This is a genomic window from Micromonospora sp. NPDC003816 (assembly GCF_042874705.1).
Taxonomy (GTDB): domain Bacteria; phylum Actinomycetota; class Actinomycetes; order Mycobacteriales; family Micromonosporaceae; genus Micromonospora.
Genome location: NZ_JBIANP010000001.1, coordinates 1322144 through 1377715, shown reverse-complemented (window position 1 = coordinate 1377715; position 55572 = coordinate 1322144). Strand labels below are relative to the sequence as shown.

The 55572-nt window shown below is 71.0% G+C and carries 56 protein-coding genes (2 of these 56 only partly in view); 19 read left to right on the top strand and 37 right to left on the bottom strand.

Annotation, left to right across the window (positions count from 1 at the left end; genetic code table 11):
* From ACFYTT_RS05980 to htpG, 3 genes are all read left to right on the top strand, one after another.
* On the top strand, window positions 1-274 hold the 3' portion of the coding sequence (locus tag ACFYTT_RS05980) for a GerMN domain-containing protein (protein WP_387257926.1). Its footprint begins 302 nt before the window's first position; the window shows 274 of its 576 coding nt (coding positions 303-576); the start codon falls outside the window, past its left edge; it ends in the stop codon at window positions 272-274.
* A 124-nt stretch (window positions 275-398) separates the two neighbouring features.
* On the top strand, window positions 399-665 hold the full coding sequence (locus ACFYTT_RS05975) for a GlsB/YeaQ/YmgE family stress response membrane protein (protein WP_131053483.1): 267 nt from the start codon (window positions 399-401) through the stop codon (window positions 663-665).
* 149 nt (window positions 666-814) lie between these two features.
* Entirely contained in the window at window positions 815-2731 is a 1917-nt protein-coding gene (gene htpG / locus ACFYTT_RS05970; RefSeq protein ID WP_387257925.1) for a molecular chaperone HtpG, read from the top strand.
* A 119-nt stretch (window positions 2732-2850) separates the two neighbouring features.
* On the opposite strand, the gene ACFYTT_RS05965 is transcribed toward htpG, so the two are convergent.
* Complete coding sequence (locus ACFYTT_RS05965; protein WP_387257924.1) at window positions 2851-3843, bottom strand: MerR family transcriptional regulator; 993 nt, start codon at window positions 3841-3843, stop codon at window positions 2851-2853.
* 138 nt (window positions 3844-3981) lie between these two features.
* Here ACFYTT_RS05965 and ACFYTT_RS05960 point away from each other — a divergent pair, with 138 nt between their 5' ends.
* Window positions 3982-4935, top strand: coding sequence for a diacylglycerol/lipid kinase family protein (locus tag ACFYTT_RS05960; RefSeq protein ID WP_387257923.1), 954 nt, complete (start codon window positions 3982-3984; stop codon window positions 4933-4935).
* Here ACFYTT_RS05960 and ACFYTT_RS05955 read toward each other — a convergent pair.
* From ACFYTT_RS05955 to ACFYTT_RS05945, 3 genes are all read right to left on the bottom strand, one after another.
* Window positions 4868-6079: an MFS transporter gene (locus ACFYTT_RS05955; protein WP_387257974.1), complete on the bottom strand. Its 1212-nt coding sequence runs from the start codon at window positions 6077-6079 to the stop codon at window positions 4868-4870. The two genes, ACFYTT_RS05960 and ACFYTT_RS05955, sit on opposite strands and share 68 nt — an antisense overlap.
* Before the next feature lie 78 nt (window positions 6080-6157).
* Window positions 6158-6637 (bottom strand): hypothetical protein, encoded by a 480-nt coding sequence (locus ACFYTT_RS05950; RefSeq protein ID WP_387257922.1) that lies wholly within the window; start codon window positions 6635-6637, stop codon window positions 6158-6160.
* 62 nt (window positions 6638-6699) lie between these two features.
* Window positions 6700-7014, bottom strand: a complete 315-nt coding sequence (locus tag ACFYTT_RS05945; protein WP_387257921.1) for a hypothetical protein — start codon at window positions 7012-7014, stop codon at window positions 6700-6702.
* Window positions 7015-7326: 312 nt separating this feature from the next.
* On the opposite strand from ACFYTT_RS05945, the gene ACFYTT_RS05940 reads away from it, so the two are divergent.
* The 4 genes from ACFYTT_RS05940 to pdxY all read left to right on the top strand — a co-directional run bounded on the left by ACFYTT_RS05940 (window position 7327) and on the right by pdxY (window position 12775).
* Window positions 7327-8076, top strand: coding sequence for a DUF3224 domain-containing protein (locus ACFYTT_RS05940; protein WP_387257920.1), 750 nt, complete (start codon window positions 7327-7329; stop codon window positions 8074-8076).
* A gap of 313 nt (window positions 8077-8389) precedes the next feature.
* Window positions 8390-11152: a M14 family metallopeptidase gene (locus ACFYTT_RS05935; protein ID WP_387257919.1), complete on the top strand. Its 2763-nt coding sequence runs from the start codon at window positions 8390-8392 to the stop codon at window positions 11150-11152.
* Window positions 11153-11175: 23 nt separating this feature from the next.
* Window positions 11176-11808: a hypothetical protein gene (locus ACFYTT_RS05930; protein ID WP_387257918.1), complete on the top strand. Its 633-nt coding sequence runs from the start codon at window positions 11176-11178 to the stop codon at window positions 11806-11808.
* A 115-nt stretch (window positions 11809-11923) separates the two neighbouring features.
* Complete coding sequence (gene pdxY, locus ACFYTT_RS05925) at window positions 11924-12775, top strand: pyridoxal kinase PdxY (protein WP_387257917.1); 852 nt, start codon at window positions 11924-11926, stop codon at window positions 12773-12775.
* Window positions 12776-12835: 60 nt separating this feature from the next.
* Here pdxY and ACFYTT_RS05920 read toward each other — a convergent pair whose 3' ends face one another.
* A complete protein-coding gene (locus ACFYTT_RS05920) occupies window positions 12836-14065 on the bottom strand; it encodes a PucR family transcriptional regulator (protein ID WP_387257916.1) in 1230 nt (409 codons plus the stop codon).
* Window positions 14066-14220: 155 nt separating this feature from the next.
* On the opposite strand from ACFYTT_RS05920, the gene ACFYTT_RS05915 reads away from it, so the two are divergent.
* Entirely contained in the window at window positions 14221-15330 is a 1110-nt protein-coding gene (locus ACFYTT_RS05915) for a DegT/DnrJ/EryC1/StrS family aminotransferase (RefSeq protein WP_387257915.1), read from the top strand.
* A gap of 27 nt (window positions 15331-15357) precedes the next feature.
* Here the strand turns inward: ACFYTT_RS05915 and ACFYTT_RS05910 are convergent, their stop codons facing one another.
* The 3 genes from ACFYTT_RS05910 to ACFYTT_RS05900 all read right to left on the bottom strand — a co-directional run bounded on the left by ACFYTT_RS05910 (window position 15358) and on the right by ACFYTT_RS05900 (window position 17579).
* The gene (locus ACFYTT_RS05910; protein WP_176094228.1) at window positions 15358-16074 is read right to left on the bottom strand and encodes a class I SAM-dependent methyltransferase; all 717 of its coding nucleotides are present in this window, start codon (window positions 16072-16074) and stop codon (window positions 15358-15360) included.
* Window positions 16075-16294: 220 nt separating this feature from the next.
* Window positions 16295-16702, bottom strand: coding sequence for a VOC family protein (locus ACFYTT_RS05905; protein ID WP_201272308.1), 408 nt, complete (start codon window positions 16700-16702; stop codon window positions 16295-16297).
* A 211-nt stretch (window positions 16703-16913) separates the two neighbouring features.
* Entirely contained in the window at window positions 16914-17579 is a 666-nt protein-coding gene (locus ACFYTT_RS05900) for a hypothetical protein (RefSeq protein WP_387257914.1), read from the bottom strand.
* A 264-nt stretch (window positions 17580-17843) separates the two neighbouring features.
* On the opposite strand from ACFYTT_RS05900, the gene ACFYTT_RS05895 reads away from it, so the two are divergent.
* Both ACFYTT_RS05895 and ACFYTT_RS05890 read left to right on the top strand, forming a co-directional pair.
* Window positions 17844-19052, top strand: coding sequence for a methyltransferase domain-containing protein (locus tag ACFYTT_RS05895; RefSeq protein WP_387257913.1), 1209 nt, complete (start codon window positions 17844-17846; stop codon window positions 19050-19052).
* A complete protein-coding gene (locus ACFYTT_RS05890) occupies window positions 19045-20469 on the top strand; it encodes an NDP-hexose 2,3-dehydratase family protein (protein ID WP_176094227.1) in 1425 nt (474 codons plus the stop codon). Before ACFYTT_RS05895 ends, ACFYTT_RS05890 begins: the two co-directional genes overlap by 8 nt.
* A gap of 6 nt (window positions 20470-20475) precedes the next feature.
* Here the strand turns inward: ACFYTT_RS05890 and ACFYTT_RS05885 are convergent, their stop codons facing one another.
* The 13 genes from ACFYTT_RS05885 to ACFYTT_RS05825 all read right to left on the bottom strand — a co-directional run bounded on the left by ACFYTT_RS05885 (window position 20476) and on the right by ACFYTT_RS05825 (window position 34285).
* A complete protein-coding gene (locus tag ACFYTT_RS05885) occupies window positions 20476-21267 on the bottom strand; it encodes a response regulator transcription factor (RefSeq protein WP_176094226.1) in 792 nt (263 codons plus the stop codon).
* Entirely contained in the window at window positions 21264-22238 is a 975-nt protein-coding gene (locus tag ACFYTT_RS05880) for a DUF1702 family protein (protein ID WP_131051988.1), read from the bottom strand. The genes ACFYTT_RS05885 and ACFYTT_RS05880 overlap by 4 nt, the downstream gene beginning before the upstream one ends.
* Entirely contained in the window at window positions 22235-23431 is a 1197-nt protein-coding gene (locus tag ACFYTT_RS05875; RefSeq protein WP_131051987.1) for a glycosyltransferase, read from the bottom strand. Before ACFYTT_RS05875 ends, ACFYTT_RS05880 begins: the two co-directional genes overlap by 4 nt.
* 58 nt (window positions 23432-23489) lie before the next feature.
* A complete protein-coding gene (locus tag ACFYTT_RS05870) occupies window positions 23490-25163 on the bottom strand; it encodes an NAD(P)-binding protein (protein ID WP_387257912.1) in 1674 nt (557 codons plus the stop codon).
* Window positions 25160-26161 carry an NAD-dependent epimerase/dehydratase family protein gene (locus tag ACFYTT_RS05865; protein WP_387257911.1) on the bottom strand — a complete coding sequence of 334 codons (1002 nt, stop codon included), beginning with the start codon at window positions 26159-26161 and terminating at the stop codon, window positions 25160-25162. Before ACFYTT_RS05865 ends, ACFYTT_RS05870 begins: the two co-directional genes overlap by 4 nt.
* Window positions 26158-27171, bottom strand: coding sequence for a trans-aconitate 2-methyltransferase (locus ACFYTT_RS05860; protein WP_131055913.1), 1014 nt, complete (start codon window positions 27169-27171; stop codon window positions 26158-26160). Before ACFYTT_RS05860 ends, ACFYTT_RS05865 begins: the two co-directional genes overlap by 4 nt.
* A 1-nt stretch (window position 27172) precedes the next feature.
* Complete coding sequence (locus ACFYTT_RS05855) at window positions 27173-28432, bottom strand: beta-ketoacyl synthase (protein WP_131055915.1); 1260 nt, start codon at window positions 28430-28432, stop codon at window positions 27173-27175.
* A gap of 9 nt (window positions 28433-28441) precedes the next feature.
* Window positions 28442-29227, bottom strand: a complete 786-nt coding sequence (locus tag ACFYTT_RS05850; RefSeq protein WP_131055917.1) for an SDR family oxidoreductase — start codon at window positions 29225-29227, stop codon at window positions 28442-28444.
* Complete coding sequence (locus tag ACFYTT_RS05845) at window positions 29224-29961, bottom strand: beta-ketoacyl synthase N-terminal-like domain-containing protein (RefSeq protein ID WP_176094223.1); 738 nt, start codon at window positions 29959-29961, stop codon at window positions 29224-29226. Before ACFYTT_RS05845 ends, ACFYTT_RS05850 begins: the two co-directional genes overlap by 4 nt.
* Window positions 29958-31163 carry a beta-ketoacyl synthase gene (locus ACFYTT_RS05840; RefSeq protein ID WP_131054569.1) on the bottom strand — a complete coding sequence of 402 codons (1206 nt, stop codon included), beginning with the start codon at window positions 31161-31163 and terminating at the stop codon, window positions 29958-29960. The genes ACFYTT_RS05845 and ACFYTT_RS05840 overlap by 4 nt, the downstream gene beginning before the upstream one ends.
* The gene (locus tag ACFYTT_RS05835) at window positions 31160-31393 is read right to left on the bottom strand and encodes an acyl carrier protein (RefSeq protein ID WP_131054568.1); all 234 of its coding nucleotides are present in this window, start codon (window positions 31391-31393) and stop codon (window positions 31160-31162) included. Before ACFYTT_RS05835 ends, ACFYTT_RS05840 begins: the two co-directional genes overlap by 4 nt.
* A 70-nt stretch (window positions 31394-31463) precedes the next feature.
* Complete coding sequence (locus tag ACFYTT_RS05830) at window positions 31464-32504, bottom strand: enediyne biosynthesis protein UnbU (RefSeq protein ID WP_176094221.1); 1041 nt, start codon at window positions 32502-32504, stop codon at window positions 31464-31466.
* A complete protein-coding gene (locus ACFYTT_RS05825) occupies window positions 32501-34285 on the bottom strand; it encodes a CRTAC1 family protein (protein WP_387257910.1) in 1785 nt (594 codons plus the stop codon). The genes ACFYTT_RS05830 and ACFYTT_RS05825 overlap by 4 nt, the downstream gene beginning before the upstream one ends.
* Window positions 34286-35179: 894 nt before the next feature.
* Here ACFYTT_RS05825 and ACFYTT_RS05820 point away from each other — a divergent pair.
* Together ACFYTT_RS05820 and ACFYTT_RS05815 are read left to right on the top strand one after the other, a co-directional pair.
* On the top strand, window positions 35180-35719 hold the full coding sequence (locus ACFYTT_RS05820) for a hypothetical protein (RefSeq protein ID WP_131054566.1): 540 nt from the start codon (window positions 35180-35182) through the stop codon (window positions 35717-35719).
* Entirely contained in the window at window positions 35716-36072 is a 357-nt protein-coding gene (locus ACFYTT_RS05815) for a hypothetical protein (RefSeq protein ID WP_387257909.1), read from the top strand. Before ACFYTT_RS05820 ends, ACFYTT_RS05815 begins: the two co-directional genes overlap by 4 nt.
* Window positions 36073-36106: 34 nt before the next feature.
* Here ACFYTT_RS05815 and ACFYTT_RS05810 read toward each other — a convergent pair whose 3' ends face one another.
* The 3 genes from ACFYTT_RS05810 to ACFYTT_RS05800 form a co-directional block, all read right to left on the bottom strand.
* Window positions 36107-36676: a nucleosidase gene (locus tag ACFYTT_RS05810; RefSeq protein ID WP_131054564.1), complete on the bottom strand. Its 570-nt coding sequence runs from the start codon at window positions 36674-36676 to the stop codon at window positions 36107-36109.
* A gap of 66 nt (window positions 36677-36742) precedes the next feature.
* Window positions 36743-37465, bottom strand: coding sequence for a hypothetical protein (locus ACFYTT_RS05805; protein WP_387257908.1), 723 nt, complete (start codon window positions 37463-37465; stop codon window positions 36743-36745).
* A gap of 44 nt (window positions 37466-37509) precedes the next feature.
* Window positions 37510-38907 carry a PLP-dependent aminotransferase family protein gene (locus ACFYTT_RS05800; RefSeq protein ID WP_387257907.1) on the bottom strand — a complete coding sequence of 466 codons (1398 nt, stop codon included), beginning with the start codon at window positions 38905-38907 and terminating at the stop codon, window positions 37510-37512.
* A 28-nt stretch (window positions 38908-38935) separates the two neighbouring features.
* Between ACFYTT_RS05800 and ACFYTT_RS05795 the strand changes: the two genes are divergently transcribed.
* Complete coding sequence (locus tag ACFYTT_RS05795; protein WP_387257906.1) at window positions 38936-39823, top strand: DMT family transporter; 888 nt, start codon at window positions 38936-38938, stop codon at window positions 39821-39823.
* A gap of 33 nt (window positions 39824-39856) precedes the next feature.
* Here ACFYTT_RS05795 and ACFYTT_RS05790 read toward each other — a convergent pair whose 3' ends face one another.
* From ACFYTT_RS05790 to ACFYTT_RS05770, 5 genes are all read right to left on the bottom strand, one after another.
* Entirely contained in the window at window positions 39857-40048 is a 192-nt protein-coding gene (locus ACFYTT_RS05790; protein ID WP_387257905.1) for a DUF397 domain-containing protein, read from the bottom strand.
* Window positions 40041-40922: a helix-turn-helix domain-containing protein gene (locus ACFYTT_RS05785; protein ID WP_387257904.1), complete on the bottom strand. Its 882-nt coding sequence runs from the start codon at window positions 40920-40922 to the stop codon at window positions 40041-40043. Before ACFYTT_RS05785 ends, ACFYTT_RS05790 begins: the two co-directional genes overlap by 8 nt.
* A 273-nt stretch (window positions 40923-41195) precedes the next feature.
* Window positions 41196-41582, bottom strand: a complete 387-nt coding sequence (locus tag ACFYTT_RS05780) for a hypothetical protein (protein WP_387257903.1) — start codon at window positions 41580-41582, stop codon at window positions 41196-41198.
* Window positions 41583-41772: 190 nt separating this feature from the next.
* The gene (locus ACFYTT_RS05775; RefSeq protein WP_387257902.1) at window positions 41773-43698 is read right to left on the bottom strand and encodes a DNA/RNA helicase domain-containing protein; all 1926 of its coding nucleotides are present in this window, start codon (window positions 43696-43698) and stop codon (window positions 41773-41775) included.
* A gap of 128 nt (window positions 43699-43826) precedes the next feature.
* Complete coding sequence (locus tag ACFYTT_RS05770; protein ID WP_131052875.1) at window positions 43827-44162, bottom strand: nucleotide pyrophosphohydrolase; 336 nt, start codon at window positions 44160-44162, stop codon at window positions 43827-43829.
* Window positions 44163-44238: 76 nt separating this feature from the next.
* On the opposite strand from ACFYTT_RS05770, the gene ACFYTT_RS05765 reads away from it, so the two are divergent.
* From ACFYTT_RS05765 to ACFYTT_RS05750, 4 genes are all read left to right on the top strand, one after another.
* Complete coding sequence (locus tag ACFYTT_RS05765) at window positions 44239-45528, top strand: serpin family protein (RefSeq protein WP_357212225.1); 1290 nt, start codon at window positions 44239-44241, stop codon at window positions 45526-45528.
* Window positions 45529-45663: 135 nt separating this feature from the next.
* Window positions 45664-47280: a flavin monoamine oxidase family protein gene (locus ACFYTT_RS05760; protein WP_131052877.1), complete on the top strand. Its 1617-nt coding sequence runs from the start codon at window positions 45664-45666 to the stop codon at window positions 47278-47280.
* Window positions 47281-47488: 208 nt separating this feature from the next.
* Entirely contained in the window at window positions 47489-48604 is a 1116-nt protein-coding gene (locus ACFYTT_RS05755; protein WP_131052878.1) for a sialidase family protein, read from the top strand.
* Window positions 48601-48909 (top strand): MoaD/ThiS family protein, encoded by a 309-nt coding sequence (locus ACFYTT_RS05750; protein WP_131052879.1) that lies wholly within the window; start codon window positions 48601-48603, stop codon window positions 48907-48909. The genes ACFYTT_RS05755 and ACFYTT_RS05750 overlap by 4 nt, the downstream gene beginning before the upstream one ends.
* A 34-nt stretch (window positions 48910-48943) precedes the next feature.
* Here the strand turns inward: ACFYTT_RS05750 and ACFYTT_RS05745 are convergent, their stop codons facing one another.
* The 4 genes from ACFYTT_RS05745 to ACFYTT_RS05730 are packed head-to-tail and all read right to left on the bottom strand — an operon-like array spanning window position 48944 to window position 52201.
* Window positions 48944-49570, bottom strand: coding sequence for a response regulator transcription factor (locus tag ACFYTT_RS05745; protein ID WP_131052880.1), 627 nt, complete (start codon window positions 49568-49570; stop codon window positions 48944-48946).
* Window positions 49567-50769 carry a histidine kinase gene (locus ACFYTT_RS05740; protein WP_357212228.1) on the bottom strand — a complete coding sequence of 401 codons (1203 nt, stop codon included), beginning with the start codon at window positions 50767-50769 and terminating at the stop codon, window positions 49567-49569. Before ACFYTT_RS05740 ends, ACFYTT_RS05745 begins: the two co-directional genes overlap by 4 nt.
* Before the next feature lie 11 nt (window positions 50770-50780).
* The gene (locus ACFYTT_RS05735) at window positions 50781-51224 is read right to left on the bottom strand and encodes an ABA4-like family protein (protein ID WP_131052882.1); all 444 of its coding nucleotides are present in this window, start codon (window positions 51222-51224) and stop codon (window positions 50781-50783) included.
* A complete protein-coding gene (locus ACFYTT_RS05730) occupies window positions 51221-52201 on the bottom strand; it encodes a hypothetical protein (protein WP_357212230.1) in 981 nt (326 codons plus the stop codon). Before ACFYTT_RS05730 ends, ACFYTT_RS05735 begins: the two co-directional genes overlap by 4 nt.
* 169 nt (window positions 52202-52370) lie before the next feature.
* On the opposite strand from ACFYTT_RS05730, the gene ACFYTT_RS05725 reads away from it, so the two are divergent.
* Window positions 52371-53381 carry a CehA/McbA family metallohydrolase gene (locus tag ACFYTT_RS05725; protein WP_387257901.1) on the top strand — a complete coding sequence of 337 codons (1011 nt, stop codon included), beginning with the start codon at window positions 52371-52373 and terminating at the stop codon, window positions 53379-53381.
* Window positions 53382-53444: 63 nt separating this feature from the next.
* Here ACFYTT_RS05725 and ACFYTT_RS05720 read toward each other — a convergent pair whose 3' ends face one another.
* The 4 genes in view from ACFYTT_RS05720 to ACFYTT_RS05705 are tightly spaced (each overlapping or abutting the next) and all read right to left on the bottom strand, a layout consistent with a single transcriptional unit that may run on beyond the window.
* A complete protein-coding gene (locus ACFYTT_RS05720) occupies window positions 53445-53837 on the bottom strand; it encodes a hypothetical protein (protein ID WP_161594938.1) in 393 nt (130 codons plus the stop codon).
* Window positions 53834-55147, bottom strand: a complete 1314-nt coding sequence (locus tag ACFYTT_RS05715) for a WXG100 family type VII secretion target (RefSeq protein ID WP_387257900.1) — start codon at window positions 55145-55147, stop codon at window positions 53834-53836. Before ACFYTT_RS05715 ends, ACFYTT_RS05720 begins: the two co-directional genes overlap by 4 nt.
* Window positions 55137-55463 carry a type VII secretion target gene (locus tag ACFYTT_RS05710; protein WP_131052606.1) on the bottom strand — a complete coding sequence of 109 codons (327 nt, stop codon included), beginning with the start codon at window positions 55461-55463 and terminating at the stop codon, window positions 55137-55139. The genes ACFYTT_RS05715 and ACFYTT_RS05710 overlap by 11 nt, the downstream gene beginning before the upstream one ends.
* Window positions 55450-55572: the final stretch of a YbaB/EbfC family nucleoid-associated protein gene (locus ACFYTT_RS05705; protein ID WP_131052607.1), read on the bottom strand. Its footprint extends 279 nt past the window's final position; 123 of the gene's 402 nt are visible here — the last part of the coding sequence; its start codon lies beyond the right edge, outside the window; it ends in the stop codon at window positions 55450-55452. Before ACFYTT_RS05705 ends, ACFYTT_RS05710 begins: the two co-directional genes overlap by 14 nt.

Below are 55572 nucleotides of genomic sequence, written 5' to 3'. Positions count from 1 at the left end.
CGCGCTGCCCGGGGCGCTGAGCACCGCCGTGGTGCAACTCGTCGACGGGCAGGCCCGGGTGACGGTGACCCCGGCCGGCGCCGACACCGGCCGCAGCGACGAACTCCTCGCGTACGGGCAGATCGTCAGTACCCTGAGCGCCCGCCCCGACGTGTCGGCGGTGATCTTCCTGGACGGCGACGGCACCCCGCTGCGGGTGCCCCGCGCGGACGGCTCGCTCTCGGCGGATCCCCTCACCTCCGCCGACTACGCGGTGCTCGTCAGCCCTCGATGACAGGAGTTCCACAGCCTCGTGACGGTTGCGTGACAAACACCGCAGACGGCGGGCGGCGGCGTTTGGCCACTACGGCGGGAGGGGCACCACGTCGTCACACCAAAAGCGCGAAGGGACGGCTCTCGTGGAAATCACCGGCTTCTTCATGGCCATCATCATCGGTCTCGTCATCGGCGCGCTCGGCCGGCTCGTGGTGCCGGGCCGGCAGCGGATCCCCATCCTGTTGACGATTCTGATCGGTATCGTGGCCGCGATCCTCGGCACGCTGGTGGCCGGACTGCTGGGCGTGGACGACACCGCCGGCATCGACTGGATCGAGCTGTTCATCCAGGTGGCCTTCGCCGCGGTCGGCGTGTCGATCGTGGCCGGGGTGTACAGCCGCCGACGCTGATCATCCTCCGCTCGTCGGCCCGTCCCGGGGTGTTCCCGGGGCGGGCCGACGGCGTTCGGCGGTTCGGGTGACCACCGGACGCACGTACGTCATGACGGCTCGTATCCTTTGTGCGACCCGTCATGCGTACGACCGAGAGAGGACACGGCGTGAACGACCGGACCGAGACCTTGGAGTTTCAGGCCGAGGCGCGTCAACTGCTCCAGTTGATGGTCCACTCGATCTACTCGAACAAGGACGTGTTCCTGCGCGAGTTGATCTCCAACGCCTCGGACGCGCTGGACAAACTGCGCCTGGCGTCGATGGTCGACAAGGACCTCGACGTCGACACCAGTGACCTGCACATCGCCCTCGACGTCGATCGGGACGCCCGCACCCTCACCGTCCGCGACAACGGCATCGGCATGACCCGCGACGAGGTCGTCTCCGTCATCGGGACGATCGCCAAGTCCGGCACCGCCGAGCTGCTGCGCCAGATGCGGGAGAGCAAGGACGCCGGGGCGTCGCAGGACCTGATCGGCCAGTTCGGCGTCGGCTTCTACGCCGCCTTCATGGTCGCCGAGAAGGTCGAGCTGGTCACCCGGCGGGCCGGCGAGAGCGGCGGCACCCGGTGGGAGTCCGACGGCGGTGGCACGTACACCGTCGCGGCGCTCGACGACGCGCCCCAGGGCACCGCGGTGACGCTGCACCTCAAGCCCGTCGACACCGAGGACAACCTGCACGACTACACCGCCGAGTGGACCATCCGCGAGATCGTCAAGCGATACTCCGACTTCATCGCCCACCCGATCCGGACGACCGTCGAGCGGCCCGGGGCGGACGACGCCCCCGCCACCACCGAGACCGTCACGCTCAACTCGATGAAGGCGCTGTGGGCCCGCCCGCGTAACGAGGTCGAGCCGGCCGAGTACCACGAGTTCTACAAGCACGTCGGCCACGACTGGGCGGATCCCCTCGAGACCATCCACATGCGGGGCGAGGGCACCTTCGAGTACGACGCGCTGCTGTTCATCCCGTCGCACGCGCCGCTGGACCTCTTCGCCGCGCAGGGCCGTCGGGGCGTCCAGCTCTATGTCAAGCGCGTCTTCATCATGGACGACTGCGACGCGCTCATGCCCAACTACCTGCGCTTCGTCAAGGGCGTGGTGGACGCGCACGACCTGAGCCTGAACATCTCCCGGGAGATCCTCCAGCAGGACCGCCAGATCCGCGCGGTGCGCCGTCGCCTGGTCAAGAAGGTGCTCTCCACCGTCAAGGACCTCAAGACCGGGCAGCCCGAGCGGTACCGCACCTTCTGGACGGAGTTCGGCGCCGCGGTCAAGGAGGGGCTGGTCGACGACACCGACAACCGGGACACCCTGCTGGAGATCCTCTCGGTCGCGTCCACCAACGACCCGCAGGAGCAGACCGACCTGGCCGGCTACGTGAGCCGGATGAAGGACGGCCAGACCGACATCTACTACGCCACCGGCGAGCACCGGGCCACCATCGAGAACTCCCCGCACATGGAGGCGTTCCGGGCCAAGGGCTACGAGGTCCTGCTGCTCACCGACCCGGTCGACGAGGTCTGGGTGGAGAGGGTCGGCAGCTACGACGGTAGGACGCTGCGTTCGGTCGCCAAGGGCCAGGTCGACCTGGACACCGAGGAGGAGCGCACCGAGGCCGAGGCCGAGCGGGAGCGGCAGCGCACCGAGTACGCCGCACTGCTCGACTGGATGGGCGGGGTGCTGACCGAGTCGGTGAAGGAGGTCCGTCTCTCCTCGCGGCTGACCACCTCACCGGCCTGCGTGGTCGGCGACGCCCAGGACCTCACGCCGACGCTGGAGAAGATGTACCGGGCGATGGGCCACGAGGTGCCGAAGGTCAAGCGCATCCTGGAACTGAACCCGGGCCACCCGCTCGTCTCCGGCCTTCGCAAGGCTCACGAGCAGGGCGACGCCGAGACGTCCCTGGCCGAGACCGCCGAGCTGCTGTACGGCACCGCCCTGCTCGCCGAGGGCGGCGACCTGGCGGACCCGTCCCGGTTCGCCCGGATCCTCGCCGACCGCCTCGCCCGCACGCTGTAGGTCGGACACGGAACGCGGGCCGCGCCACTCCGGGCGCGTGCCCGCGTTCCCGTCCGTCAGGTCCCGGTCCGTGCGGTGTCGCGCCGCGTGCGGTCGCGAGCGAGATCGTGGCGGGTGGCTCAGCGAGCCGACGGGACGGACGCGCGCAGCGCCTCGGCCAGCCACTCGTACGGGAACTGCTCCGGCGGTACGTCGTTCACGGCATTGACCAGCGCCATGTACCGGTCCAGTGGTCCCTCCGGGTCCGGCGGCGTGCGGTCCCACTCCGCGCCGGCCAGCATGTGGTCGGCCGTCTGGAGGCGGAACTCGGGCGTGTCCGGCATCCCCGGGCTGTCCGGTGTCGCGAAGATGCCGGTCAGCCACCCCATCCACCGGTCGGCGATCTCCCTGCCCTGCGGTGAGTCCGGCGGCACCCCGTCCCGCGCCGCGTCGATCGCCGCCTGGCCGATCGGCGTGGCCGCCTCCAGGCTGTCCAACATCGGCGACGAGGCCATCAGCGGCCCGGCCCCGGTGGTGCACGCCTCGTGCAGCTCACGACGTACGGACTGCCGCACCTCCGGGTCGCGGACCATCTCGGCCAGCGCGATCCATGCCTCCAACTGGGCCGCGGTGGGCTGCTCGGGCAGCTCCGGCCGGGCCGCGCGCCACCACGCGACCATCCGCTCCGGCGGCTCCCAGCCGGTGGAGACCTCGGTCCAGAACTCGTCGATCAGCCGGTCGCGCTCCTCGTCCGACATGCCGGCGAGTTTGTGCATCAACGTGACCTGCTCGGCCGTGGAGTCCTGCCGCAGGATGGTCGACAGCACCGCGCGACGGCTCCGCAGCCGTGCCTCCTGCCGTGCCAGCAGGGCCAGGTGGGTGGCGGCCACCTCGCGCAGCGTCGCCTCGCCGACCAGCACGCGTCGGATCTCGTCCAGGCCGGCGCCGAGTTCCCGCAGGGTGCGGACCAGTTCCAGCCGGGCGATCGCCGACACGTCGTACAGGCGGTGGCCGGCGGGAGTGCTGGCGGACGGCGTGACGACACCGGCGTCCGCGTAGTAGCGGACGGCGCTGACACTCAGGCCGGTACGTCGGGCGACATCCCCGATGGCGTAAAGCTCGTTCAGGTCCACGACACCCACTATGCGATCTCAAGCGGCTTGAGACGCAAGTCCGTGCACCACGTGCGGCGGCCCGGCACCGGGACGGGACACGACGGCGGAGAGTCGGGCCAGGCGTGGATTCTCGGGCGGCGGGGTATTGCGCCGGCCATGAGCGCGAGTGTGGTGGTGGACCCGGACCGGCCGCCGGCGCCCGACCTGGCGGTCGGCACGGTGGCGGTGGTGGCGCATCGGAAGAAGACGCTGGGCGGCGGCCTCGACGAGTTGCGCGCCGCGCTGGTCGGCGCGGGAGTGCGGGACCTGCTCTGGTATGAGGTGCCCAAGAGCCGCAAGGCCCCGAAGAAGGTCCGCAAGGCCCTCGACGAGGGTGCCGAGCTGGTCTTCGTCTGGGGCGGCGACGGTATGGTGCAGCGCTGCGCCGATTCCCTCGCCGGCACGCAGACCCCGATGGCCATCGTGCCGGCCGGCACCGCCAATCTCTTCGCCGGCAATCTCGGCATCCCGGAGGACCTGCCGGAGGCGGTACGGATCGGCCTGCACGGTCGACGCTGCCGCCTCGACCTGGGACGGCTCAACGGGGAACACTTCGCGGTGATGGCCGGCGCCGGGTTCGACGGTGACCTGATCCGGGAGGCGGACCGGGATATGAAGGGTCGCCTCGGCCGGCTCGCGTACGTGTGGACGGGCCTGCGTCACGTCCGTGGGGAACTGACCCGGACCCGGATCACCGTCGACGGGGACCTGTGGTTCGAGGGGGACGCGAGCTGCGTGCTGTTCGGCAACGTCGGCACCATCACCGGTGGCATACCCGCCTTCGACGACGCCCGCCCCGACAGCGGCTCGTTGGAGATCGGTGTCTCCACCGCCGGTGGTGCCGTGGACTGGGCGCGCACGCTCGGCAAGATGGCCACCGGCCGGTCCGAGGACTCGAAGTTCGTCCGGATCACCCGGGGTCGCAAGGTCAGGGTCCGCTTCGCCGAGCCGAAGACGTACGAGATGGACGGTGGCGCCCGGTCGCGGACGAAGCGTCTCAAGGTCAGGGCCGTACCCGCCGCACTGACCGTCTGCTGCCCCGACGAGGAGCCGGAGGCCGCGCCACAGTGAGGTGGCGCCGGTGCCACACCCCGGCGGCGGCGACGAGGCAGACGGTGGCGGCGAGAACGAGCGGTGGCCGACCGCCCAGCAGGACGGCGGCGGAGCCGAGCGGGATCGCCGCCGCGATCGGTCCGAACATGATCGTGTTGGCGGTCGCGGCGGCTCGGCCCAGCAGCTCGTCGGGGCTGTGCGTCTGCACGGCGGTGACGGCGGCGACGACAGCCCACGGCAGGCCGGCACCGGCCACCACCGAGGCGGCGACCACCGCCGGCCACCAGGGCAGGCACCGGCCCAGGCAACTCACCGCGAACACTGCCGTGCCGAGGGCGGCCACGGTGGTCGGTCCGAACCGGGCGATAAGCCGACCGGCGACCAACCCGCCGGCGACCGAGCCGAGGCCCTGCGCGCTGAGCAGCACCCCGAGGAACGTCGCGGGCAGGCCCAACTCGTCGGTGACGACGGCGTACCCGGCGGCGGTGGTGAACCCGGACGCGGCGATCGCCACGCCCGCGAGGATCACCGGCAGCCGCGTCAGCGGTGACGCCCACACGACGGCGAGGCCCGCACGGACACCGGTGGGCCGGGACGCGACGGTCCGTGCCGGGTGCCGCAGTCGGAGCAGTGCGTACAGGGCGGCGGCCAGGGCGGGCAGCGCGGCGGCGAGCAACGCGACGAGGTGACCGCCCTGCCACGCGTACAGTCCGGCGCCGGCCAGCGGAGCGACGAGTTTGACACCCTCCTGGGCGCTGGACCGCCAACCGTTGACGTGGCCGAGTTCGTCCGGTGACAGCGCGGCGGGGAGCAGGGCGCTCTCGCTGGCGTCGATCAGCACGTACGCGACGCCGTACACCGTGGAGACACCGAACAGGAGCCACACCTGACCGGGTCCGCGGACGGCCAGCAGGGTCGGCAGGACGGCGGCCAGGGTCAGGTTGACCCCGATGACGAGCGGCCGTCGGGGCAGCCGGTCGACCAGGGCACCGCACCAGGGGCCGGCGAGGGTGGGGGCGTACACGCAGAGCCCGGCGAGGGCGGCGAGGCTACTGGACCGGGTCAGGTCGAGGATCCAGATGCCGGAGACCAGGGCCATGGCGCTGCCGCCGCACCCGGAGAGCACAGAGATCGTCACGAACAGGATCGCGTTGCGCCGCACATGCCGCTCCAGGGTTGAGTCGAGGTGACTCACAGCCTCAACCCTTGAGTTGGCCAGAGGCAATATCGCGGAGTCGCGTCAACGATGTGTTGACAGCGCGGCGTCGAGGTGCCGGGCGATGGTGCGTACCGGGCTCGGCAGCCGGTGGCCGGCGCGGTGCAGATCGGCGGCGACGTGCCCGGCGAGGTCGTACAGCGCGCCGGGTGCGGCCTCCAGCGCCAGTGCCGTGGTGTGTCGGGTCAGTGCGGCCCCGGGGAAACGGCCGTCCCAGCGGCGATCCGTCGCAATCCAGCGCTGCAACCCGCCGAGCAGGGCGCGGAGCGCGGTTACCTCGTGCGGCCAGTGCCGGTCGGACTCGGCTCGCCGCGCCCGGCGGCGGGCGAGCAGTCGCTGGCGACGCTGCTCGGCGGCCTGCCGGCTGCCGAGTCCGAGCGCCTCGGCGATCTGCTGCCAGGCCGCGCCGGCCTGCCGGGCGCGGTCGATGAGATCCAGCTCCGCCTCGTCGAGCCGGTCGCGGGCCGCCGGGATGCCGGCGAGGTCACCGAGCGGATCCAGCATGTGTCAACGCTACCTTGACAGTGCTGCGGCGGATCGCTGGCGAGGACGGGCCGACCCGCTGCTCAGGCGGCGGCGGAATCGCGGCGCGCGCGTTCCGCAGCCCGGCTCGGCAGTGCCGCCTGCGTCGTCCATCCGCGCTGTCGCGCCGGTGCCGTCTGCCCCGTGCCGCCCTGCGCCAGGACGAGTGCGCGTTGGGCCTGCTGCCACGGCGCACACGGCCACTCCTGGCCGGCGCAGAGCAGGTGCGCGCAGTCGCCGTCCTCGGCCGGTGCGTGCGCGTCGGCGACGTGTAGGGCGAGTCGCCACAGCAGCGGATCTGTGACGGTTTCGGGGCGCTCGTGGGTTGTATCTGGCCGGTCGGTGGTGTATTCGGACACGCGTTGTCCCCCCTCGTTGTCGAGCTCTCCGTTCCTGTTCTCCACTCTGTGCCCAGGTCAAACGCCTGCCCGCAGGTCGGCGGTTGAGGCGAGCGTGGCAGATTCCCGCCACGGGATTATTGACAGTGGTTGCTTGTTGCGTGAAAGTTGTGCGCAATCGTTAACCCTCCACATCCGAGGTGTGACGCTGCGCAATCGGTGACGCGGGCGGCGTCCACTCCGGACGCTCCGTGCTGCCCGCCGCCGGCGAGCCGAGGCGCGGGGCGACGCCCACCCATCACCTCCGCGCGCCGAGAAGGGGCCACGAGCCTCATGTCCGAGTTCCGTACCCGTTCCCCGTGGCGACGCCGGATCGCCGTCTCCTCCGTGTTGGCAGCTGGCGCGGCAGTGCTGCTGGTCAGCCCCGCCGCCGCCATCGTTCCGCAGGCTGCCACCCCGACCGCCAGGACCGCCACCACGATCGACTCGGGCATGTCGGCGGTGCCGCCCGCGTTGCAGTCGCGCTTTGCCGGAGCCGGCGCCACACCCGATCGGTCGGACACCACGCCGTCGACATCGGCGCGTGCTGCGGCCAGCGACCGCATCGTCCGACCGCTGCCCACCGTCTCGCCGGGCACACCCGGTGTGTACAAGGTGGTGACCGGTGACATGTATCCGCGCCACTTCGCCTTCGAGCAGGCCGCAAGCACACCAGCCGGCCATTCGGTGTGGCAGGTCCGGTACGGCATGCAGTACCTGGGCGGACTCGTGGGTGAGACCGAGGACGTCGAGTTCCAGATCCTGGAACCGGCGGGCTACGGCACCATCGACAGTGCCGGCGGCTTCGCGGGCACCCTGGACGGCCTGGAGGGCGGGTTCCTCTTCAAGTCCCACGGCAAGCAGAGCGCCGACGGCACCTTCACGATGCAGTTCGACATCACGCCGGGCACCGGCTACGGCAAGCTCACCGGGGTGACCGGCAGCTTCACGGTGGTGGCGACCCGCGACCACTGCGGACCGAGCGACACCCCGGAGACGTGCGACACGTTGGTCTCGTACAGCCTCGGCTACCGCCTTCCGTAACCCGCGAGCCGCGCACGGCGCCGCGTTCGACCCCCGCCACGACGCTGGGTCGGACGCGGCGTCCGTGCTCAGCCCGGGTGCCGCACGCTGGCTGTCCATGCTTCGGGACGATTGACAGATGACCTTCGTCAGGTGAGAGTGGTCCGCAACCTGATCACTCCTACCTCTCGACGTGTGACACTGCGTAATCGGTGATGCGGGCGGTGTCCATGTCGGACGCACCTGGCCGTGGCTGTCGCGGGAGCTGAGGCAGCCGGGACGAGGTGCGAACCCCCACACCCCCACCGCACGCCGAGAAGGGGCCACGAGCCTCATGTCGGAACTCCGTACCCGTTCCCGGTGGCGACGCCGGATACCCTTCTCCGCCGCGTTGGCCGCCGGCACGGCCGTGCTGCTGCTGGTCAGTCCGGCCTCGGCCGTGGTGCCGCAGACCGCCGCGCCGGGCGCCGACACCCCCGCCGACCTCGGCCGACTGGCCGACGAGCAGACCAGCGTGATCGAGGTGGTGGTGGCCGACACCACCGAACTGGACGCGCTGGTGGCCACCGGCGTCGACCTCGACCACCACGTCCACCACACCGCCGACGGCATCGTGGTGCACGCCGTGGTGACCGGCAACGAGGTCGCCACGCTGACCCGAGCCGGTTTCACCTTCGGCAAGGTGCTGCACACCGAAGAGGACGCGCAGGACCGGATCGCCGAGCGGGAGGCGACCATCGCCGCCCACCTGGCCGACAACCGGGAGTTCTCCGGAGCTGCCGTCGCCGCGCGGTCCGCCGCCTCGGATGTCAAGATCATTCGCGCCGACTACTACACTTCGGGCGACACCCAGGTGCTGTCGGTGGAGGCGAAGTGGGCACAGGGACAGACCGCCGCCACCGCGTTGACCGTCGAGCGGGACAGCGGGCCGGGCACCGAGTTCGGCTCCGGCGGCACGCAGAACATCACCCGGTTCGTCGACGCCGGGGTGTACCTCTACCACCGGGGTGCGGCGCAGGTGACCAGCCGCCCGGACTACGTACGGATCACCAGCCCGACCGGTGACGTGGCGGTCGCCAAGGTGCACGAGTGGTTGCCCATCCCGGACACCGACCCGGAGGGGCCCGGCTACCAGAAGGACTTCGTCACCAGCTACCTGACTCCCACCGAGCTCTACGACCGGGTCAAGGCGATGTCCGCGCAGTACCCGGAGATCTCCGAGATCGTCGAGTTGCCGCACAAGACCAACGGCTACCGGCGCAAGGCACAGGCCGTGCTCGGCACCGTCAACGCCAGCCGCGTCGGAGTCGACTCGCTTGCCTGGGGACACCAGGGCGGCAACGACATCACCGTGGAGCTGGCCAACCCCGGCACCGCGAGCGCGTCTTTGACGGTGACCGTCACCGGCAACCAGGTCCGCGTCGGCCTCGCCACGGACGCCGCCGGCACGGTCACCAGCACCGCCGCCGAGGTGGCCGCCGCGCTCAACGCCCAGGCGGGCACGCTGGTCAGCGCGTACACGTATCGCGGCAACGCGGGCACGGGCGTGGTGGCGCCGGCCGCGCCGACCGCGCTCTCCGACGGCCTGTCCGCGCCGACGACGGTCTCCCGCGACCCCCACACGGTGTACGCCATCCGCATCGGCAAGCACCGCGACGGCTCCAAGATGGGTGTGCTCGCCTACGCGCAGGAACACGCGCGGGAGTGGGTGCCCCCGCTGGTGACCATCGAGACCGCCGAGCGCCTGCTGCGCAACTACGCGCACGACGCGAACACCCGCGAGCTGGTCGACAACCTCGACATCTGGATCGCGCCGTCGATCAACCCGGACGGCGGGCACTACTCGTTCTACGACTTCAACTCGCAGCGCAAGAACATGACCAACCACTGCACGCCGGAGACCTCCGGGGACTTCCTCGGCCGGACGTCCTGGGGTGTGGACAACAACCGCAACTACACCGAGTACAGCCTCTTCGACGGCTACTCGGGCGCGTCGACGAGCTGCACCAGCGGCACGTACGCCGGGCCCGACGAGCTGTCCGAGCCGGAGAGCCGCAACGTCGACTGGCTGGCCTCCCGACCGAACGTCAAGTTCTCGATGAACCTGCACTCCTCGGGCAACTACTTCATGTGGTCGCCCGGCTCGTACGCCACCCCGGGCCGGGTCTCCGCCCCGCGGCCGACCCTGGCCGAGGAGTCGCTGTTCTGGGGCGCGTCGTCGCGGATCCTGACCGCCATCAAGCGGCACCGCAACCTGGCGGTCACCCCGGCCCGCACCGGCCCGATCGCCGACGTGCTCTACTCGGCGGCCGGCAACTCCGGTGACATGCTCTGGTACAAGTACGGCATCTACGCCTGGAACTTCGAGGTCGGCACCTCCTTCCAGCCGACCTGGACCTCGGCCCGCGAGGAGACGATGGAGTTCTCCAACGGCCTGGTCGAGATGCTGCGGGTCGCCCGTGACCTGGACACCGACGAGTCGGCGCCGACCAGCTCCGTCGAGGTGGCCACCAGTGCCACCGAGGGCTCGGTCGACGTCACGTTCTCCACCAGCGAACCGGCGGCGGTGTTCTACACCCTCGACGGCAGCCGGCCCACGTTCGAGTCCACGCTCTACGGCTCGGGGGGCATCCGGGAGGGCGGCGAGACGCTGACCGTTCCGGTCGGCACCACCGTGCACTGGTTCTCGGTGGACGCGGCGGGCAACGTGGAGCGCGGCTACCAGCCCGACGGTCAGGACGACAACTACAACCGCAAGCGGCTGACCGATCCGAACGCCGCACCCGAGGTGCCGGTGACGGTCACCGTGCAGGCGCGGTGTGTGGCCGGGAAGGCGTACGTGGCGGTGCAGGCGCGTAACGACCACGACGCTGCGGTGGACGTGGTGTTGGAGAGTGCGTACGGGCAGCGGTCGGTGTCCGCTGTGGCGCCGGGTGCGAGCGCGTTCCAGCAGTTCACCACCCGTGCCGCATCGGTGCCGTCCGGCAGCGCGACGGTCCGGGCCACCGGCACGGTCGACGGTGAGAGCGTCACCACCGTCGTCACCGCCGACCACGCTGCGGTCAACTGTGCCGCCGACCCTCGCCAAGCCCAGTGACCGCGAACGACACGGAGATGCAGATGAGAACGGACAATCGCAGGCGGCTGTTGGCGGCGGGTGCTGCCGGGGCCCTGCTGGTCGGGTCGGTGATGGCGGCTGCGCCCGCCTCGGCCGATCCGGGTGACACCGGTGACGTGACGGTCACGGTGGAGATCGAGGAGATCGTGGAGCCGGGTGTGCTGGCGATGTCGATCGCGGGTGACTCGGTGGCGTTGACCGAGGACGGGTCGACGTTGCTGGTGCGGCAGTTCGTGGGTGGTCTGCCGACGGTGACGGTGACCGACACCCGGACCGCCGACGAGGTGCCCTCGGGTGCGGCGTGGGCGGTGCTCGGTAGCGCCACCGACTTCACCGGAGCCGACGGTCAGGAGCCGATCGGTGCCGGGCACCTGGGCTGGAAGCCGCGCCTGGTCGACGGTGGCGACACCGGTCTGGTCAGCGAGGGCGAGGAGGTCGTCACCGTGTTGGACGAGCCGACGCAGCCCGGCAACAACGTGGGTCTGGTCGACCAGGAGCTGCTGGTCTCCACGTTCGACTCGGGTGCGGTCGCCGGTGGGGCGTACTCGGTCGACGCCGACCTGTTCCTGCGCACCCCGGCCGACGTGGCCGCCGGTGCGTACACCTCGACGCTGACCCTGTCCCTGTTCGAGTAGGACCGGCCGGATGGGGGGCCGCCGCACGGTGGCCCCCCATCCGGAACGCGGCCGTGACCTGGCCGAAGGGTGACCCCTGCGGCGTCGGGGGAGCGGCAGGCGCGATGATGGACGGGTGAAGATCCTGTCGATCCAGTCCTCGGTCGCCTACGGCCACGTCGGCAACTCGGCCGCCGTGTTCCCGCTGCAACGGCTCGGGCACGAGGTCTGGCCGGTCCTGACCGTGCACTTCTCCAACCACACCGGGTACGGTGCCTGGCGGGGGCCGTTGCTCGCGCCCGCCGACGTCGCCGAGGTGATCGCCGGCATCGCCGATCGCGGGGTGCTCGGTGACGCCGACGCGATCCTCTCCGGTTACCAGGGCGACCCGGCGATGGGCGCGGTGATCCTCGACGCGGTGACCCTGGTCAAGACCGCCAACCCGGAGGCCGTCTACTGCTGCGACCCGGTGATGGGCGACGTCGGCCGGGGCATGTTCGTCCGGCCCGGCATTCCCGAGTACCTGCGCGACGTGGTGGTGCCCCGGGCCGACATCGTCACCCCGAACCAGTTCGAGCTGGAGTTCCTCGCCGGCCGGTCGACGGACTCGCTCGACGAGGTGCTGGCGGCGGTCGACGTGGTACGCGCCACCGGCCCCCGACACGTGCTGGTCACCAGCGTGCTGCACGGTGACGCGCCACCCGACAGCCTGGAGGTGGTGGCCGTCTCCGACGCGGGCGCCTGGGCGGTGACCACGCCGCTGCTGCCGATCAGCCCGAACGGCGGTGGCGACGTCACCGCCGCGCTGTACCTGGCGCACCTGCGCAGCACCGGGTCGCCCGCGACGGCGCTGGAACGCACCACCGCCTCGATCTTCGCGGTGCTGGAGGCGACGCTGGCGGCGGGCACCCGCGAACTGCAACTGGTCGCCGCGCAGGACGCGATCGCCGACCCGCCGGCCCGGTTCCCCGCCCGCCGGTTGCGCTGACCGGAGCAGCGGAGGCCACCTCCACGGCACGTGGCGAGGTCACCTCCGGTCGGTCGACCGTCACTCCTCGCCGCTGTGCCGCTCCGCCAACCGGGCCAGTTTGAGGGCCAGGTGCAGGCAGAGTCGCTCGCCGCCGTCCTTGAGGTCGGTGCCGGCCAACTCCTCGATCCGCTGCAACCGGTAGTAGAGCGTGGTCCGGTGCAGCCGCAGGTCGGCGGCGGTGGCGTGGGCGTTGCCGGCCCGGTCCAGGTAGCGCTCCAGAGTGGTCAGCAGCGTGCGGTGGCCCGGCGTGGACACCAGCCGGGCCAGCCCCGGGTGCACGTCGGCCACCGTGAGGTGTTGCTCGCCGAGCCGGGCCAGCACCCGGAAGACACCCAGGCCGGACCAGGCGACGACCCGGCCCAACGCCGGCAGTCGCGCGCCGACCCGCGCGGCGTGCAGCGCCTCCACGTACGACTCGACGACGTCGGCCAACCGTGGCCGGGTGCGGCCGACCCCGACCACGGTCCGTTCCACGGAACCCAGACTGCGGATCACCTGCTGCAGGTCGTCGTCGAGGTGCCGGGCGGCCACCTCCGGCGTCGGCCGGCCGGCGGCGGGTTCGGCGGGCAGCAGCAGCACCCCGTGGTCGTGCCGGACCAGGTGCAGCGCCTCCCGCGTACCGGCCCGGCGTCGCGCGGCCACCAGCGACTGTTCCAGCGCGATCCGGGCCCGCTCGTCCGGCTGCCGCTCCTCGGGGGCGACGAGCCGGGCGACCAGGGCGGTCCGGGGACCGTCGGCGTGGATCATCCCGGCTTCCAGCAGCGCCCGCACCGCCTGGTCGCGGCTGCCGGGGCTGTCGGCCAGCAGGGTCCGGGCCGCCTCGGTCTCGCTCTGCGCGGCCAGCTCACCGAGCAGGTTCTCCCGGTACAGCGCCAGCGACAGTTCCCTGAGCAGGCCGGTGGCGGCCAGGTCGACCTCGGTCATGGTGCCGTCGGGATCGATGAACCAGACGAACCCGAGCAGCAGGTCGTGGTGGCGCACCGGCACGCAGAGCCGGGGGAGCAGGTCCAGTTCCGGGCTGGCCGGTGTGCGTACCGCCAGGCGGGCGTCGGCGATGCCGAGACCGCGCAGCCAGGCGATGACCTCCGGGGCGGTCTGCCGCCGCAGGATCGACGCCCGGCGGACCTCGTCCATCAGCCCGGTCTGCTCGCTGTAGACGACGACGCGTTGCCGCCGGTCCTCGATCAGTGCGGGACGGCCGACGTGGGCGGCGACCGCGTCCACTATGCGCTGCAACTCGCCCCGCACCGCACCCCCTCTCCCACGCCGTCGCGTCGGTTCCGACGTACGGCATGATCGAATCTTGTCCTCACCGCTGGAGAGCGTCGACCAGGGCACATTCGTTACGGATGCGTGTCCGTCAGCGCGCACCTGGGCCGGTCGCCGCACTAGCCTTGTCGGGTATGAGCATCAACGTGTGGAGCTACCTCACCGAGTACGAGGCGGAACGCGACGAGCTGCTCGAAGCTGTCGACAAGGTGTTCAGATCGGGTCAACTGGTGCTCGGGGCGAGCGTGCGGTCCTTCGAGACGGCGTTCGCCGCGAAGCATCAGCGGAGTCACTGCGTCGGCGTCGACAACGGCACGAACGCGCTGGTGCTGGCGCTGCGCGGTCTCGGCGTCGGGCCGGGCGACGAGGTGATCACCGTGTCGAACACGGCCGCCCCCACGGTCGTCGCGATCGACGCCGTCGGTGCGACTGCGACCTTCGTCGACGTACGGCACGACACGCAACTGATGGACGTCGGACAACTGGCCGCCGCCGTCACCGAACGTACGCGGTGCATCCTCCCGGTGCACCTGTACGGGCAGGCGGTCGACATGCGGGCGGTGCGCCAGGTCGCCCAGGACTTCGGGCTGAGCGTCCTGGAGGACTGCGCCCAGGCCCACGGGGCCCGTCAGGACGGCCGGATCGTCGGGTCGTTCGGTGACGCGGCGGCGTTCTCGTTCTATCCGACCAAGGTGCTCGGTGCCTACGGGGACGGGGGCGCCGTGGTCGTCGACGACGACCAGCTGGACGCGACCCTGCGAAGGCTGCGGTACTACGGCATGGCGGAGCGCTACTACGTCGTCGAGACGCCCGGGTTCAACGCCCGCCTCGACGAGGTGCAGGCCGAGATCCTGCTCCGCAAGCTCGCGCGGTTGGAGCAGTACGTCTCGGCCCGGCGCGCGATCGCGGCCACCTACGCCGAGGCGTTCGCCGACACGGACCTCGGCCTACCGACCGTGGTGCCCGGCAACGAGCACGTCTACTACCTGTACGTCGTGCGGCACCCCGCCCGCGACGAGATCATCCGACAGATGAAGGACGCCGGGATCACGCTGAACGTCAGCTATCCGTGGCCGGTGCACACCATGAGTGGCTTCGCGCACCTGGGGCAGGGGGTCGGCTCGCTGCCGGTCACCGAACGGCTGGCCGACGAGGTCTTCTCGTTGCCGATGTATCCGACGCTGGCGGCGTCGGACCAGGCCCGTGTGATCGACGAGCTGAGAGCCGTCCTGTCCCGGCTGTGAGCCGCCACCCGCTCGTGCGGGGTCGGCTCAGCGGTCGGCGCGCTCGAAGACCGAGATGACGAGCGGGCTGTCCGACTCGACCGGGCTGCGCTCCCAGTCGCACCAGCGCTCACGCAGCCGCAGCCCGGCCAGCCGTGCCATCAGGTCGAGCTCGGCCGGGCTGACCCCGCGACCGTCGAAGGGCACGACGTGCATCAGGTCCTTGCCGTAGATGATCTCGCGGATGTGGAACTGCTGCGACAACGGGTCGACCTGGTAGGCCCAGAGCACGGTGGCGTTCTCGCCCATGTGCGCGGGCATCACCCCGAAGTCGCCGGGTGCTCGGGCGAAGGTCTCGAACACCAGCACGCCGTCGTCGGTGAGGAGTTCGGCGGCGTTGCGCACACACTCCGTCTGGGCATCCTGTGTGGTCAGGAGCAGGAAGGTGTTGTCGAGGCACGTGACGAGCCGGTAGCGCCCGTCCGCCGCGATCTGCGGCAGTTCGCTGAGCGCGGTCTGCACCATGTCGCCGCCGGGCTTGCCGGCCAGGGTCTTCAGCATCGCCGCCGAGCTGTCCACCCCGGTCACGCTGAGCCCGCGAGCGGCGAGGGGGATGGCGACCCGACCGGTGCCGACGCCCAGTTCGAGGACGGGGCCGCCCTCGGCCAGGTCGGCGAGGGTCGCCACCATCGGGTCGGGCGCCTCGGCGCCGTAGACGAAGTCGAAGAGTTCGGCGTAGCCCTCTCCGTACGTTTCTGCTGCCATGTCGGCTCCTGCCATCCAAGGGGGCAACGGTCAGCCCCGTGACACATCAACACACCCCACGGACCCGTCACAAGTGGTGGGATCGGGTCCCCGAAGGCGACGCGGGGCACCCGGAACCGATCCTTGACGCGATCGATTCCAGGTGCCCCGACCTGGTCGAACGGCCGGACTCGACGCCCGGCCGCCATCCACACCCGTCGACGGGTGTCGTGCTGCGGTCCTACTCCGCCGGCGGCTCGTACTTCGGGTTCTCCCACACGAAGTTGACCTTGTTGCCGGCCGGGTCGACGATCTCGGTCAGCTTGATGAAGTCGAAGTCCTGAATCTCACCGGCGGTCACACCCGCGCTCGCGAGGCTGGCGACATGGGCGTCGATGTCGTCCACGCCGATGACGATGTTGGTCCGGCCGGTTGTCTCCGGGTCCAGCGAGACCTGGATCCAGGCGTTCTCCGCGATCTGCCACTCCGCCACGCCCTCCTGGGGCTCGACGTCGGGGCCGCGCCCGATCCACTGCTTGTACCAGGCAACGGCAGCGGCGTGGTCGGAGACGGGCAGAACCGCCGTGACACTCTTCAGGTTCGGCACGTTGGGCTGTCCCTTCAGTTGGTTGCTCGTCAGTTGCTGCACCGCGCAAAGCGGTGGGCGAAGGCGTACGATAGCAGCGTTTCATACATTTCGGTCTGTCGCCGAGCGGCAAAGTCGAGGGTCACCACCTCGGTCAGGCCACACTGTCGACAGTGTTCGGAGCGGTCGGACCTGCCCCCGCAGCAGCCGACCGCGAGCGCCGCCACACCCGAGGGCGGGTGCGGCGGCGTCGAGCGAACTGCCCGGCGACGGGTCAGTCCGTGACCACCCGGCGCAGGGCGGTCTCGGTGAACACCTTGATGGCGACGACCTCGTTGTCGGCGTTCGCCATCGGGACGAGGCCCTCCTGGAAGTAGGAGAAGCCGATCGGCGGGACCTTGTTGACCGTCGCGAACATGTGCGCCGCGTCCGGGTTGTGCAGCGTACCCATCGGCGTCTCGACGGCCAGGAAGATCATCTGGTGGCTGCGCACCGTCTCACCGGCGGCGAAGTCGATCCCGAGCGGGATCTCCAGGCGGCCGACCGACGGCGGCAGGTTGACGTCGAACGACCGCCCGACGCCGAGAGCCACCTTCTGCCCGGGGAACAGGATCTGACTGGTCGCCTCGGCCCGGTAGGACTTGATCTCGAGGTCCAGCCGGAGGGCGCCGTTGAGCGTCAGCACCGGGTCGTGGAGCTGGATGACGCAGGGCGACTCCGGGAACTCGAAGCGCTCCCGCGGCATCGTCGTGTCGTTGGGGTCCTTGCCGGCGACGACCTCGATCGTGGTCTGCGCGATCGCGTGGTAGCCGCGGCTGCCGTCGGCGAAGGTGCGCCGAGGCGTCATCACCTCGAGCACCTGTCCGGCGCGGCCCCGAAGGGCGGCGGCCGGGTCGGCGATCTCGCTGGGGAGGTCGCGGTCGAGCTCTTCGAGAAGCATGTCACCGATCTTGATCATCTCTTTGCCCTTTCGTGCGAGTTGTCTTGACGGTGTTGCTGCGCCTCTGGCCGGAGGATTGCTCGTAATCGCAACCCTAGGAGCGCATCGCGGAATCGGGCACCGGTGAATCGCGCCAGTCGATCCGGCAGGCGCGCCAGAAAAGATGGCGCACCCATGACGCGGACCGACACGGTCACGACGCGGTCCGCGTGATCCACGACGGACGCCAGGCTGAGCCGCCGGTCAGCGCCTAGCATCCGCTACATGCCTTGCAGAGCCTGTGGCGACGCGGTGACGCAGTTCCTGGATCTGGGCCGGCAACCGCTGTCCGACGCATTCCGCATTCCCGACGATCCCTCCGACGAATTCTGGCTTCATCTCAGGGCCGTGGTCTGCCACGGTTGTCACGTCGTCCAACTCGCCGATCCGGTTCCGGTCGAGCGGATGTTCCACGAGGAGTACCCGTTCCGCACCTCGTCGTCGAGGCGGATGGCGTCGCACTTCGCCGCGACCGCCGAGCGCCTGGTCGCCGGGCTGGAGTCACCGGATCCCTTCGTGGTCGAGATCGGCAGCAACGACGGCACCATGCTCGCCACGGTCGCCGCACGCGGCATCCGACACCTCGGCATCGACCCGGCAGCGAACATGGTGGACGAGGCAGTGGCCCGCAGGGTCAACGCGCGTGCGGAGTGGTTCGACGCCACCACCGCCGCCCGGGTACGCGACGAGTTCGGCCCCGCCGACGTGGTCTACGCGGCGAACACCATGTGCCACATCCCCGACCTGCGCGGCGTCTTCACGGGCCTGGAGACGGTGTTGGCCGACGACGGTGTGGTGGTCTTCGAGGATCCCTACCTCGGTGACGTGCTGCGTCTCGGCTCGTTCGACCAGATCTACGACGAGCACTTCTATCTCTTCTCCGCCACCTCGGTCGCGCGTATCGCCGCGCTGCACGGGTTCACGTTGGTGGACGTCGAGCACCTCGGCGTCCACGGTGGCGAGGTCCGCTACACGCTCGCCCGGGACGGCCGTACCCCCACGCCCGCCGTCGGCGCGCTGATCGCTACCGAGGACCGCACCGGCACACACGACCTGTCCCGGTTGCAGGCGTTCGCGGCCGGCGTCGCCGACCGCCGCGAGCAACTTCGGGACGTCCTCACGGACGAGCAGCAGGCCGGCCGCAGCGTCGCCGGATACGCCGCCACCGCGAAGAGCGCCACCGTGCTGAACTACTGCGACATCGGGCCGGGACTGCTACCGGTCGTCTACGACACCACACCTGAGAAGCAGGGCCGGACGACTCCCGGTTCCGGCATCCCGGTCGAGGCGTTCCCGCAGGACCTCGCCGACTACCCGGACACCTTCCTGCTCTTCGCCTGGAACCACGCCGACGAGATCCTCGCCAAGGAGCAGGAGTTCGTCGAGCGGGGCGGCCGGTGGATCCGTTACGTGCCGGAGGTGCGGATTGACTGACCGCCGGGTGGCCACCCCGTCGCATCTCGTCGAGTCGCGTGCCGACCCGTCGCTGCTCGACGAGATACGACACTGGCGTGAGGCGATGGGCGGTGTCCGGTACGCGCGGCCGTCACGACTCCCACTCGATGCCGTTCCGGGCTGGAACACCGGTGCCGAGGAGCCCGCTCTCACCCACGGCAGCGGTCGGTTCTTCGCCGTGCGGGGACACCGGGTGCGGACCGAGGACGGCCGCCACTCGTGGATGCAGCCGATGGTCGACCAGCCGGAGATCGGCCTGTTGGCGATCGCGGTGACCCCCTCCGACCGGGGCTACGCGGCGCTCGTCCAGGCGAAGGCCGAACCCGGCAACATCAACGGCATCCAACTGTCGCCGACCGTGCAGGCGACCCGGAGCAACCGGGAACGGGTGCACGGTGGCCGACCGGTCCCGTATCTGGACCTTTTCGATCCGGCGACGGCGGACGTCGTCGTCGACTCGCGGCAGTCCGAGCACGGTGGCGTGTTCTGGCGCAAGCGCAACCGCGTGATGATCGTCCGGACCCCACGGTTCGCGCCGCAGGAGGGTTTCCGCTGGATCGACCTCGCCGATCTGCTGGCGCTGCTGCATGACGACGACCTCGTGCACGCCGACACCCGGGCCGTCCTGGGCTGTGCGCCGTGGACGCTGCCCGGCGAGTTCGCCGTGTCCGGGGCGCGGCTGCCGGTCCTGCCCCGAACCCTGGCCGGTGCCGCCCGGTGCGACGTCCGGCCGCTGGCCCGCTGGCTCTCGGCCGAGCGCGCCCGGCAGTCGTCGGTCTCCGTCCGCGTCGCCCTGCCGGACCTGCAGGGCTGGCGACGCGGCGCCGACGCGCTCCGCCGGGAGGACGGCACGGGCTTCGAGGTCGTCGCGGTCAGCGTCGACGCGGCGGGACGCGAGGTCGACCAGTGGTGCCAACCGATGATCCGGCCGGTCGGGCTGGGCGTGGTGGGCCTTGCCGTCGCCGACCGTGGCGGTGAGCTCCACCTGCTCATGCAGGCATGTCCCGAGCCCGGCCTCGTCGACGACGTCGAGTTGGGTCCGACCGTGCAGATCGCGGGTGGCGAGAAGCCACGGTCCGGCGCGGAGGCGGAGCTGCTGGCCCTTCTGCTCGACAGCCCGGCCGAGGCGGTCCTGTTCGACGCGGTCCTGTCCGACGAGGGCGGACGCTTCCTGCACAGTCGCTGCCGACACCTCGTCGCGTTGGTCGACCACCGCGACGCACCGGCGGGCTTCCGGTGGTGCCCGGTCAGCGAGGTGATCGCCATGCTGGTGCACAGTCACCAGGTCAACATGCAGGCGCGCAGCGCGCTGGTGTGCCTGGTCGGCGCGGTGGCGGGCGAGTCGCGGTCGGGGCCGACCCCACTACCGCGACCGGCCGCGCGTACCGCGGCCTGACCCGCGTCACTGGCGGCTCGGAGCCGCCGACACGGTGACGGACGGCTGCCGATCCGCACGGTGGGCGTCGGCCAGCACCGCCCTGGTCGCGGTGCCGTTTCGGGCGCCGGACCCACGACGACCCTCGTCCTCGGCACGGTGGCGCATGGCCTCCATGGAGCCGTCGAGCAGGCCGTGCCGGGCGGCGACCACCACGGCCTCGTGCCGGTTCGACACGCCGAGTGTGCGGTACAGCTCCTGCAGGTGCCGGAACATCGCCCGGGTCGAGAAGTTCTCGTGGCTGGCGAGCCGTTCGACGCTCCATCCGCTGGCCAGCGCCGCCAGCCGCAGCACGTCGGACTCGTCCACCGACAGGTCCGTCTCGGCCGGAGCGGGTCGGCTGAGCAGGTCGACGGCGACCGCCCTGGGCAGCCGGACGGCGCCGGCCCACGTCGCCTCCAGTGCGGCCACGATTTCGTCCGGAGACGCCGCGTAGTCGACGACACCCCAGGCCCCGGCGTCGAGCGCGCGTCGGTAGTCGTCGGCGGTGGGGTCCACGAGCAGGGCGAGCAGCGCGACCTGCTCGTCGTGCGCCCGGAGCGCAGAGAGCACGTCGACGTCGGAGTCACTGCGGATGGAGAGCAGCACGGCGAGGCGGTACTCGGTCGGGTGGGCCGCCCGGCGGAACCGCCGGATCCAGGCGTAGCAGTCGCCCGGCTCGGCCGTCTCGTAGCCGGCGTTGTCGAGTTCCCGCGCGATGCCCTGCCGGTAGGCGGGGATCGGGTCCCGGATGGCGCAGACGTGCCGTGGCCTGCTCATGCCGATCGTTCCGGGATCGGGATCTCGGTGCGCAGCCGACGTTGCCATGCCACGTAGCCGCCGTCGCGGCTGGTGTCCCGCCCGGGTGGCGCGAGGCACCGGTCGGTGACGGTGGTGACCCAGCCGGCGTCGGACCGGTCGAGTTGGTCGAGGAACCGCGTGAAACTGCGGGGTGAGGCTTCCCGACGCGCGGTCAGGCCGAACGCCAGACCCTGGAGGAAGGCCCGTCGCTCGGTCTCCTGGTCCGATGGTGCCGCCGGGAGGCAGCGCATCCGGCGCATCCCGGCGAAGGCGGTCGCCAGGCCGAGACCGGCGTACAGCTCCGGACGGAGCGCAGGGGCCAACCGGGCGCCCTGGTCCTCGATGACCTCCGGTCGACCACCGGCGACGAACCAGAGCGCCCGACCATGACCCTGTGACCACAACGCCTGGTACTCCGCCTCGGGGAATGGGCAGGGAACGTCGAAACGCGGTGGCGCGGCCTTGAGGAAACACGTCGCGAACGCCATGCCGTCGATACCGAGACCGGTGAACAGGCCGTCTTGACGCCAGAGCGGGCTGCGCCTCATCGCCTGCGCGGCGAAGGGCCGTACGGCGTACCACCAGCCCCAACCGGCGAAGATCAGATACCGGTGGCCGGGCAGCGTGGCGAGCAGCCGGCGGTGCGCCGTACGGGCCCGGCCCGGATACAGCGCTCCCGCCGCGGCGAACGCCATCGCGGCGCCCTCGACGTAGAACGGGGCGAGGTAGTCGTCCGCCATGCCGTCGACCCGCGCGCTCACCGCCACCGGATCGTACGCCCGCAGTGTGTCGTTGAAGCCGGCCGCGAACTCGCGGCTGATCGCCCGGACGAGATCGCCCACGGCGGCGTCGACCGGCGTGAACAGCGCGAGTCGACGGTCGAGACGTTCGTCGGTGAGTGCCATCCGGGCCGCGATGCGCGACCGCACCCGGTCGCCGGTGCCGGTCATCGGCGCGGATTCTCGGCGTGGATCCGCTCGATGAACCCGACCGCCGCGTCGTCGATGGGCGGCACCGTCAGCGTCCGGGCCTGCAACCGGCGCGCCGCCCGCCGGTACGCCGGATCGCCGAGGACGGTGGTCGTCGCCGCCGCGACGTCCTCCGGCGTGAAACTCGTCCAGTCCAACTGCACGCCCATGCCGTGCTGCGTGAAGCGGTTGGCGATCTCGAAGGCGTCGAAGAGCAGCGGCACCGCGACGACGGGTACGCCGTTGACGATCGCCTGGCGGGCGGTGGCCGGGCCGGCGTGGGTGAGCAGCATGTCGATCGAGCGCATGAGCAGCGCCTGGGGCACCCACTCGACGACCCGGACGTTCTCCGGCACCGGGACCCCTTCGATGATCTCCTTTCCGTGCCAGTCCAGTCCCTTGCCGGTGGAGACGATGACGTTCGCGTCCACCGCGCCCATGCCGGCGATCACCTTGGCCAGCGGGGGCCCGTAGGAGGGGATCGTCGAGGCCGCCGTACCGAAGCTGGCGTAGACGAGCGGTCGCTTGTCGTCGACCAGGTCGCCGATCCACTCCGGCAGCACCTCGCCGCGCCGGACGCCGTCCACCCGCACGGTGAACACGTTGGGCAGTTCGAGTTCCTCCGGCGCGAAGGTCGGGGACAGCATGTTCAGGTGGCCGTACGCGTACTGCCGCAGGCCGTCCGGGTCCGGCGGCAGCCCGAACTGCTGGCGGCGGCGGTCGAGCGCGGCGACCACGCCCGTGCCGAGCATCATGCCGTTGAAGTCGAGGACCCCGACGGTGACGTGCGGCAGCCCGGCCCGTTCGGCGGCGAGGTAGCCGCCGAGTTCACCGGTGTCGCGCAGCACGATGTCGGGATTCCAGTCCGCGATGGCCCGGGAGACGTCCTCGCCCATGGCGACACACGCCTCTCCGCAGAACAACTCGGCCATGAAGTTCTGCGTGAAGTCCTCCATCTCCTCGGGAAGGACGTCACCGTCGAGGCTGTCGAGGAAGTCGCCGACCCAGTCGGGACCGGCGGTGATGTGCTCGATGCCGAGCGCCTCGACGGTGGCGGCGAAGCGTCCCGACACGGCGATGGCGACGTCGTGGCCGCAGCGTTTCGCGGCCTCCGCGACGGGGATCAGTTCCAGCAGGTGGTCGTGGGCCGGCAGACTGCTGAACAGCAACCTCATGTCGAGTCGTTCCTCCGTGGTCGGTGGTGCCGTGGTCGGTGGCGCGGGACGGGGGTCGTCATCGGCCGGTCACCCCGTTCGCGAGACGGGTGACGGCGAGATGTGCGGACTCCATCGCGCCGTCGAGGAAGGGATGGTCGATGACGTCGACACCGGCGACGGCGATCCGTCCGACACCGTCGGCGAGGCGGCGTCTGGCGTCGGTGGTGGCACTGCCGTCGCCGGGACGGTCACACGAGGTGGCGTACCGGGCGTAGCCGTGCGGCCAGAGTTCGACGCGGATGTCGGCGATGTCGCGGTCGGCCACGAGGCCGCCGGGCGCGAGCGCCTCCGCCAGCAGGTGCCGCAGTTCGACGGTGATCTCCCGGCGGGCCGTGGCGGCGCGCAGCCGACGACGGCCGGCGGCCGCACCTGCGGCGGGGGTGGTGCCCGCCTCGGTGAGCGCGCCGAGCGCGGTCGCGGTCGTCGGCTCGTCGGGTGACGGCGACGGCGCGCAGGCGCCGATGGCGACCGGGAACTCCAGCCCGGCGATCTGCCAGGTGGGGTGACCGGGCCAGGAGAGCCGGGAGACGCCGAGCGACTGCCACGCGCGCCAGTTCCGCAACGCGACGGAGGCCGACACGATCGGGTACCGGCCGAGATCGGCGGCGGTGGCCCGCTGCTCCGGCCCGAGTTCCGGGACGAGAAGCGCCGTGGTGTGCGCGGGCGCGGCGACGATCGCGGCCCGCGCCCGGTACGTGATCGTGCCTGCCCCGCCCCCCTCGACCTCGACCTCGACCGTGTCGGTACCGGCGTGGCGCAGCGCGGTCGCCGTGGCGTTCAACCGGATCCGGACCTGGTTGTCCGGCCGGTCGAGCGCGTCGACGGACATCTCGGCGGTCAGCCGGTCGTCGACGGTGTCGGCGTCGAACAGGTCGGGCACCAGATGGTGGGCCAGCGCGCGGGCGACCGTGGCGTTGCCGTCCGGGAAACGGTAGATCGGCGGGTCCAGGTGCGGGAAGAACCTCGCGCCGGTCCGGGTCAGCCCGTCCCACGGCGCGCCGCTGGGGCGGACACCGAGGCCGTCCAGGCCCAGATAGCCGATGAGCGCGGCGTCCAGGGCGGGATGCTGGTCGAAGGTCATGCCCGACTGCGCCGACGTGCTGTACCGCAGAAACCGGTGGGTGTCCTCGTCGAGTTCGGCGAAGTCGCGAAGCACCTCGTCGCAGCTACGCCGCCGGAGTTCGGCGAGCTTCTCGTCATCGGTCCGGCCGGCCAGCCAGTCGGTGGGTTCGTCGACGAGCGCGGCGACCTGCGGTCTGGCCCGTGCGGCGAGCGGCGCGTCGGTGAGGTCCACGGCGTCGGACGGGCCGTGGGCGGCGAGGTGGCTCCGCCCCCAGACCGAGGCGGCGAAGGCGAGGCCGTGGCCGCCGGCACCCCGGTCGGTGTAGTGCCGCGCCACCGTGTCGGTGTGGAAGCGGTCGGTGTCGACGCCCACGGTGGCCAGGGCGGACCGGACGGCCGGGGCGAAGGCGGAGGGGAAGGTGAGTTCCTGGGCGCCGCCCGGCGACACGAGCCGGCGTCCGTCGACGTCGAAGGTGTGCCGGATCGCGGGTCCGCCGAGCTGCGTACCGGCTTCGACGATCAGCACCCGCGCGTCCCGGTCGACGTCGGTGATCCAGTAGAAGGCCGCCGAGAGTCCGGCGACGCCGGCACCGACGACGATCAGGTCGAACTCGGGTGTGGTCGTCATGGTCGGCCTCCTGCTCGCGGCGTGACGATGGTCAGCGGCCGGCCCGACGGGTCCAGGGCCCACCGGAGGCACGCCGAGAACGTGCCCGGCTCCTGCTGCTCGGCCCACTGGTCGCCGACGAGGGTGGCGAGTGCGGACCGGCGCGGCGACCAGTCGAGCACCGCACGGGCCCGACGCAGGTCGCAGGCGGGACGGTCGTCGACGTCGGCGCGTTCCGGCAGATGCCGGCGTTGCACCCGTCGCCGGGTGACGCGTTCCACGGTCGTGAGGACGGCGTCGATCGTGGACAGCCGGCCACTGCCGATCTCGACGGCCTGGTAGCCCGCGACCGGTCGGCGGGCGGCGCCGACGACCGCCCGCGCCGCGTCGAGGACGTGCAGGTAGTCGCGGCCCGACGAGCCGTCGCCGTAGACGTCGAACGGCCGGTCCTCGGCGGCGGCACGAAGCGCCGCCGCGACGATGCCCCGGTCGGTCGGCGTGCGCGGCCCGCCGAGGGCGTTGAGGCGCAACGAGACACCGAAGCCGTACCGTTCGACGAGTTCCTCGGCGGCCCGCTTCGACTCGGCGTAGGCGACCCGGTCGGAGTGCCGCCCGGTCGGACCCAGGCCAGCGACCATCGCGGTCGACGCGAACACCACCCGGCACCTGCTGGTCCCGGCGACGGCGTCGAGGAGCAGCCGGGTCGCGTCGACGTTGCACCGCGCGTAGGTGCGGGCGGCCCGTGGACCGGGCTGCAACGGTGTGACGGCGGCGAGGTGGCAGACGGCGTCGACCTCGGCCACCGCCCGGCGCAGCGCGCGGCCCGGACCGGCCGCCGCCATGCCGAGTTCCCGCCCCGGAAAGGTGGTGACGTGGTCACCGAGGGCGGCGAACGCCTCGGTGACCCACCTGCCGAGGAAACCCGTCGCCCCGGTGACCAGGACCCGCACCGGACGCGTCGGGCCTGCCGCGACGGCCGGTACGCGACCGGGGGCTTCCGGTGCCCGCCGTCCACTCACGGCGCGTCCGGTGCGGTGGCGACGGCCACCATCACCAGCTCCGGGCCGGCGCTGTTGACCTGGATTTCCGCGTCGACCCCGGCGGCGTCGAAGGACGTCTGCCAGGCGGCGGCCGAATGGAAACGGCTGCCTCGCCGACAGGCCTCGGCGGACAACGGCAGCAGGTTGAAGATGAACTCCTGGTGCACGAGGTCGCCGGGGGCGCAGAGCGACTCGCTGAGCACCAGCGCGCCACCGGGCCGGACCAGTGACCGCAGGTGGCGCAGGGTGGACGGGATGTCGGCGGCGATGTGCAGCGCGTTGACGGCGAGCACGACGTCGTAGCCGTCCGGGGCCAGGCCCTGGTCGTCGGCGAGGTCGAAGTCGAACCGCCGGAACTCCAGGCGTACCGGGGCAGGGGTGTTCCCGCTGTGTCTGCGGCGGGCGCCGACCAGCAGGCTGGCGCTCATGTCGGTGACCGTGTAGTCGTAGGTGCCGCGTAGGTCGTCGGGCCAGTGCGCCAACAGGTGTGCGGTCGCCCCGCCGGTGCCCGCGCCCACTTCGAGGATCCGGGTGCCGCCACCGGTGCGCAGGGTGGTCTCGACCGCCGCTGCTGCGGCGGCGTTGAGCGGCCGGTACAGCAGGTTGTCGGACTGGAAGTAGCCGTGCCACAGCCGCATGCCCGGTCCGGCAAGCAGGATCTTGCGGCCGGAGGAGGTGCCGTCCAGGAAGCCGGGGTACGCGCCGGCGGCGTGGCGCAACAGGTCCACCGTCGGCGCGTGGCTGCCCGCCGTCGGGTCGACCGACGGTACGGGCCGGGGGAGTGTCCGGCGTTCGGCGGCCCGGCGGAGCCAGGCGACGCAGTGTCCGCGATGCTCGTCGCCGGCATCCACCGCCTCGGGATCGAGCGTGTCCAGGATCGACTGCGCGAGGTCGCCGGTCACCTGCCACGCGTCGGCGCACGCGTCGAGGTACGCCTCGTCGACGTGGGCGTCGACGTGGCCGGTGTCGGTCCGGGTCCGGTCGGTCATGTCAGATCGCCTCCAGGACGATCGCGCCGTAGAACCCGCCGAAACCGACGGCGGACTTGACGGCGTACCGGATGTGCGTGGACGTCCAGTCGGTGGGCAGGTCGAGGCCGTGGGCGGGCGTCGCGCCGGGTGTCCCGGGCAGCCGTCGTTCCGCCATCGCCTTGAGCAGCAGTGCCGTCTCCAGCAGCGAGGATCCGCCGAGGTTGTGCCCGACGTACGGCTTGAGCGGCAGGCACACCGGTTGCCGGGTCTGGTCCGGCCAGAGTCGCCGGATCGTCCTGGCCTCGTAGGTGTCGATCATCCGGATCCCGGTGCCGTGCGGCACGACCACGTCGACGTGCTCCGGGTCGAGGGCCGCCTCGCGCAGGGCCCGCCGGATGGACCGCTCCTGGTTGGCGCTCGCGGGGTGGGGTGCGCTGACCCGCCACCCGTCCTGCGTGAACCCGGCACCGCGCAGGCGACCGTAGATCCGGGCACCACGGCGACGGGCGTGCTCCTCGTCCTCCAGCACGACGGCGGCGCCACCGTCGCCGAAGACGGTGCCGGCGGCTGCTGGGTCGAACGGCCGGGGGACGCCGTCCCGCGCGTACAGGCCCATGTCGGCGAACCACCGGAACTTGCCCGAGCTGAGTGGGTCGTCGGAGGCGACCGCGACGGCCAGCGGGGTGCGGCCGAGCCGGATCTGGGTGGCCGCGTTGTCGATCGCGGTGAGGCCCGACGCGCACGCGGAGTTGACGAAGCCACACTCGCCGCCGATGTGCAGCGCACGGGCGACGAGGTAGGGCGCGAGGAACGTGTTCAGCGCGAAGATCTGCTCGGACAGGTCGGCGTAGCCGGCCTGCGCCGTGCCGGTGTCGTGCTCGGCCACCGCCCCGTACAGCGTGCGGGCCAGACGTTCGACGCCCGGGTGTTCGTCGGCCACCACGAGCCCGACCTCCCGCAGGTCGAGATCGGGGAAGGCGCGTAGTCCGGCGTCGTCCATGGCGAGCCCGGCCGCGGCGACGAGATGCTTGATGTCGCGTTGCTGGTCGATGCCTTCGCGTTCGAGTTGGGCACCGTCGACGTACGTCGCGGTGACGTCCGCGAGGCGGTAGTCCGGGGCCATGAAGACCTTGAACGTGCCGTCCTCCGGACGCGCGGAGGGCAGCTCGACCATCTGGGCGCACGGCGGGTCGGCTTCGATCGTGCGCCAGGTCTGGTCGATGCCGATGCCGGCGGCGCTGACGACGCCGAGTCCGGTGATCACCACTGGCCTGGTCATCCGCGCCTCCTATGCGGTGAGCCCACCGTCGACCACGAAGGTCTGTCCGGTGATGTATCGAGCGCCGTCCGAGACGAGGAAGCCCACGAGCGGGGCGACGTCCTCCGGCTCTGCGAAGCGCCGCAACGGGATCCGGCTCAGATAGGCGCGCTTGACGGCGGAGGGGAGGTCAGCGGTCATGGCGGACTCCACCAGCCCCGGCGCGACGCCGTTGATGGTGACGCCGAACTGCCCGAACTCGCGGGTCAACGCACGGATCATCGCCTCCATGGCGCCCTTGCTCGCGCCGTAGTTCGCCTGTCCCGCCACGCCGGCCCGCCCGGAGACGGAGGAGATCAGAATGATCCGGCCGAACCCGGCGCGGACCATGTCCGCCCCGGCCAATCGGACGAACTGCATCGCTCCCCGCAGGTTGGTGTCGAGGACGTCGGCCCAGTCCTCGTCGGCCATCTGCAACAGCGGCCGGTCGCGTCGGATCCCGGTGCAGTAGACGAGTGCGCCCGGCGGCCCGAGCGCCTCGACGAAGTCTCGATAGGTCGCGCGGACCGACTCCGGGCTCCGGGTGTCGCACCGGCGCCCGACGCTGTCCAGTCCGGCCTTGTCCGCGTGGGTCAGCAGGTCGCGCAGCGCCTCATCGTTCGCGTGACAGGTGAGCCCGACACGGTGGCCGGCGTCGACGAGGGTGGTGGCCACCGCCCGTCCGAGGTCGCCGCTGGCGCCGACGACGAACGTGGTCGACCGCGTCGTGCGGTCCACGGTCGTCGCGTCCGGGTCGACCGCTGGTGGGGCCGTCATCGCGTGACCGCCCCCGCCGCGACCGCACCGGCGGCGACCGGCTCCGGCGTGAACGCGTTCGCGAACCCGACGAGTGCCGCCATTCCGGCGCCGTCCCCGGCCTCGCGGGGACCCGGCCGCGACGCGACGCCGGCCCGGTGCGACTGCGCGGCCAGCGGCCCCAAGTGGCGTCTGCCGAGTGCCGCCGGCTCGGTGCTCAGGGCCGTGAAGGCGGCGAGGGTGCCGGTGGTGCCGTCGGGCAGCCGCTGCGACTCGAAGCCGCCGACGAACACGAGGTCGGCGCTGCCGTCGACGAGCAACGCGCGGGCCGTGTCCAGCGCCGACCAGACGGAGTCGGCACCCGCGCTCACCACCACGCTCGGGCCCCGGCACTGCGCGGCGATGGCCGCGTTGCCGGCGGCGGCGTTGTGCACGGTCATCGGGAACAGCGCCGGATTGACGAGGTGGTCGCCCCGACGGATCGACTCGTCGAGAAACTCGTCGATGTCCGGTCCCGCGCCGGTCTCGGTGCCGAGGGCGATGCCGCGACGCTCGGGGGCGGGCAGGTCGGCTTCGGCGTCCTGGAGCCACGCCTGGAGGGCGTGGACCACGACGGCGGACCGCGCCGACCGGTACCGACGGACGAGGGCCGGCAGGTCGCTCGATCCAGCCGGGACGCCGGTGAGGTGCGCGACCGGAGAAAGTTCGAAGGTGGCGGCGACCGACGCGGTCGCACAGTGGATCTCGGTCGTCATGCGCTGGCCTCCTCGTACGCGGGCCGCCGTAGGCCGACACAGGTGTTGTTGCCGCCGAAGGCGAACGCGTTGTTGAGCACCAGGTCGATCCGGGTCGCCTCGTCGTGGCGGCCGGTCGCCGGCCGGACGCCGAGCGAGGTGCCGGCGTCGTCCAGACCCCACTGCGGGATCGTCTGCTGGTGGTCGAGCACCAGCGTGCAGGCGACCGCCTCGATCGCGCTGGCCGCGCCGAGGGAGTGGCCGATGAGTGCCTTGATGGAGCTGATCGGCGGGGGCGACCCGGTGAAGACCGTGCGGTAGGCGGCTGCTTCGGCGGCATCGTTCTGCGGTGTGCCGGTGCCGTGGGCGCAGACGTACGCGACGTCGGCGGGGTCCGCGCCGGCGATCGCCGACCGCATCGCCCGTGCCACCCCGACGCCGGACAGGTCCGGTGCCGCCGGGTGCTTCGCGTCGCAGGTGAGACCGTAGCCGGCGATCGTCGCCCGCAGCCGTGTGCCACGGGCGGCGGCGTGCGCGGCCGACTCCACGATGACGAAGGCGGCGCCCTCACCGAGCAGCAGTCCGTCCCGCGCGTCGCTGAACGGGCGACAGCGTTCCTGCGCCATGCCGCGCATCCGCGAGAAGCCGGTGAAGGCCATCCGCGACAGCGCCTCGGCTCCACCGCAGACCACGACGTCGGCGGAGCCGTCGGCGATGAGCTGTGCGGCACGGATCAGCGCCATGTTGCCCGCGGCGCACGCGGTGACGAACAGCTCCACCGGAACCGACCCACCGAGGTGCCGCGAGATCCGGGTGCGCAGTGACGTGTCCACGTCCAGCGCGCCCGGCCGACCGGCACCGCTGCGTACGGCCTCACGTCGGGCCCCCTCGTGGTCGGCGACGTCGCCGACCGTCGTCCCGACCAGCACCCGGTCCGGCCGGATGTCGCCGAGTCCGGCGTCGGCGATCGCCTGGTCCAACGCCGCGAGCGCGAACGTGACCGTCCGGTCGCCGTCGAGCCGGGCGGCGTCGACGGTGTCGAAGCCGGGTGTCCACGGCCCGATCTCGCCCGCGACGTGGTTCGCCAGGTCGTCGGTCGGGAACAGCGACACCTCGCGGAAGCGGGGTGTGCCCTGCTGCAGGCCCTGCCAGAAGTGCGTGGCACCGATGCCGGCGGCGCTGACGACACCGAGACCGGTGACCACGGGTGTCCTGGCGGTCATGCGGCCGCGAGGGATTCGGCGAACTCGACGACCTCGTTGATGGTGTCCAGTTGCGGCGTCTGGTTCTCCGGCAGGATCTTGCCCAGGTGTTGTTCGACGTGGGCGATCAGTTCGAGGCGACCCAGCGAGTCGACCCCCAACTCCGCGAAGGACGTGTCGAGGCCGATCTCCTCCGGCTCGGCCATGACCAGCATCGCGACCGTCTCTCGAAGTGTCTCGGTGAGTTCCACTGTTTCTCCTTTCGACCCGTCCACCGGCGCGGACGCCGGAGCCAGGTGACGACGTACTCGGTCGGTGCCGTTACGGCACGGGGTTCGGGGCGATCGTCGGCGGGGTCCCCCCGATGCGGGGCTCGGTGGACTCCGTACTCGACTCTCGGCGTGCCGCGATCCACAGTCCGGCTCCACGGCAGGCGCTGACGATCGTGAGGGCGAAGAAGACGCCGAAGGCCACGTGGAAGAGCATCAGGACGCCGTAGACCGCGGCGACCGAGAGACCGAACGTGATCTGGCCCGACGTGGACCTCGGCGTCGTACCCGGGTCGGTGATCATGTAGAGCGTGAAGAGCAGCAGCGCCATCCCGGTGAGCGGGGACATCGCGGCCAGGAAGGAGGTGTCGTCGGTGAACACCGCGCGCAGCGCCGCCTGGGCGGTGAAGCCGCCGATCCACGCGAAGATCAGTGGGAGCTTGCCGGTGAAGATGAAGTTGATGAACAGGCCCAGGCAGGCGAGGAAGGCGGGCAGCGCGATGTCGCCGAAGTGACCGAGGTTCTCGGTGAACTGGTACGGCGGCGCGATGCTGACGGTGCTGGCGTAGAGCACCAGCATCACCGTGATGCCGAAGTTCGAGGGGTTGAAGAAGTGCTTGTCGCCCCTTCCGGTCCGGACCCGGAAGATGTACTTGCTGCTGATCGTGACGACCGCGGCGACGATGAACAGGTCGAGACGGTCGCTGATGAACAGCAGCATCGCCAGCGCGAACCCGCTGATGTGCGCCGGCAGGAGGAAGTTGACCAGCGACAGCACCCGCTCGCGTCGGGTGGGCGCCTCGGTACGCGACAGGTACGCCGGCCGCCGCGCGTCCCGCTTGGCCACGAGCGTCTCGAGTGCGATCTCGGTCAGATAGCACATCAGGACCACGAGGATCATCTGGGCGATGGTCTGCTCGAAGCCGAGGAACAGATGCCCGACGATGTTGAGCACCATGATCGCGACGGCGAACCGACGCAGCGCCGCGAGCCGCATCTTCGCCGGGTCGGTGGGCCGCATCTTCGCGGGCAGGTCCCGCAGCCGGGTGCGGGGTGGCGCCGTCGGGGTGGGCAGCGTCAACGTCCCGGTCATGGCAGCACCACCGTGTGCCAGCCGCGGCCCACCTGCACCTCGGCGTTCTGCACCGTCCCGGTGGCGTCTCGCCAGGTCAGCGCCACCGTGTGGGTGTCTCCCGCGTCGTCGCCGAGCCCGAAGTGGACGTCGGTGCTGCTCTGCCCGCTGTGCCCGTTGCCGCCGTCGACGTAGGAGCGGAACGTGCTGCCGCTCGGGGTGGTGACGGTGGCCGTGGCGCCCATCGCGGCCGCGCCCCGCACCTCGTGGGTGGCCCGCAGACCCTCGATCACCTGTGGCGTACGGGGGCCGGTGGGGGAGGCGTCCTCGGTGCTCCGCAGGATCCGCAGACCGACGAACCCGTCACAGCCGTCGCAGTCGTTCACGACCAGCCGGGCGTCCGCCCACTGGTTCGCCTCGATCCAGTCCAGGTCGCCGTCGCCGTCGATGTCGGCCAGTGCGATGCCCCGCATCACGCCCCCGTCGTCAAGGCCGGAGGATTCCGCGACGTTCGCGTACCGGCCGTCGTCTGTCGGTGTCATGACGACCCGAGGCGCCGCACCACTGATGTCCGCGTCCCTCAGGTCGGGCCAGGCGCGGGGGTTGGCGATCAACGTGTCGTTGGAGAGTGCGAGTTCCTGGATCTCCGGCCACCGGTTCACCGGACCGCGGACGAAACCGGTCGCCTGGAGCAGCTCGACCCGCCCGTCGTTGTCGAGGTCGCCGACCTTGTTGTCCCAGGAGAAGGCGGTACGGGCGAGACCGAGGGCCTCGGCTCCCGGCCGGAAGGTGGGTACGCCGTCGTCCCGCACCCCGTCGCCGAGGAAGAGCAGTTGGCTCTCGAACAGGCCGTACTCGTGGGTGATGTTGCTGACGTAGACGTCGTACTCGTTGTCGCGGTCGACGTCGGCGATCGTGACGCCCATGCCCTTGAAGGAGTCCCGGCCGATCATCGTGGACCGGGGGTTGAGGAGTCCCTTGTTGCCGCCGTCGACGTTCTCGAACTTCAGTTCGCCGTCGACCGATCGGTTGACGAAGAAGCGGTCGGGACCGAAGTCGTTGGCGACGTACAGCTCCGGCAACGCGTCGCCGTTCATGTCGGCGGCGGCCACCGCCAACGTCCAGCCCCGCGAGTGGTCCTCGGAGAAGGCGTCCGCGACGAGTTCGTACGAGACGGCGGGGAAGCCGCCCCGGCCCAGCAGCACGTAGTTCTTCCCGCCGTTCATCGCTCGGGACAGCGAGTCGTTCATGTCGACCCGCTTCGGCGATCCGGTGTCGAGGAGTTGGGCGCCGTCGGCGAAGTAGTTGCCGATGAGGATGTCCATGATGCCGTCACCGTTGAGGTCGCTGAAGACCGCGGTGTTCGTGTACCAGTCGAGGTCGGCACCACCGTCGAGCACCTCGTGCGGCGCGAACGTCATGCCACCGGAGTTCAGGAAGGCGACCGGTCCGCGTCCCCAGAAGTAGACCAGGGCGTCGATCCAGCCGTTGCCGTCCAGGTCGGCGAGTCGACAGCCCATCGGGGCCTGCGTGTCCTTGTCGTAGGCGAGCCGTTGCCCGGCCGCGCCCGGGGCGATTCCGTTCTCGTCGAGCAGCGTCACCACGGGACTGCTGCCCATCGTGCTCCGGTCGATCCGGTGCACGCTGACGGAGTCCGATCGCGGATCGACCAGGCAGACCTCGTTGGCGTACGCGTCGCCGTCGAGATCGGCGACGGCGGCACCGGCACCCACCGAGCTGATCCACGATGCGATGTGGTCGACGGAGGGATTGACCTTGCGGACCGTCCGGACCGGATCCACCGCCGGATCAATAGCAGTGACACTGAGGGCAAAGGGTTCGGCGCTGGCCGAACTCGGGGCGGACGGGACGACGAATCCCAGTGTTATCGCGACGAGCGGAACTGCGAAAAGCGCCGCTTGGTACATCGGTCGTCCCTGGAAACCTATCGGCATCGCACTCCCAGTTCTCAAGTGCCAGCCGACCTGCAGCGAGAAACCGGAGGAACTGCTGGCGTCGCGTTCGCTTGAGCGGAGGACAACGGTGGCGTCCTGGATGCGAAAAGCGACCACCGCAGTCATGGAAATCAATCTCGACGGGACCGTCCACCGTGGACGCCGCCGTCCTTCGGCGGAACTTCCACATTGCGGTTATCCCATAGGTGAGACGGTGTGCGCAAGGGGGGCGACTGCCGCTCGGCGTCGAGATGCGACTATCGTCAGCCCCTCTGAGCAGTGAAAACTCGACCGACGCGAGTGTTGAACGACCGTTTGCGAAGGCAACACTGTGCCACAGTCGAACACCTGCCCGCGTCGGGGATCCGGCCCCCTTCCCGGTCGGGTGAGGGGTGGCGCTCGTCTGGCGTCGTGTGTCGTCCCGACACGCGACGGAGGCACCACTGGAAACGCTTCCAGTCGGTCCACCCCTTGCTTTTGGCGGCGTGAGTTGCTAAATCTCAGAAGCTCGATACGGCACCCTCCGCTGAAGGGAGTCGATGGTGATAGCGGTGCCAGCCCACCTGATCCAGCCGGGAGAAACGACAGAAACGACCATTTCCTCACCCCCTACGAAACGGCCGAGATGGCGGCGACGCGACGCAGTCCAGTGTGGCGGGAATGCGCTCTCTCCGTCAGGGCACGCGTCGTATCAGGGCGCTTTGCCCCCGACCTCCGAGCACCCGTGAAGTGAGGACTTCGATGAATCGGCTCAATTCCCAGCACCACCGTCCGGCGCTGTTGCTCTTCCTCGTCATCGTGGTCGCTCACTGGGCCGAGCACCTCGTGCAGGCGTTCCAGATATGGGGCCTGGGGTGGACGACCGCCGAGGCCCGTGGGGTCCTCGGGATGCCGTTCCCGTGGCTGGTCACCGAGGAGTGGATGCACTACGCCTACGCCCTGATCATGCTGGCCGGGTTCATCATGCTGCGCCCCGGCTTCACCGGCACGGCCAAGACCTGGTGGACCGTCGCTCTGGGCATCCAGGTCTGGCACCACTTCGAGCATCTGCTGCTGCTCATCCAGGTGCAGTCCGGCACCACGTTCTTCGGCCAGGCCGGCCCGGTGAGCATCGCCCAGCTCATCGTGCCTCGGGTCGAGCTGCACCTGTTCTACAACGGCATCGTCTTCCTGCCGATGGTCGTCGCCATGTTCCTGCACCGCCGCCCCGGTCCGGACGAGGCGGACGAGATGAACTGCACCTGCGCACCCCGCGAACTCACCGGCGCCGGCGTCTCATGAGGTCGCGGCACCGGCGGTGGGGCCTCGCGGCGGTCGCGCTGATCGTCACCGTCGGGGTGGCGCTGTCGCTGCGTCAGGGCGAGCCGGGCGCAGCAGCACCACCGCCGGCGCCGTCGTCCGGTCACCAGCACGGTGCCCCGCCCGATCCGCTCACCAGCGCGGTGCTCGCCCTCAACGTGATGGTCCTGCTGGTCCTCGCGGTGCTGGCACGATCGTGGCCGGCGGGGGTCCGCCGGACCGGCAAGATCCGATCGATGTGGCGCTACTCCGAACAGGACCAGGACGCCCCACCGGCCGACGACGACCCGTCGGCCGACCCGTCGACGACCTCGTCCCGATCGCGGCGACGATAGGGGCAGGATCGCCCGGCCCGGTCCGGGACCCCGGTCAGAGGTGGTCCCGGACCCAGCCGGCGAGCAGCCGCGCGCAGTCGTCCACCGACTCCTTCCAGGTCCGGTCCGCCCCGGCACCGGCCTCGTCGCTGACCTGCTTGACCAGCCGCACCGGTACGCCGAACCGCAGCGCGGTCGACGCCACCGCGTAGCCCTCCATGTCCACCAACTGGGCGCGGGCGGCCAGCTCGGCGCGCGTCTCGTCGTCGGCGACGAACCGGTCCCCGGTCGCCAGCACCGGCCCGTCACCGCCCAGCGCCAGCGGCGCCCCGACGCTCTGCCCGGTCAACCGGCGGATGAACTCGGTGTCCAGGTCGTGCTGGAGCACACTGCCGACCTGGTGGGTGCCCGTCCAGTCGGGGTGCAGCGCGCCGGCCGTGCCGAGGTTGACCACCGCCGACGGCAGCGGGCCACGGGCCAGCGTCGCCGCCACCGCGACCGCCGCGTTGACCTTCCCCATCCCGGTGAGCAGCACCGGCAGGCGCGCATCGAGGTAGGTGGCCTCCTCGGCGATGGCCAGGACGAGCAACGGACGGTCCGGGCTGATCGTTCCGCGAAGATCCATCCGGCGATGGTAGCGGCCGTTCGTGACCACCCCGTTGCCGGCGGCCACGGCCGGACGGGGACACCGTCAGCGTGCCCCCACGGTAGTAGCGGCGGCGGCGAGCAGGGTCCGCAGTTCGGCGTGCGGAAACCCGCCGGGTGTCGGTGCCCCACGGGTGCTGTAGAAGTCCCGCTTCTGCCCGTCCGCCTGGGTGGCCCACCGGTTGCCGTCCTCGTCGTGCTGCCAGACGACGCCGTGGTCGCGAAAGTCCGCACCCTGGAGCCAGTCCGTCCCACGCGGCCAGTAGCCGTCCCACCCCGACGGCCGCAGCGACGCGTACGCCGCCTCCACCGCCGCCACCGCCGCGTCCACGTCGTCGTCGGCGAAGACCGCGGCATACCGGCAGAGCAGCGCCAGCGGTGCCCCGGGATGCGAGTGGCCCGGATCGAGGGCGGCGATCGCCCGGCAGATCAGGTCGAGTTCCGACCAGCGCAGCGCGTACGGGTGCCAGTGCGCCAGATCGTCCCACCCCAGCTCTGCCGGCTCGGCCGAGCCCGGCACGACGATCTCCAGACTGTGGAAGTCGATTCCGACGTCGGCGGTCAGCAGCAGGCGACACCCGTCGCCGACCGCGAACTCCGCATCCGGGTCGTCTTCGTCCTCGTCGTCGTCGTCAGGTTCGTTGTCGACGTCGTCGTCGAGCAGGTCGCCGAGACGATCGGCGCCCGCGCCGTCCGCGTGGGCGAAGGTGTAACGAGCCCAGAACGAGGGACTGTGCAACGACTCGGACAGCGGTGTGGAGGTGGACATCGCACGATTCTCGTCGAGCCGTATGACACGATGCGGGAGGGTCGTCACGCCACCGTGCGCAGCGCCCGAGCGAGGCGGCGGACGGCCTCGTCCATCGCCTCGGGCGGGGCGGCGGCGTAGGTGAGGCGCAGGTGCGGTGCCGGCGGTTCGGCGGCGTACCAGGGGCGGCCGGGAAAGACGACGACCCCTTCGGCGGCGGCGGTCGCGGCCAGCGCCACGTCGTCGGTGCCGTCGGGCAGGCGTACCCAGAGGTGCAGACCGCCGCGCGGCACGGGCTGCCCGGCCAGGTCCGGCAGGTGCCGACGCAGCGCGGCCCGCAACGCCTCACGACGGGTACGCAGTGCGGCCCGCAGCGCCCGGCGGTGTCGCGCCCAGGCCGGTGCGGTGACGACCTCGATGGTGGCCTGCTGCAACGGCCCGGCGACGAAGAAGTCGTCGAGCAGTCGGGCCGCGCGCAGCCGGGCCCCGGCCGGGCCCCGTGCGCCGATCGCCGCGACCCGCAGACCGGGAGCGGCCGACTTGGTCAGCGACCGCAGATAGACGACGTGTCCGTGCGGATCGTCGGCGGCCAACGGTGGCGGGGCCACCCCGTCCAGCGTGAGATCACGGGCGTAGTCGTCCTCGATCAGGAACGCCCCGGCGTCGCGTAGCGCCTCGGCGACGGGGGCCCGCCGGTCGGCGGCCAACGTGGCACCGTGCGGGTTGGCGTGCAGCGGCTGGCAGTAGAACAGTCGCGCGCCGGTCCGGGCGAAGGCGGCGGCGAGCTGGTCGGGGCGTACCCCCTCGGTGTCGGCGGGCACCGGCACCACCCGCAGCCCGGCGGCCCGCGCGGCGGCCAACGCGCCCAGGTAGGTCGGCGATTCGACGAGCAGGGTGTCGCCGGGCGTGGCGAGCGCCCGCAACGCCGTCGACAACGCGGCCTGACCTCCCGGGCAGATCACCATGTCCTCGGCGCGCAACCCGCCGCCCGCCTCGCGGGCGAACCAGGCGCGCAGGTCCGCCCGCCCCTCGGTCGGTCCGCGCTGCCATGCGGCGGGCTGCCGGGCGGCGCGCGCGAGCGCGGCACCGAGCGCGGCGGCCGGTTGCAGCTCGGCGTCGAGGTACCCGCCGGACAACGGAATCGCGCCTTCCGGCGGTAACGCCAGTAACGCCTGCATCTCCTGCTCGCCGGCCGGGCGGGGACCGAGCGCCACCGTCTGCCAGGACAGGTCGGGCGCCGGTCGCTCGTCCGGCCGGGCGGCCACGAAGGTGCCCCGGCCGGACCGCGCCTCGATCAGCCCTTCGCCCACCAACTGTCGAATGGCCTCGGCAACGGTGACCGGCGACGCGCGGTGCCGGGCGGTCAGCTCACGCACCGACGGCAGCCGGGCACCGGGCTCCGCAGCCGCCGCCAGCCGCCGCAGGTCCAGGACAACGCGAGCGGATGCGTTATCGTGATCCATGAGAGAACAGAGTAGCGGTACTGCCCTGATGGCGATAACGGTGGACCGGCCGCTCGGCCTCGCCCTCGGCACGCTCGGCGTCCTCGCGTTCTCCCTGTCGCTGCCCGCGACCCGCGTCGCCGTGCAGCACCTCGACCCGTGGTTCGTCGCCTTCGGCCGGGCCGTCGGTGCCGCGCTGCTCGCCGGGGCGTACCTGCGACTCACCGCAGCCCCACCACCGACCCGCCGCCAGTGGCGACGCCTGGCGGTCGTCGCCCTCGGCGTGGTCGTCGGGTTCCCGCTGTTCACCTCGCTTGCCCTGACCACCCAGACCGCCGCCCACGGTGCCGTCGTCGTCACCGTGTTGCCCGCCATGACCGCCGTGTTCGCGGTGCTGCGCGCCGGGGAACGCCCACCGAGACGGTTCTGGGCCGCCGGTGCCGCCGGCCTGCTCGCCGTCCTCGTCTTCCTCGTCGCCACCGGCACCGTGCACGGCGCCCTGTCCCTGGCCGACGGCTATCTGCTGGCCGCCGTCGTCCTCTGCGGCCTCGGCTACGCCGAAGGCGGCGCACTCGCCCGCGAACTCGGCGGCGCCCGGACCATCTGCTGGGCCCTGCTGCTCGCGCTGCCGGTCACCCTGCCCGTCACCGTCGCGGCTGCCGTGACCCACCCGCCGCAGGCCGACGCCGCCGCCTGGTCGGCCTTCGGCTACCTGACCACGGTCTCCATGTTCCTGGGCTTCTTCGCCTGGTACGCGGGCCTGGCCCGGGGAGGCATCGCCCAGGTCGGCCAGATTCAACTCGCCCAGCCGGTGCTGACGCTGCTCTGGTCCGCGCTGCTGCTCGCCGAGACCGTCAGCGCGGCGTCGATCGTCGCCGCGCTGGTCGTGCTCGTCTGTGTCGTGTGGACCCAACGCACCCGCGTCCCCGCCGGGTGAGTGGTCTCGGCAACGGTGAGTGAGGTGTGTGCCTCAGCGGGACTTGGTGGCTCGGACGAAGCTGGTCCACTCCGTGGGGGAGAAGGCGAGGACAGGCCCGGCCGGGTCCTTGCTGTCGCGAACGGCGACGAGGCCGGGCAGGTTGTCGGCGACCTCCACGCAGTCGCCGCCGTTGCTGCCGCTGCGGGTGCTCTTGCGCCACTGGGCTCCAGCCAGATCAGCCATGGTGGACCTCCCCGATGATCTTGTTGATGAGCTGCCTTGATTCTGCCTCATCCAGGGACAGGTCATCGAGGCTCACCCACACCCGTTCGTAGGCTGCGTATTCCTCCGGACGATCAAGGTAGAGGGCCCCGGTCCACGACTCGCTGTAGATCACCGGCGGCTCTGGTGTGGTGCGTTTACCCGGCGGGAAATCGAGAATGACGAAGGTGCCCGCCTCCGCACCACGATGGATCCCGGCGGTCAACGGAAGCACTCGAATAGAGACGTTGTGCATCTCGCCTACGGTCAGCAGGTGAAGAAGCTGCTCAGCCATGATGTTCGGAGCACCGACTGTGCGAAGCAAGGCAGCCTCGGCGAGAATCACCTCCAGCTTGGGTGCCTTGGGCAGCCGCCGGTGCAATAGCTCCTGGCGATGCATTCGTGCCTCGACCAGTCGCTCGCGTTCCGCATCTGACTCCTCGTCTCGATGTTGGTAGACCGCACGGGCATAGGCTCGGGTCTGAAGTATGCCGGGGATCAGAGCCTCGTCGAAGCGACGGATGAACCCGGCAGCGGCTTCGAGGCCGACATAGAGCTCGAACCAGTCGGGGATGGCGTCGCCGTAGGAGTGCCACCAGCCCTTGGCCTTGGTCTCGGTGGCCAGAGCGACGAGGGCGGTGGTCAGCTCGGGTGTGGCGGCGTACAGCTCACACATGACCTTGACGTCGAGCGGGCGGGCCGGGCCGAGGCCGCTCTCCATGCGCCACATCTTCTGTCGGCTGCACTGCATCGCCTCGGCCGCGCCGTCGAGGGTCATACGTGCTTCGGTGCGAAGGTCGCGCAGTGCTCGCCCGAGCTGTCGCCGGGGGACTGTCGATCCCATGTCGTCGGCCATCCGCCACCCTCCCGTGTTGCGTTTTGTTACATCCGCACGCCATCGGTGAAACGTCGAACGGTTGCGTGAAAATGATCGGTATCAGCGCCGTCCGCGCGAAAGTGCCTGAGCCTCTGACCTTACAAGAAGTTCTGACAACGAGCCATCACCGCGCAATTCCCCTGGGCGTCGCACATCTGTCGTCTGACGCTGCGCTGAGGTGCGCTGAATAGCGGCCGTGCAACATCTTGTGATTCATGTACGCGAGTTTCAATGATTGCGGAAATGGCGACGTCAGCCGTCGATGACCCTGAGGTAGACGGTGCCGCTGGTGGTGTCGAGGTACACGACCCCGTGGTACTTCGTGGTCCGCACGTCGGCGGCATACTGCTCGTTGACCTGCCAGTTCCCGCTGTCTGGCAGGAAGGGACGAAGCGCGGTACTCAGCGTGCCGTCCCACCCGGCAGGAGCGGGCTGCCACTCGTACTGTTCGACGGCCGACACTCGGTCGCCAGGCTGCAACACGACCAACGCCTCGATGCGAATGTCGGTCGGACCGGGCGCGCGGGAATCGCCCGTCCCGGCGGCGCCCGCCTGCCAGTGCACCTCCGCGACGTCGCCGAGGTGCGGGAAACGCTTGGTGATCGGTTCCCGGTCGGTGCGTACGGGTGGTGGGCTCACGGTGGTGGTCCTCGCCGTCGGACGCCCGTGATCTCGTGTGCCGGTGACACAGCCGGTGAGGCCCAACAGGACTGCTGTCAGCAGGAGCCCAGTGCGGAGATCAGCCAATCGAACGTCCCTCCGCGCGATCCTCGGAGGCGTGGCGTTCGGGCCCGGTGCCACCGTGAAGGTCGGAATTCTCTGGCCCACCCTAACGTCGAGAAGCGGCCGTCGTGCCGCCGCCGGCCTCGGAGGGCTCGTACGTCGTCTCGACCGGACGTCGCACATCGAGAAGCGAGGCCAGGTAGTCGCGGGTCTCCGGGTCGGTGGAGTACAGGACGGTTCCGCGCATGCCCCGTGTCATGAGCACCTTGTAGGTGTTGCGGATCAGCCGGTCCGCCTCGTCGTCGCTGAGCGCCTTGCGGCTGCGGAACGCCGGGTCCTTCGACTCCGCCCGATCGGTGACCAGGCGGCCGTCCCGAGCGACGAGGTCCGGTCCGAGGATGACGCCCGACCACGCGTACTCGAAGCCCTGCGCCGTGTAGACGCAGCCCACCTGGCCGAATCCGTTCGGATCGGTGGCCCAGAACGCGCTGCCCGGTGCGTCGCCCACACTCCGGTCGCTCTTGACGTTCCACGGCCGCGCCCAGCTTCCGATCTGCACGTCCGCCACCAGGGAGTCGTCCGGGCAGGGGTCACTCCACGGCCAGCAGTAGCCCGCCGACATGCGGGCGGTCTCACCGGCGGCCTGCCGACCGGCCAGGAACGCCTCCATCTCCTCGGGTGACTCTGCCAGCCGCAGGTCGAGCCGGCCGTCGCCGGTCCAGACCGAGGGCTCACCACCGTCGAGGCCGAGCAGGTCGAGAACCCACTGCTCGTACGCGTCGCTGCCGCCGCACCGGAACTGGTCGTGCAGCGAGACGACCTCGACGTGCAGGTCGAGCTGTGCGGCGTACGCGGAGATGACCTCGACGTTGCCCAACTCGCCCGGCTTGACCACCTGGTGCTCGTCGAGCAGGAACACCGGCACCCGTGCCGCCGCGATCAGCTCGTCGATCTGGGGGCGTGCCTTGTCCCGCTTGGCCTTGGGCGTGAACCGGTTGACCGACGTCTCCCGGATGCGGTGTGCCTCGTCGCAGATCAGCACGTCGAGGCCGTTGCGTTCGGCGGTCATGAAGCTGTTGAAGTACCCGAACAGGTTCTTCAACCGCGACGAACCCTTGCCGGCGTACTTGCGCAGGGTCTGGGTGAACGACCGGGAACCGGTGGCGTGCATGACCGAGCGGTTCTGCCGGGCCAACTCACCGAGGACCGACAGGGCGATCACGCTCTTCCCACTGCCGGGGCCGCCCGAGACCACCACGACCGACTTGCGGTCCCCGGCGCGGGAGCGTTCCACGGCGTGCAGCACCAGTTCGTACGCCAGGCGCTGCTCGTCGAGCAACGTGAAGTGCGACCGCTGCTTCAACTCGGCTGCCGCGTACGACAACAGGTGCTTGCTCGGTCGGACGGCGCTGGTGAGGAACCGGTCGGCGGCGGCCGCGCCCGACGTGGGGGCCAGGTGGGTACGCAGGTGGTCGAGGAACTGGCCGCGCCGCTGCTTCGTGAAGATCCGGCTCTGCTCGGTGGCCCTGAGCTGGAAGAGTTCGTCGACGTCCCGGTCGACGGCGTTGTGCAGGTAGGCGACACCGGCGATCGGGGCACGTCGGTCGGAGAGCACACCGAGAAAGTCACCGAGGTACTCGCAGTAGTCACTGACCTGCACGCCCGGGTGCAGGCGCGGTTCGCGGGCGTGCTCGACCAGCACCAGCGTGTCGGACCCCTCGTAGGACTCCGCCCGCGACCACTGCTTGAGTTCCACCACCACGTAGGAGTCCTCGTCGGTGCGGGGGTGCGTGCCCACCAGGACCACGTCGACACGCTTGCTGGTCAATGGCAGTTGGTACTCGACGAGCATCTCGACCTGACCGAGTCCGGCATCGGCCAGATCCTGCGCGAGCACCGGCAGGCTCCGCTCCCAGGACCTGCGTTCGGCCGGGCTCACGCGACGGCCGATCGCGTCGATGATCCGGTCGGCGAGATCGCCGTTGGCGGCGTGACGGAGAAGTCCCTCGGCGGAGGTGCGGAACGCTGACAACACTTGCCCCCGGGCAGCACGAAATGATCGTGCGCATGGGGGGCGTGTCCGGTCGGCGCCGGAAGCCCGTCGTTACGCGCCTGTACGCGCCGGACTTTAGCGGAGAGATCATTTCTCCGCACGCACCGCTACCGCTTCGCCACCGAACCCTTGGCCTCGCTGACGGGATAGCGGGTGGCGACCTCGGTGAGCTTGTCCCGGGCGGCGTCCTCCAGGTCGATGTCGAGGACGTCCGCGAGTCGCGTCAGGTAGATCATCACGTCGCCGATCTCCGCGCGTACGCGGGCACCCGCCTCGGGGTCGGCCATGACCGCGCTCGCCTGCTCGGGGGTGAGCCACTGGAACTCGGCGAGCAACTCGCCGACCTCGCCCGCGAGGGCCATGGTGAGGTTCTTGGGCGTGTGGAACTGCTGCCAGTCCCGCTCGTCGGCAAAGGCGCGTACCCGCTCGGTCAGGTCTTTCACCGAGGCATGGTCTCACGGTGCGGGCCGCGAACCGTCGACCTGGCCCTACCGCACATACTTCGACTACCATCAATGTATGGTGTCGCGTCGATCTCTCTTGCGGACGGTGCCGCTCGCCGCCGCCGCGCTAACCGCCACCCGAGACCGTTCCCGTTGGTGGAACGAGTCGTCCACCTCGACAGAACCGACCCGCGTCCCGCCCGACCCGGCCGCGATGGCCGCCGCCGCGACTGCGGTACGCGGCTTCTCCGCCGGCCTCTACCGCGAGCTGGCATCGAGTCGCCCCGGCGGTAACGTGGTGTGCGCGCCGTACTCGGTCAATCTCGCACTCGCGATGACGCGGGCGGGTGCCCGCTCGACCACGGCGGACGAGATGGATGCCGTGCTCCACGCGCCGAATCCGCGGCCCGGCGCGCTCGACAGCGGGCTCAACACCGTCGCACAGTCGCTCGCCAACCGGTACCAGAACGGTGACGGCGTCGCGCGGCCCCTGCTGACCACGGCCAACGCTCTGTGGACGAGGCTCGACCTGGGCCTGCGCCACGGTTTCCAGAACACTCTGGCCGGCTACTACGGTGCCGCGCCGCACCCGGTCGACTTCCGGGGCGCTCCGGAGGCGACCCGCCAGGAGATCAACACCTGGGTGTCCGATCGGACCAACGCGAAGATCCCGGAGCTGTTGCCCTCCGGTGTCCCGACCCCCGACACCAGTCTGATCCTCACCAACACGACCTATCTGAAGGCGGCCTGGCTCTACCCGTTCAGGGCGACGGCCACGGCGGCGGAGCGGTTCACCAGGGATGACGGTGCCGGTGTCGACGTCGCGATGATGCGTGGGCCTTTCGACGGGATGGGCTACCAGGAGGGCGATGGGTGGCGCGCGGTCGACGTGCCGTTCGCAGGTGACGGACTGGGCATGGCGATCGTCATGCCGACCCGCAACGACCTGGCGGCGATCGAGGCCAACCTCGACGTCACGTGGCTGGGTGCATTGCTCACCGGCTTCCGGAACGCCCTCGTCGAACTGCGCCTGCCCCGGTGGACTTTCCGCCTGCCGGCGGAGTTGGCTGCCGCGCTGGGCAACCTCGGCATGCCGACCGCGTTCAGCTCGCGGGCCGACTTCACCGGCATGAGCACCGAACCGGCCCTGAGTATCGACGACGTGCTGCACGAGACGTTCATCGCCGTGGACGAGAAGGGCACGGAGGCGGCGGCCGCGTCGGCTGTCATCGTACGGCCGCCGTCGATCCCGCAGGGTCCGCAGTTCTTCGTGAACCGGCCGTTCCTGTACGTCATCCACGACCGGTTCACCGGTGTGCCGCTGTTCCTCGGGCGGGTGCACGACCCGCTGGTCACCGGCCCGTAGGGCGGCCTCCTCGCTGATCCGGGCGCCCGCCGCCTGCCCGGTGGCGCGCGCTGACCGGTCGGGCGGGTGTTACCGATGGGCTACGCCGATGAAACACGCCGCTGAGATCGTCGTCCATCGATCAAGGAGGCGGCGATGACGACACCCACCACGCGACGGCAGTTTCTCCAGGCGGTCGGGGTATCCGGCGGTGCCGGGGTGCTCTACGGGACGATGGGCGCGCTCGGGTTGGCTCCCGCCGCGCAGGCCGCACCGCCGTTCCGCGCGCCGAACCGGTCGGACTTCACGCTGACCGGGCGGTCCGCGAAGTCCGTCGTCGTGCTCGGCGCGGGCATCGCCGGACTGACCACGGCGTACGAGTTGGGCAAGGCGGGTTACCGGGTGACCGTGCTGGAGGCGCGGAGCCGCCCGGGTGGGCGTAACTGGACGGTGCGCGGTGGCACCAGCGAGACCGACCTCGACGGGCACACCCAGCGCGCCCGGTTCACCGGTGGGCAGTACATGAACGCCGGTCCGGCGCGGATCGCCCAGCACATGGTGACCATGGACTACTGCCGGGAGCTGGGCGTCCCGGTCGAGATCTTCGGCAACCAGAACGCCGACGGCTACTACTACAACGAGGACGTCGGTCCGCTCTCCGGCACACCGATTCGGCACCGCGAGGCGAAGGCGGACGTCTACGGGTACGTCTCCGAGCTGCTCGCCAAGGCCACCGACCAGGGTGCGCTCGACGGGCAGCTCACCGCCGACGACAAGGAACGTCTGCTGGAGTTCCTGCGCGGATTCGGCGCCATCGGCGGCCGGGTGGCGGGGAACCCGGCGGCCAGTTGGCGGTACGCGGGCACCAACCGCCGTGGCTACCAGGTCGAACCGGGCGCCGGCAACGAGGCGGGTACGCCGAAACTGACCCCGCACTCCCTGCCGGACGTGCTGGCCAGCGGCGTCGGCCGGTACTTCTCCTTCGAGTTCGGCTACGACCAGGCGATGCTGATGTTCCAGCCGGTCGGCGGAATGGATCGCATCGCGTACGCCCTGGAGGAGGCCGTGGGGCGCGGACGCATCAGCTACGGCGCGGAGGTGCGGTCGATCTCGAACACCGGCTCCGGGGTCTCGGTCGTCCACGCCGGACCCGGCGGTCGGGTGCGGACCGTCACTGCGGACTTCTGCGTCTGCACGATTCCGCCGCCGGTGCTGGCGCGGATCCCGTCGAACCTGTCCCAGCCGGTGCGGGCCGCCCTCGACTACGCGGTGCCGACCGCCACCGGCAAGATCGGGTTGCAGTACCGTCGGCGCTGGTGGGAGCAGGACGAGAACATCTACGCCGGCATCACCAACACCAACCTGGACCTGTCCGCGATCTGGTACCCGTCCTACGGCTACCACGGCGCGAAGGGTCTGGTCATCGGCTACTACAACTTCGGTGCCAACGCCCAGTCGTACGCGGCCCTGCCCCCCGCCGAGCGGGAGGCCCGCGCCGTCGCCCAGGGCGTGAAGATCCACGGCGAGGCGTACCGCAGCGAGGTGGAGGCGTCGTTCTCGGTGGCCTGGGAGCGGACCCGCCACAGCGAGGGCGGCTGGATGTCGTGGCCCTCGCGGACCAGCGGTGGGCACTACGGGCGGCTGCTGGAGCCGGACGGTCGGGTCTACTTCGCCGGTGACCACCTCAGCCACTACATCGCCTGGCAGGCCGGTGCCTTCGAGTCGGCCCGCAAGGTCGTGTCCGACCTGCACGCCCGCGTGATGTCGACCTGAGCTGTCCGACCCCTCCTCGTCTGCCCGCCGGGCGGACGGGTGTCGCGCGCCCACCGGCCGGAACTTGTCGTACCCGGCCGGTATGACCGTCAGTGAACGGCACCGGCGTGGCAATCGGGGTTCATCGGACACGACAGGAGAATGGCGACATGGCCACACGACAACACACACCACACCAGGTCGGCACCACGCGCCACGGAGAGCCGCGATGACCGGCGTACGGGTGCTGGTCGGCACCCGCAAGGGCGCGTTCCTGCTCACCTCGGACGGTCGACGCGCCGACTGGACTGTCGACGGGCCGCACTTCGGCGGCTGGGAGATCTTCCACCTCACCGGCTCACCGGCCGACCCGGACCGGCTCTACGCCTCACAGTCCGGCGGCTGGTTCGGGCAGTTGATCCAGCGCTCCGACGACGGCGGTAAGACCTGGGCCACCGTCGGCAACGACTTCGCGTACACCGGCGAGGTCGGCGAGCACCTCTGGTACGACGGCACGCCGCGCCCGTGGGAGTTCAAGCGGATCTGGCACCTGGAGCCGTCCCGCGACGACCCCGACACCGTGTACGCCGGTGCCGAGGACGCCGCCCTCTACGTCTCGAACGACGGCGGCCAGAAGTGGACCGAGCTGACCGCGTTGCGGACCCACCGGACCGGCCCGTCGTGGCAGCCCGGCGCCGGTGGTCTCTGCCTGCACACGATCATCCTGGACCCGGTGCACCCGGGCCGGATCTACACCGCCATCTCGGCGGCGGGCGCGTTCCGCAGCGACGACTCGGGCGCGAGCTGGCTGCCGATCAACAAGGGCCTGCGGTCGGGGGAGATCCCCGACACCGACGCCGAGGTGGGCCACTGCGTCCACCACATCGCCCAGCACCCGTCGCGGCCGGACACGCTGTTCATGCAGAAGCACTGGGACGTGATGCGCAGCGACGACGCCGGTGCGAACTGGCGTGAGATCAGCGGCGACCTGCCCTCGGACTTCGGGTTTCCGATCGCGGTGCACGCCCACGAGCCGGAGACGATCTACGTCGTACCGATCAAGAGCGACTCCGAGCACTACCCACCGGAGGGGCGGTTGCGGGTCTACCGCAGTCGCACCGGCGGCGACGAGTGGGAGCCGCTGACCACCGGGCTGCCGCAGTCCGACTGCTACGTCAACGTCCTGCGCGACGCGATGGCGGTCGACACGCTCGACGAGTGCGGCATCTATGTCGGCACCACCGGCGGGCAGGTCTACCACTCGGCGAACGGCGGCGACACCTGGGCGCCGATCGTCCGGGACCTGCCCCCGGTGCTCTCCGTGGAAGTCCAGGTGTTGCCGTGATCCGGGTCGTCCTCCCGGCCCACCTGAAGACCCTCGCCAAGGTCACCGGCGAGGTACGCCTGGAGGTGGCCGGTCCGGACGGGGGGCCGGCCACCCAGCGCCTGGTGCTGGACGCGTTGGAGGCGCGCTATCCGATGCTGCTCGGCACCATCCGGGACCGGCACAGCGGCAAACGTCGCGCCTTCGTCCGCTTCTACGCCTGCGAGGAGGACCTCTCGCACTCCCCACCCGACGCACCGCTGCCCGAGGAGGTGCTCACCGGCGCGGAACCGTACATCGTCCTGGGCGCGATGGCCGGCGGATAGCGGGCCTCCGTCGCGGCCGGGGGAGAGCCGACCGTCACAGCCCTCGGGCGAACAGCGCCAGCCGGACCCGGTTGGGGCTGCCGGTCTTGGTCATCAGGCTGGTGATGTGGGTCTTCACCGTGGTCACGCCGATGTGCAGCCGCTCGGCGATCTCCCCGTTGGACAGTCCCTCCGCGACCAGGTCGAGCACGTCCTGCTCCCGAGCGGTCAGACCGTCGACCGGTGCCGGTGTCTCGGCGCGGGCGTGCACCGCCCGAGTCACGAGGCGGCGTAGCACGTCCTGGCTGAACGGGCTGTCCCCGGCGGCGGCCCGCCGGACGCCCTCCAGCAGCTCGGTGGGGGGCGCGTCCTTGAGCAGGAACCCACAGGCGCCGGCGGTGAGCGCCGGATAGAGGTGGTCGTCGTCGCCGAACGTGGTCAACACCAGCACCCGGATGGCGGGCCGGTCGGCCAGGATGCGGCTGGTCGCGGTGATGCCGTCGACGCCCGGCATGCGCAGGTCCATCACCACCACGTCGGGGACCAACCGCGCCGCCAACGTGATCGCCTCGCGGCCGTTGTCGGCCTCACCGACCACCTCGATGTCGGGCTGCGCGTCGCAGAGCATGCGCAACCCGGCGCGGATCAGGTGCTGGTCGTCCACCAGCAGTACGCGGATCATGATGCCTCCACCGGGTGCGGCACGTCGCGGTCCGGCGTGGCGGGCAGCACCGTACGGACCCGCCAGCCGCTGCCGGTCGGCCCCGCCTCCAGGTGCCCGCCGAGGACCTCGACCCGTTCCCGCATCCCGGTGATGCCGTGGCCGCCGCCCGCCGGCACCGCCGTCGGGACCGCGCCGCGCCCGTTGTCCGTCACCTCCAGGTGCACCGCGCCGTCGACCACGGTGACGCTCAGCCGGGCCAGCGCGGCGGCACCGGCGTGCTTGGCGACGTTGGTCAGCGACTCCTGGGTCAGGCGCAGCACCGCCAGGCCCCGGACCGCGTCGAGTGACGCGACCGCCGGGTCGACCTCCGCCTCCACCGTCACCCCGGCCTGACGGGCCCGATCCACCGCCGCGCCGATCGCGGCCGGTACCGCCGACGGCTCGATCGCGGTGAGGGCCGCGTCGCCGCGTACGCCGTCCGGGTCGCGCAGCACCGCGACCAGCCGGCGCAGGTCGGCCAGGGCGGCGCTGCCGGTGCCGTGCACGTCGTCGAACACCTCGTCCACCCGGGGATCCAGGTCGGTCAGCACGTGCCGGGCCACGCCGACCCGCAGCACCATCGACGCCACGTGGTGCGCGACGACGTCGTGCAGTTCCCGCGCGATGGCGCTGCGCTCGTCGGCCCGGGCGGCGCGGTTCTCCGACTCGCGCCGCCGCTGCTCCTCCTCGGCGCGCTGCTGCGCCTGCCGGCCCAGCTCCTGCGTGGTCCGGATGACCAGGCCCAGCAGCACCGGCACACCGACGTCCACCACCAGCCCGGACGCCGCGGCGAGAAGCCACTCGACCGGTTCGCCCCGTACACCGGTCAGGTCGACCAGGGCCAGCAGACCGGCGCCCCACCAGATCGTGCGGGTCCGGCTCGCCCGCACGGTCAACTCCAGCAACGCCCACCCGGCGCCCACCTGGTTGATCATCACGTCGTCGATGACGTGGATCGCGACCGCCAGCAGCGCCACCTGCACCAGCAGGTTGCCCACCAGCCGGCGGAACAGCAGCAGCCCGGCGGTGAACGCGGCCACCGCCAGGACCAACTGCGTGGTGGTGGGCGTACCGGCGTGCAGCCCACCGAAGGAGAGGTAGAAGACGCCCGCGATGATGACCAGGACCATCCGCACGCGGGCGTCCCGCGCGTCGAACAAGCGACCCAGCCATCCCACGGTGACCAAGCCTAGGCCCTGCTGCTCGGCGCTGAGACCGGCCGGGTCCAGCGGGTACGCACCACCAGATAGACGGCCAGCCCGATCGGCCCGAGCAGAATCGTCGATACCAGCACCGGCGCCATGACCAGCGCGGGCATCCGCCGCTCGCGGCTGTCCCGCCACGCCCACGCCCCGACGAAGAGGTCGAACGCGATCATGTGCGCCCAGGCCGCCGCCGCACCGTCGTCGGTGCCCAGCAGGTCGCGGATACCGTCCAGGGTCGGCGAGGCCACCGCCGGCAGCACGTCGCCCAACGCGGGGAGCACCAGCACCGTGTAGATCACCAGGACCGGGGCCACGATCAGCGGCGAGGCGATGATCCGGCTGGTCATGTGCCAGCGCGGCAGCAGGATCATCAGCACCCAGAAGGGCGCGGCCAGCGCGAACGTCAGCGTGAACAGGGCGCCGGTCACACCGTCACCTCGTCCCTCGCGGCGTCGGCCTGCGCCGGGCTGCCGTCGACGGGCGCGGCCACCGGTTCGGGTCGACGTGGGCGCGCGAGCACCGCACCGACGGCGACCACGGTCGCGACCAGCAGCGCCGCGGCGGTGCCCAGGGTCAGCGCGTCCGGGCCCAGCAGCGGCTGTCCGCGCAACGCCTGCCAGGTCAGGAGCAGAGTTCCCGCACCGTACGCCGTGCCGGCCACCACCAGCAGCCGCACCTGGGCACGCTGATCCAGCCGCCCGCTGCGGAACCGGCCCAGCAGCAGGGCCAGGACCGGCAGCACCTGCAACGCGTGCATGCCCACGAAGTGCGGGATCCGCAGGTCCCCACCGGTGGTGCTCCAGCCCAGGACCGGCAACCCGGGGCCACCGTCCGGTACGCCGACACTGTGCGCCCCGACGATCCCGGCGACAGCCGATTCCGCGCCGTTCATCGTCATCGGGACCGCGGTCAGCATGCCGAGCAGCGTCAGACCCAGACCCAGCCCCACCGCGTACCGGCCGACCCGGTCGGGGATCGGTCGCCGCAGCACCGCCACACCGATGACGATGTGCGCGACCATCAGCACGTTGATCGCTATTCCCATCGCCTGCCAGAGGGCGGCGTTCAGCGGGCTGCTCACGTTGAAGTGGCTGGTGGTGCCGCGCAGCACCTGCCCGACGATGATCGTCATCTCCACCACCCCCATGGCGACGACGACGGTGCCGGCCCATTCCGCGACCCGGCTGCGCCGGGGCAGCAGGGTGAGCATCCAGGCCAGGGTGGCGCCGTACAGCATCAACGAGACGGAGAACTTCAACGGCTTGAGCCAGATCGGCGCGCCGGTCAGGACCCGGGGATCGGCGAAGACACCGACGGCGCAGACGACGGCGAGGACCGCCATCGCCGAGACGAAGACCAACAGGGGACGGTGCCAGGGTGCCCGCAGGGGCAGCGCGGAAGACATGTCCTGATGCTGTTCGGGCGGCGACCCGGAAGCGCCCGACCAGCGGCCCCACCTGCGGCCGTCGGTTCGAGCGGCGTCTCCTACCCAGGTCGGAGGTGCCGGCCGTACCTCCGGCCAGGGCCGGGGGAGTGCCCCCTGGCGGGGACGCGATCCGCGTACGCTGCCGGGCATGGTCACCCGACCGGACGCTGCGCCGCGATACCCGGCCCTGCGGGCCACGGGCCGGGGTCCGGCCTGGTATCGGGGCGACTGTCACCTGCATTCCGTGCTCTCCCAGGGCGCGGATGTGAGCGTGCCGCAGCTCACGGCGGCGGCCCGTGCGCTCGGGTTGGACTTCGTCGCGACCACCGAACACGACACCGTCCGTGGCCATGAGCAGTGGGCTCCGCCCCACTCCGGCGACGACCTGTTGGTGATCCTCGGTCAGGAGGTCACCACCCGCACCGGCCACTGGCTGGCCCTCGGACTCCCGCCGGAGCAGCACGTCGACTCCGGCTACGGCATCCGTGACGACACCGTCGAACGCCATCTGGATCGGGTACGCCACACCGGCGGCCTCTGCGTGCTGGCCCACCCGTACGCGCCGTACCCGTCAGGGACGTCGGCCTACCCGTACCGCTGGTTCGACGCGGTGGAGGTGTGGAACGGCCTCTGGGCGTCTGACCTGCCGTGGAACGCCGACAACGAGGCCGCCCTGGCCGAGTGGGGACGCACCCTGGCCCACGATGTCCACCGGGGACGCTGGCGACCGGCGGTCGGCAACAGCGACACCCACCTCGCCGGCCAACTCGGCACACCGCACACCGTCGTGTTCGCCGAGGACCTGAGCACCGAAGCGATACTCGCCGGCCTCCGCCACGGCCGCAGCTGGATCGCCGAGTCGACCGCCGTCCACCTCAAGGTCGAGGCGTCGACCGCCGACCACGTCGCCGCCGTCGGCCAACACCTACCCACCGGCGGCGAGCAGGCCACCGTACGCGTCGAGGTGTCCGGGGTGCCCTCCGGTGTCGTCACCCTGCACACCGAACGTGGCATCGTGCGCCGTGCGACGCTGTCTCCCGACGGGACGGGTACGACCCGGTGGCGCACCACGGCGGACGATGCCGGCCACGTCCGCGTCGAGGTCCGCCACCCCACCCGCCAGATGGCCGCCCTCACCAACCCCATCATCCTGACCTGAAACGCCCTCGTCGTCTCCGACGAGCATCGACGCTGGGACAGTAGATAGGTGCGCTGAGCAGTCTCATTGGTAACCGAGTCGGCGGAAAGCTTCTTCGCCAGCGGCCTGCAACTCCGATGTCGATAGATCAGGCACCTGATGCTGGAGTCGCCTGATCCGAGCCAGGAACTCGTCGGGTAGTTCAAGGTGGTAACTGGCGACGTAGAAGCGGAGGTCGTCGCGCCACAACCATTCGCCGTCCGTCAGCACGGAAGCACCGCCGACAAGGTGCCGACCGCTGCCGAGGACGTCGACCTCTGCGCCCATGACATCGATGAGTACGTGACCATGCCGCAGATAGTCGATGACCCCAGGAGCATCTTCCAGCGGTTGGCGACCGAGGTGAGCCTCGATGCTGCCCGCGTACACGTCGGTCGCTCCTGGGCCGAGTTCACGGAAGAATCCGACCGTCCTCATGGGCCGTCCGCCTTCTGTGGCACGAAGACCTCCCAGGTGCCGCCCGCCTCGACAGCAGGCGGATGAGGTTGCGAGGTCCATCGCGGAGTTCCGACTCGTGCGGTCGGTGCCGTGACGGCGACGCCGAGTTCGTCGGCTACCTGCTGAGCGAGTGGCACGCCATCGAGCCCGGGCCGGGTGGTCCCTGCGTAGCAGGACACCAGGCGGACCGGACCACCTGAGTAAGCAGGGTTCTCTTTGATGGCAGCGGCTATCTGTGCCGCGTTGGTGGGGTCGCCGTCCATGTGGTCCCCCTTCGCCGAGACCTTGCCCGGGACGAAGTATCCCCTATCGGTGCCGTGCACGATGACGTCGTGGTGACCGTCGAGTGCCAGCACGTTGTCGATGTTCCGCATGGTCTTCTCGTCGTATCCGATGCCCGTCGATCGAGGCGTGTGATAAACCGGATCGCCCGCTGGCAGATAGGACTCGGGCTGGCGGACCGGCGGAAGTGGCCGGTCTCTCGGGTCAGCCCAATCACGTCGTCGTCCCATCTGCTCGGCCGGACCTAGGCGGGTGAGCCTGTCCAGGGCGCGTTTGAGGTGGTCGATGAGGTCGGCGAGGCGGCGGATGTGGGGGATGATCGCCCGGAGGCTGTTCAGCAGCCCGCGCAGCAGTCTGGCGATCCGTGCCGCCCAGGACGCGACAAGTGTGGTGACCTGCTCCACCACCAGTGGGGTGGCCAGTCCGGCGGTGGCGACGAGTTCGGCGGCGTACACGGTGAGGCGGGAGACGCAGGTGGCGATGGCGTCGCGGACCAGGAGCCGGACGGCGGCGACCAGACCGGCGGTGCCCTCGGTGATGGCGGCCATCGTGTCGGCGCCCTGAGCCAGACCGGTGACGGCCTGGTGTTGCTCGGTGGCCCAGGCGCGGTAGGCGCGCCCGGCGTTGCCGTCCCAGCCGGTCACCTGCGTGCGGACGGCGTCGGCGAGCGCGGTGGCCTCGGCGCGCAGCGACGCGGCGACGTTGCGCCAGGTCTGGGCGTGTGCGGTGATCTGCGCGGGGTCGCCCGCCAACCAGTCCAGTGCCTCGCTGAGGGGCTTGACGTGCTCGATGAGCCAGGCGACACCGTACTGGAGGAGGGCGCCGACCGGGTCGGAGACGAAGGCGAGGGCATCCAGGCCGGCGCTGACCACACCGAGGCTGCCGTCGATCCAGCTTCCCTCGCGTACGCCCCGGGCGATGAGCTCGATGTCCTCGCAGATCCAGACGCCGGCCCAGGCGCTCGGTGCGACCTGCGTCGGGGCGGCGACGAGCGGGTTACCGGTCACGCCGCTCCCGCACCCGGTCGAGACGATGCCGGGCGCGTCCGTCGGCGGTCCGGTAGTGGTCGGCGCCGGTGCGCAGGCGGGTGGCCGTGTCGCGGACCGAGGTGGTGGCGGTGCCGATGCCGTCGACCAGGACCCGGTGCAGGCCGTCGAGCAGCGTGGGCATGATCGCGCAGAGTTGCCCGTACGCGGCGGTGCCGAGCCGGACCTGCTGCCCGGCCCGGCGGGCGGTGTCGAGGGTGTCGGCGTGCCGGTCGAGGCGTGCCGCGTGGGTGGTCAGCTCGTCCGGGTCGACCCGGAGCGGGTCATCGGTCGGCATCGGGGTGGCGTCGCCCGTCGCCCAGCCGCCGTCGGTAGGAGTCGACGACGGCCTGTCCCGTCGGGTCGTCGGCGCCGACGGTCTCGCGGGTCGTCGCGGTGACGCGGCG

Bases quoted from the DNA above. Each gene is read 5' to 3' on its own strand.
- ACFYTT_RS05795 (WP_387257906.1), top strand. From the start codon at position 38,936: ATGGCGATAACGGTGGACCGGCCGCTCGGCCTCGCCCTCGGCACGCTC.
- ACFYTT_RS05850 (WP_131055917.1), bottom strand. From the start codon at position 29,227: ATGACGGCCCCACCAGCGGTCGACCCGGACGCGACGACCGTGGACCGC.
- ACFYTT_RS05935 (WP_387257919.1), top strand. From the start codon at position 8,390: ATGTCGGAACTCCGTACCCGTTCCCGGTGGCGACGCCGGATACCCTTC.
- ACFYTT_RS05940 (WP_387257920.1), top strand. From the start codon at position 7,327: ATGTCCGAGTTCCGTACCCGTTCCCCGTGGCGACGCCGGATCGCCGTC.
- ACFYTT_RS05760 (WP_131052877.1), top strand. From the start codon at position 45,664: ATGACGACACCCACCACGCGACGGCAGTTTCTCCAGGCGGTCGGGGTA.
- ACFYTT_RS05830 (WP_176094221.1), bottom strand. From the start codon at position 32,504: ATGACCGGGACGTTGACGCTGCCCACCCCGACGGCGCCACCCCGCACC.
- ACFYTT_RS05870 (WP_387257912.1), bottom strand. From the start codon at position 25,163: ATGACGACCACACCCGAGTTCGACCTGATCGTCGTCGGTGCCGGCGTC.
- ACFYTT_RS05725 (WP_387257901.1), top strand. From the start codon at position 52,371: ATGGTCACCCGACCGGACGCTGCGCCGCGATACCCGGCCCTGCGGGCC.
- ACFYTT_RS05785 (WP_387257904.1), bottom strand. From the start codon at position 40,922: ATGGCCGACGACATGGGATCGACAGTCCCCCGGCGACAGCTCGGGCGA.
- ACFYTT_RS05805 (WP_387257908.1), bottom strand. From the start codon at position 37,465: ATGTCCACCTCCACACCGCTGTCCGAGTCGTTGCACAGTCCCTCGTTC.
- ACFYTT_RS05880 (WP_131051988.1), bottom strand. From the start codon at position 22,238: ATGACCGGCACCGGCGACCGGGTGCGGTCGCGCATCGCGGCCCGGATG.
- ACFYTT_RS05800 (WP_387257907.1), bottom strand. From the start codon at position 38,907: ATGGATCACGATAACGCATCCGCTCGCGTTGTCCTGGACCTGCGGCGG.
- ACFYTT_RS05720 (WP_161594938.1), bottom strand. From the start codon at position 53,837: ATGAGGACGGTCGGATTCTTCCGTGAACTCGGCCCAGGAGCGACCGAC.
- ACFYTT_RS05710 (WP_131052606.1), bottom strand. From the start codon at position 55,463: ATGCCGACCGATGACCCGCTCCGGGTCGACCCGGACGAGCTGACCACC.
- ACFYTT_RS05875 (WP_131051987.1), bottom strand. From the start codon at position 23,431: ATGAGGTTGCTGTTCAGCAGTCTGCCGGCCCACGACCACCTGCTGGAA.
- ACFYTT_RS05860 (WP_131055913.1), bottom strand. From the start codon at position 27,171: ATGACCGACCGGACCCGGACCGACACCGGCCACGTCGACGCCCACGTC.
- ACFYTT_RS05960 (WP_387257923.1), top strand. From the start codon at position 3,982: ATGAGCGCGAGTGTGGTGGTGGACCCGGACCGGCCGCCGGCGCCCGAC.
- ACFYTT_RS05900 (WP_387257914.1), bottom strand. From the start codon at position 17,579: ATGCTTCTCGAAGAGCTCGACCGCGACCTCCCCAGCGAGATCGCCGAC.
- ACFYTT_RS05745 (WP_131052880.1), bottom strand. From the start codon at position 49,570: ATGATCCGCGTACTGCTGGTGGACGACCAGCACCTGATCCGCGCCGGG.
- ACFYTT_RS05915 (WP_387257915.1), top strand. From the start codon at position 14,221: ATGAGCATCAACGTGTGGAGCTACCTCACCGAGTACGAGGCGGAACGC.
- ACFYTT_RS05885 (WP_176094226.1), bottom strand. From the start codon at position 21,267: ATGAGCAGGCCACGGCACGTCTGCGCCATCCGGGACCCGATCCCCGCC.
- ACFYTT_RS05810 (WP_131054564.1), bottom strand. From the start codon at position 36,676: ATGGATCTTCGCGGAACGATCAGCCCGGACCGTCCGTTGCTCGTCCTG.
- ACFYTT_RS05790 (WP_387257905.1), bottom strand. From the start codon at position 40,048: ATGGCTGATCTGGCTGGAGCCCAGTGGCGCAAGAGCACCCGCAGCGGC.
- ACFYTT_RS05765 (WP_357212225.1), top strand. From the start codon at position 44,239: ATGGTGTCGCGTCGATCTCTCTTGCGGACGGTGCCGCTCGCCGCCGCC.
- ACFYTT_RS05815 (WP_387257909.1), top strand. From the start codon at position 35,716: ATGAGGTCGCGGCACCGGCGGTGGGGCCTCGCGGCGGTCGCGCTGATC.
- ACFYTT_RS05950 (WP_387257922.1), bottom strand. From the start codon at position 6,637: ATGCTGGATCCGCTCGGTGACCTCGCCGGCATCCCGGCGGCCCGCGAC.
- ACFYTT_RS05930 (WP_387257918.1), top strand. From the start codon at position 11,176: ATGAGAACGGACAATCGCAGGCGGCTGTTGGCGGCGGGTGCTGCCGGG.
- ACFYTT_RS05820 (WP_131054566.1), top strand. From the start codon at position 35,180: ATGAATCGGCTCAATTCCCAGCACCACCGTCCGGCGCTGTTGCTCTTC.
- ACFYTT_RS05845 (WP_176094223.1), bottom strand. From the start codon at position 29,961: ATGACGACCGAGATCCACTGTGCGACCGCGTCGGTCGCCGCCACCTTC.
- ACFYTT_RS05755 (WP_131052878.1), top strand. From the start codon at position 47,489: ATGACCGGCGTACGGGTGCTGGTCGGCACCCGCAAGGGCGCGTTCCTG.
- ACFYTT_RS05730 (WP_357212230.1), bottom strand. From the start codon at position 52,201: ATGTCTTCCGCGCTGCCCCTGCGGGCACCCTGGCACCGTCCCCTGTTG.
- ACFYTT_RS05840 (WP_131054569.1), bottom strand. From the start codon at position 31,163: ATGACCGCCAGGACACCCGTGGTCACCGGTCTCGGTGTCGTCAGCGCC.
- ACFYTT_RS05895 (WP_387257913.1), top strand. From the start codon at position 17,844: ATGCCTTGCAGAGCCTGTGGCGACGCGGTGACGCAGTTCCTGGATCTG.
- ACFYTT_RS05910 (WP_176094228.1), bottom strand. From the start codon at position 16,074: ATGGCAGCAGAAACGTACGGAGAGGGCTACGCCGAACTCTTCGACTTC.
- ACFYTT_RS05855 (WP_131055915.1), bottom strand. From the start codon at position 28,432: ATGACCAGGCCAGTGGTGATCACCGGACTCGGCGTCGTCAGCGCCGCC.